Raw genomic sequence first — 56,596 nt, forward strand, 5'->3', positions numbered from 1 at the left:
ACTTCGACGCCGTTCCGTCGGGGAGTGAATGCCACGCCCATGTCGCCGACCTGCCCAGGTACGTACGCGGGCGGCTCGCTGCGAGTCGTCACGCTGTCGTCGGCGACCATGTGCGGCGGTGCGACGAGTGCGCACGGGTCGTGGAGGGGCTTGACCACATCAACAACCGCTTCGCAGCTCTCCTGATCCCCGTCCTCCTTCTCGGGGTGCCCTCGACGACCGGCAACCACCTGCCCGGCACCGCCGCACCCGGGACACACTCGGCCCTTGCGGCGGTCAGGGGCCGGGTCGCGGATCTGGTCGAGCGACTGCGCGTCGCTGCGCCGCTGGCCGGGCCTTCGTCGACCGTGATTGCGAACACCGTGGTGGTGATCGCGACCGTTGCGGTGGCTGGAGCTGTCGGGGTGGCTGACCTGCACGACGCCGCACACACCGCGCGGACTGTTGCCGTGGATGCTCGGCATACGGGTGGTCTGGATTCGCACAGTTCGTCGTTCGGACCCGATCGCCCCGGAGCCACGGTGACCGCGCGGCCATCGGACGCGTCCGTGTCGGGGCAACCGATGCCGACTCCGGCCGCGCTGCCGTCGCCGGCTTCCAGCCGGTCTGCGCCGCTGGCCTTGCCGACTCCGGTGCTGCCGCACGTGCCCGCCGTACCCGTCGTGCCTGTCTCTTCTCCAACCGCTTCGGCGAGTCCGAGCGGGACGAAGTCCCTTGAGTACACCAACATCGGCACGTGCAGGATGCAGGGCGCGGGGGTGAAGTGTGTGGATTCGACAGGGAATTCGGCTGCGGACATCGTGATGACCCCCAGCGGAGGCGGGACGTGTTCGGCGAGCGGCCCGACGGCTGACTGCGTGGGCCCCCTGCAGATCACCTCGCGGTATCCGGATCCCTCCACCGGACAACCCACGGTGCTGTACACCCAAACCGGCTCCGCTGACAGCTGCCATGTGCGGCAGCAGGTCCTCACCTGCTACCGAGCGTCCTGACGGAGCCTGCGAAACCGTCGCAAAAAAGATCCGTACCGCGCGTCATGGTGAGGCTCCCGGTCGCGTCATAGCCCCAGGAACGAGTGAGCTCCTAGGCGCGCCAGCAGTCGACCATCCCCCCTCTGTCTGCTGGCACTGCTCGGACCTGTCAGCTTCCCACCCCTATCGGGAGGCTGGGGAAACGGCCCCGCGTCCGAGCGCGGGGCCGTTTCATCGTTCGGTGACACTCGCGTACCCCGAGGCCCTGTTGCTGGTCATCGAAAAAATTGCCCGGCGCGTGTAATGGATCGGGCGGATCGCGCGTCTAAGCAGCAGGCCTCAACGGTGAGGTATCCATGCCGGTGCTCTCTGGGGGTCCTATCTTGCGCAGAATCGCTCGACTCATCACTTCGATCAGCCTGATGCTGGCTGCGATCGCTGCCGTCCTCATTGCTTCCGGATCCGGCGTTGCCCGGTCGTGGTCGCCGGTGGCGTATCAGGGCGCGCCAGGGACCAGCACGACGGTCAGCAACGCGCCGAGCTTCCCGTACGGGTCTTGCGTGCCGGTCCGGATCACGGTGACCTCCGACGCCGGTGTGCCTGAGGGGACTGTGGAGTTCGCGGTCGATGGCGTCGTCTACGACCGTCGGGTGGTGCCACGCAGCGGCCGCGTGACCGAGATGATCGGTTGCTGCGGATCGCGGTTCAGCAAGCCCCTGCCGGCCGGTACCCATCACTTCACCGCGACCTTCATCCCGAAGGGGAACTGGGCGCCGTCGCACGGCACCGGTCAGGTCGTCATCGTGCCTGTGAAGGGCGGCAAGGCACCGGTCTGTGGCGGAACCTCGACCCACGGCCTCCCGTCCGGGGTGGACGCGGGCCTGGACAGCACCGGTACGACGAGCGGGAGCAACGATCAGTTGCTCCGGGCCGGCGTGAGCGGCAGCGCAGTTGTGGCTGCCAGCCTGGTGGTCGCGCTCTACCGTCGGCGTGGCCAGATCAACCTGCGTCGCCGTCCGACGTCGCGTACGCACCCCGAAGCCGGTCAGTGACCCTCCGGTCGACCTTCTTCGAACACGTGCATGCAAGTACCTGACCCACGCCTGTCTCCCGAGTCGCTTCCTTCGATCCGCTCGATCCGCGGCATCGTGGCCCTGGAGTCCTCGCCGCTGGCCGGACTGTTCTCGATGCCGGGTCCCGGCGTCGGGTGGGCGGAGGCCTCGGACGCCGTCTTCACGGAGTTGCTGGAGGCGATCCGGACGTTGCGACTGCTGCCGGGATCGCTGCTGGTGGAAGCCGAGATCGCCGCGGCTGCCCGCGTCAGTCGCGCCTCCGTGGAAGAGGCCATCGCGCGTCTGACCGCGGCGGGTCTGGTGACCTCGGTTCCTCATGTCGGAACCAAGGTCGCACGCATCAGGTGGCGTGAGGTCGGGAGGGAACTCCGGTTGCGCGAGAGCCTGGAGACATACGCCTTCGACGCGGCCTGCGGTGCGCGTGCTCGGGACACCACGAGGATGCACGACCTGATCGAGGTGCAACAGGGCGCAGCGGAGTCCCGCGACATCCGTGCCTTCATGGCGGCTTGCGAGCAGTTCCACGACGAGCTCGTCGCACTCGCTGACGCTGCCAACGGACGAATGGCCGTGCGACTGCCGCATTTTCACCTCGACCGGGCGCATCGACTCACGCGACCTGACCAGGACATCTTCACGACCGTCATCGACGAGCACGTGGTGATTGCCGACGCGGTGGAATCCGGCAATGCCGCCAGCGGTCGGCGTACGCTGCTGCGCCACCTCCGTCGACTTCGCCAGTTCTCGGACGAGGCGTACGCGGCGTACCCGGCGTACTTCATCGACTGACGCAGTCCGGCGGCGGAATGGTTGTCACTGAAGTGACACACTGTTGCCCCGGGGCTGAGAAGTGAGCTTCGTACGGTCGACTCGTCCGTCCACCAGGGGCTGGATCCGAGTCTGAAGGAAATGTCATGCGTTCGCTCACACCACGTCTTCTGTCAGTGCCGATGGTTGCCGTCGTCATCCTCATCGCGGCAGTCGCCGCTGCGGGCGGCGTCGCCCTCGGCCAGTTCAGTTCGGCCTTTGCCGACACCCACGTCCAGGTGGCGAACGTCGCCAACGATGCCCACGCCGTGGGAGCCAAGACGTACCTGCTGACCTGCGGTCGCCAGCCGGTGAACCGGCCGAAGCTCTACTCGCTCACCTGCGGCGACGAGAATGTGGGCGTCGAGAACCTGTCGTGGACCGGGTGGGGCACGGCGCAGGCTCACGCAACGGGGCGACTCGTCTACAACACCTGTACGCCCTACTGTGCTGCTGGCAACTATGTCTCGGCTCCGGTGACGGTGACGGCACACGGGTTGGTACGCAAGGCCGGGACCGCGGTCTACGAGAAGGTCACCGTCTCCTTCACCAAGAAGGTTCGTGGTGACCTCGCGCCCATGGCGGGCACGTGGGACGTCAGCGCCTCCAGTCGCTGAGTTGGGGGATCAGGTCTGATGCAGCCACGACCACACGTGCTTCTCGTCGAGGACGACGACGACGTCCGGTTGACGACGTCCCTCGTGCTGGAAGCACATGGCTTCACCGTCTCGGCGGTGGAGGATGGGCAGAGCGCGTTGGGCCTGATCTCCCGCACGGTCCCGGACGTCGCCGTCGTCGACGTGGCGATGCCGGGCATGGACGGCATCCGGCTCACCCGGCTGATCCGGGCAGGGTTCGGCTTCCCGATCGTGCTGCTCACGGCCCGCGATCTCCCCAGTGACGTCATCGCTGGTCTGGATGCGGGTGCGGATGACTACGTCACCAAGCCGTTTGACGGCGAAGTCCTGGCTGCACGACTACGAGCGGTGGTGCGTGGGCGCTCCGGCGCGGACGTGCGGGAGCATCGCCTGGCGACCGAAGCCTTCGGGGACGTGGTGGTGGACCGTGCCGCACACGTGGTCACCGCGCTCGGCGATGTGGTCGCACTGAGCGCGACCGAGTTCCGGCTGCTGGAGTACCTCCTCGACAACGCCGGCCACGTCGTGTCGCGTACGCAGATCCTCCAGGCGGTCTGGGGTGAGGCCGACTGGATCGATGAGCGAGTGGTAGACACCAATGTCGCGCGGCTGCGAGCGAAGTTGGCGACGGATGCGATCAAGACCATTCGCGGCTTCGGCTACAAGTTGGTGGCGGGGTGAGCAGCAGCGGAGTGCGGTGGTGGCGGAGTCTCAGGCTTCCGATTGCTGCTGTCGTCGTGCTGAGTGCCGTCACCGTCGCCCTGGCGTTTGCGGTGGCTGCGGACCGCAGCACGATGACCGAGGGCATCGCTCGCCTCCGCAGCCAGGCGCTCGATCAGCTCAGCGCTGCGACAGCGACGTACGAGTTCGCGGACACTCTCCTGGACAACGCTGAGGTGGTGGGTGCCACGGATCATCCTGCGGCGATTCCGGACGGCGTGGTCACCGCAGCAGCCCACAACGCGGCGGCAACCTATTTCGACGGCACGCACATGTGGGCCGCCAACGCCATCAGCGACAGCGACGTGCTTGTCGTGGACATCCCGGCCGACAGCCTGGTGGCGCAACGCGCCGACCTGCATCATTCTCTCTTGCTGCTCGGGCTGGTGACATCCGCGATCGCCGTGTTGGGTGGATGGGCGGTGGCGACCTCGTTGACCGCCCGGTTGCGGCGCGCGGCCCGCTGGGTGGAGACCGGCGCCGACGGGGGTCCGCGGGAGGCCGACCTCGGCCGCGATGGCGACGAGGTCGGCGAGCTCGTCGCACAGATCGACAGGTTGTCGACGACGCTGCGCGATCGAGTGCGGTCGGAGCAGGCTTTCACCGCAGATGTCGCGCACGAGTTGCGTACCCCGCTGACTGCGCTCGTCTCGGCCGTCGAGCTCCTGCCCCGCGAGGGCCCCGAGGCGGGCCTGGTACGCCGCCAGGTGGCGCGGCTTCGCGTGCTGGTCGATCAGTTGTTGGAGTTGGCCCGTGCCGACCAGGACCAACGCTCCCCAGTGATCGAACCGGTCGATGTGGTGGCTCTGGTGGCAGAGATTGCGGCGCAGATCCCCGCGATCGCCCCGGATGAGCTCGTCGCTCCCGATGAGGCTCGCATGGTGCTGGCTGAACCTCAGCGTCTGGAACGCATCATCGTGAACCTGCTGGCCAACGCCCACCGGCACGGCGCGCAGCCGGTCTCCCTCGAGGTCTCGGGAGGCTGCGTGACGGTCCGGGACTCGGGTCGCGGATTTCCGGAGGAGATGCTCACGGCCGGCCCTCGACGACTGCACGCTCTGGGCCGATCCGCAGGGTCGGGACTCGGACTCGCCCTCGCCCAGACGTATGCACGCCAGATGGGTGCCACCTTGAGCCTGGGCAACGAGAGCGGGGGAGTCGCCGTACTCACTCTCCCGGCAGTGGACCTGTCACAGAACTGACAACTGGCCGAGCAAGCCCTGGGATATTCGCTCCCTACCGTCGACTGCGTCGAGGCAACCAGGTCCGACAGGGTGGTTGGCAGGAGTCACAGTGGGCGTCGGGGGTTCGGATCGTACGCGGGTCGCAGGGCTGGATTCGCTCCGGGCCGTCGCTGTCGTGGCGGTGGTGGCGTACCACCTCACCGCTCCCGGGTTCGGAGGCGGCTTCCTCGGCGTGACGCTCTTCTTCGTCATCTCGGGGTACCTGATCACCAGGCTTCTCCTCAACGAGATCGGTGCCGCCGGGCGCCTTGATCTCCGCAGCTTCTGGATCCGGCGGGTCAGGCGCCTCTTCCCGGCGCTCCTGGTGTTGGTCCTGCTGTGCCTCACGGTGGCGTTGTTGTTCGCGCCCGCATCGCTCCACAGGATCCGCGGCGACGCGCTCGCTTCGATGACGTACTCGAGCAATTGGTGGATGATCTTCCACCACATCTCATACTTCGATTCCTTCGCGCTGCCGTCTCCGCTGACCCATCTCTGGACCTTGGCGATCGAGGAGCAGTTCTATCTTCTCTGGCCGCTCGTCCTCGTGGTGCTGTTGGCCGTCCTGCGTCGTCCGGGCCGGATCCTCTTCTTTCTGGGCCTGGCGGTCGTCGCGTCGTTCGCCGTGATGGCGGTGCTCTACCGGGCGGCTGACCCGAATCGCAGCTACATGGGTACCGACGCGCGCATGGGTGAACTGCTGATCGGCGCGGCCCTGGCCGTATGGATGCATCTGGCCCCGAACGGGTCCGTGACGAGCCGATCGGCGGCCGCACGACGCGTTCGCGGATGGTGGGCGTGCGCCATCGGGCTCGGGTCGGCAGGTGTGTACGCGGCTCTGACGATCACGTTGTCAGACCGGGCCGCCTTCACCTACCGCGGCGGAATCCTGCTCGCGGCTGTGTCCTCGGTGGGCCTCATCCTCGCCCTGCAGGACGGCGCGCTGTCCCGACTTGTCGGCCGGTTCGATTGCGGCGTGCTGGGTGCCGTCGGCAGACGGTCGTACGGCATCTACCTCTGGCACTACCCGATCCTCATCGCCCTGTCCTCGCCGCTCACGTTCGGTACGTTTTACTGGGCCCGGAGCGCGGCGGTCGTCGGCCTGACCATGGTGACCGCCGAGGTGTCCTACCGGTTCGTCGAGATGCCGATCCGGCGCCGAGGGTTCAGGAACACGCTCCGGGGTATCGCGGCACGGCTCCGAGGAATGCGTACCGTGCCGCGACGAGTCGTCGTGGGGGCAACCCTCGCCATGGTCATCGTTCCTGGCGTCGCGTTGGCGGGCGTCGGCGTCCCGCAGGTCGACCACGGGCCGATCACGGTCCTGATGGGCAGCCATCCCGGCGAGGCACCCGCCGTCACGCAGTCCGCGACTCCTGACCATGGCGTCAGCGGGCGCTCGGGCGCCCACCCGTCCGCCGAATCCTCGGCGATGGCGCAGCCGAAGAGCATGACCGGGCCGGACACGGTCGCCGTCGGTGATTCCCTGCTGATCGACATCGCTGGCCGGTTGCAGCGAAAGGTCCCGGGGATCTCGATCAATGCCGAGATCGGAAGGCAGCCCTGGACCGGCCTGTCGATCGCTGATACGTACACGCAGTTCAACCGTCCCGGAGGCACCTATCTGCTGGGCATCGGGACCAACGGAGCCATCGACCCGGGCGCACTGACGGACTTCGTACGCCGCCATGCGCATGCCCTGATCCTGCTGGTGACCCCGCGAGTCAACCGTCCGTGGGAGTCGGCCAGCGTGCGTGCGATCTGGAAGGTGTCGAAGTTCCCGAACGTCCGGGTCGTCGACTTCCACAACGCGGCGGCAGGGCATCCCGAGTACTTCGGGCCCGACGGCGTCCATCTCACTGATTCGGGAATCCGGGCGATGGTGGCTCTGATCCTGGCTGCCGGGGGCCGGCGGTGACCGGCGAAGTCACGGGCTGTCCGACCTGGGAAGAAGTGGCTAGCGTCGGCGAGCCTGGCGGCGGTGGTGGCTGATGCGGCGACGTCGGAGACTGGCAACGTGATCGACGGATTGAGCCTGCCCGCCCCTCGCGGTGCGATGTGGCGACGTTGGTTGGAGCGCCTTCGTACAATTGAGTCCCATGGGTCCCGAACGGCACGGCGTATGAAACTCCCGACGCCTCATCTCGACAGGGTGCCCCGTTGGATCACCTGGTTCGCGCTGTGTGTTGCCGTCGGGTTCCTCGGGTGGATCGTCTACCTGGCGACCGACATCACGTCGATTGCGACGACGCACCACTACGACGTCGCCTGGCTCGGGTTCGACGTCCTCGAATGGTCCATGGTGGCGCTGGCCGCCGTTGCCGCGTGGAAGCATCATCGGTCGACGACCAACTTCACCGCCATCTGCGCGGTCATGTTCGCGGTCGACGGCTGGTTCGACGTGTGGACCAGTCCGGGCGGCAGCGTTCTGGGTGCGGTCCTGTTCGCGGTCTGCCTGGAGTTCCCGCTGGTCATGGCCTTCGCGTTCGCGACCATCCACGGAGAGCGCGTCAAGAACAGCGGGCGGGCTGTCCCTAGCTGAGGGTCCACATGAGCGGTTGGGTCACGACGACACCCTGAGTGTTGTTGGGCGCGGACGGGCTCAGGGTTGCGACGACCTCACAGGTCCACGGGGATCCGATGTTGAGGTCGCCTGCAATCGCCGTGTGGGATCCGGTGATGCCCGACGGGATCCCGTTGTAGGACAGGTCGTTCCACGCCGCCGCAGAGTTGAAGGTCGTTCCGGCTGAGCATCGGATGGACACCGTCAGGCTCCCGCCGCCACAGAGGTCACCTGCCGTCGGCGTCGTGGGGTTCTGCGTGCAGAAGGGGCTGGGCGAAGTCAGTGCGAAGGCCGACCCGTTGATGCTCCCCACGTTGCTGAACGTCACGTCGACCGGCACCGTGGATTGGCCAGGCGACAACAGCGTGGCAAGGCCCCCGTATTTATTGATGGTCGAACAGCTGGAGCTGTTGGTGGCGGCGTCGTAGGAGTGGCAGACCGCCGCGCCGCTGGACTCCTGGAGCAGCGCGGCGTGGACGGCGGCTGCGCTGTTGGTGGGGTTGGTGATGACGGACGATGCCCAAGCTGAGAGGGTGCCGTTCGCCCCCAGGACGAGAAGGCATCCCGCCGTGGCCGCAGCGACCACGACTCCCAGTTGGTGCGACCGCCAGACGCGGGCGTGGACGTGGCGGGGGCGTTTGCGGCGCCCGCGGTTCGACGAACGACTAGGCGACGGTGTCATTGCCTGGACCGTCGGTGTCATCGTTGCTCGACTCATCCGGATCCGCCGGGCGTGGCGGGAAGCCGACGACGAGGCCGTACAACGGGATGGCAAGGCATCCGAGCACGAGCAGTACCCAGAACCACCACGAGATCGCTGCGTCCAGGTGGACGTGGTACTCGCCGTCGGAGCCCTTCACGTCGGTCGAGACCGTGCCGACCTCGCCGCTGGCGAGCACGACCGAACTACCGCCCACAGCGGTGACACGAAGCGGCATCAGGCCCGTGCTCACGAAGCTCGCCTCGCCGCCCGTGCGCGCGGCATGTGAGGCGACCAGTTCGCCGTTGAGGAGCGGCTTGTGCCAGACCAGTGCGATGTCGATCGCCAGTGCGACCATCACGAGCGTGGCGGCCAACCGCCATTTCCGGCGCAGCAACCGCCGGGTCGCAGCAATCACGATCGCTGCGACGAAGAAGATCGGAGCACAGACGACGAGCCAGCCGACGCCTGGCCAGGTCATCTCGACTCTGCCGACGAGGTTGGTGTCCCTCAGCTTCCACGGGTCGACGGCAGGGATGACGCCCTTGGTCGAGACGGTGCCGTCGCCGTTGATGCTCCACACCCGGTGGCTGTACGTGACGTTCGGGGCGCCGGGCGGGTGGAAGGAGATGAAGTCGCCGACTTTGAGCGAGGCCACGTCGACAGGTCGGGTCCAGATGAGGGAGCCCACCGGTGCCACTGTGCCCATGGAGGGCGATCGGACGACCTCGAGGCGGCCCCCACTCACCCGCCAGACGCCGGCGAACAGGAGCATCCCGACGACTCCCGCGAGAACGATCCAGCCGACGATCCGCACCCAGGGGTCCACGGAGTGTGGATCCTTCCGGGCGACGGAATCGTCGCGGTCACGCGTGGGCACGGTGCAGGTCGTTCTTTCGGTCGAGATCGTGAGCAGATCGGCGGCGGTTGATCAGGTCAGCGTCCAGGTGAGCGGCTGCGTCACCTGCACACCCTGGGCATTCACGTTCGCACCGAGGATCAGAGTCGTCACGATGCGGCAGGTCCACGACGCGCCGACCGTGAGGTCCGCAGCGGTCGTGTGCGACAGCGCCGCCGTGGGAGGAGCCGCGGCGGAGTAGCTGAGGTCGGCCCAGGGGCTGGTTCCGGTGTATGTGGTGCCGTTGTTGCAACTCACCGAGATCGTCAGATCGCCGTCAGTGCACAGGTTGCCCGGGGTCGGCGTACCCGTCGTGGGCGAGGAGGCGCACGTCCCGGGAGTGAGCGAGAACGTGGAGCCGTTCTTGGCGCCGATGTTCGTGAAGGTGACGTAGACCGTCCGGCTGTCGCCGGGGGAGAGGGGCGTGGCGGTGCCGCCGTACTTGTTGATCGTGGTGCAACTTGCGTACGCATTGGACGGGTCGTCGCTGGATCTGCAGGTCGCTGCACCGCTCGTTTCCTGCAGGATCACGGCCGTGGCTGCGGCGACGGAGTTCGTGTTGTTCGTGATGACCGCGGAGGTCCAACTGGCCAGAGTGCCGTTGGCGCCGAGCGCCAGGAGCCCAACTGCGGCTGCGGTGGCGGTCACCAGGACCAGCGGCCGGTGTCGCTGTCGGTCCGCTCGCCGTGTGCGTCGATCCATGATTACCCCCTCGAGAAGATGGCCCGTGTGGTGGCCGGCTCAGGCCAGCCACCACACAGGTGCATGGGTTACGCGAGCGTCCAGACCAGCGGCTGCGTGGCGATCTGGCCGGCGATCTGCGGTGAGGCGGTGGCAGGGACCGCGACCGTGAAGGTGCACTGCGTCGAAGCGCCGGCAGCCAGGGTGCCCACCGTCTGCGAACCGAAGGAGGACAGCGCGACCGGCGTACCCGTCGTGTCGAGCGAGCTCGGGGCGGTGCACTTGATCGTGACGGTGGCGACATCGCAGATGCTCTGCGTTGCCGAGGCGCTGCCTGCGCTCTTGACACAGGTCCCGGGAGCGAGCGTGAGCGAGCCCGAGGCGGTGCCGGTGTTCGTCATGGTGACGGTCGTGGCCTGGTTGGTGCCAGGCGCCAGCGGGGTGGCGGTGCCGCCGTACTTGTTGATGGTCGAACAGGTGTAGCTGTTCGATCCGTCGTTGTTGTCGGTCGACACACAGGTGTTGGTGCCGTCGGTCTCGGTGAGGACCTTGGCGTCCGCGGCCTTGACCGTGTTGGTGTCGTTGGTCAGGATCGCCGTCGACCACGAGGCGAGCGTGCCGTTCACGCCGAGGACCAAGGCGAGAGCGGCGAGAACGCCACCAGCCCAGAGCACCGGGGTGGTCCGGCGCCGCTTCTGCGTAGAAGTCATGAAGAATTTCCCCATCTCATAGGTTGCGACGATGCGGAGCGACATCGTTGCCGGTTTGAAGATCGATCACGCGCGAGGCCGTCCGAGTACCTCTGCGCGGATATTCAACGGCATCGGCGCGGATTTGTTACGAAAATCAAGAAATGCCGTCCGAATCAATCTTGATCTGGCCGCTCGAGGCTTGAAGCGCTGTGCTTTCCGCGTATTCGAACGTCGTCCTCGTCCTCTGATTCAGCTGCGAATCCGACCACCAGTCCGTACAACGGGATCGTCATCGCCGCCAGAACCATGGCAACCCACAACCACCATGGGATCGCGCTCGCGAAGTTGACGTGGTAGCGGCTGTCGGAGCCTGTGGCACTGGTGCGTACGGTCCCGACCTCGCCCGGTTCGATCACCACCGAGGATCCGCCGACACCGGTGACGCGGAGCGGCAGGAGCCCGGTGCTGACGAAACTCGCACTCACGCCGCTGGAATCGGTTTTCGACCCGACGATCTGTGCGTTTAGCAACGGCTTGTAGACGACGAGTGCCGCATCGAGCGCCAGCGCGACCAGCACGAGGGTGGCCGGGAGCCGCCAACTGCGAGGCAGGATCCGGCGCAGCCCCAGGATCAGGAGCGCGGACAGCCCCAGTAATGGGGCGCAGACAAGCAGCCAGCCGGCGCCGGGCCAGACCATCCGTACCTTGCCGACGATGTCGTTGCCGCGCAGTTTCCAGGCGTCCGGAGCCGGGATGACGCCCTTGGTCTGGATGGTCCCGTCGGGTGAGATCTTCCAGACGCGGTGGCTGTACGTGACGCGTGGCTGGCCGGGTGGGTGGAACGAGATGAAGTCACCGACCCTGAGGGTGGACGCGTCCACCGGGAGAGTCCAGATCAGGGACCCGACGGGAGCGACAGTCCCCATCGAGGGTGTCCGGACGACCTCCCATCGACCACCGGCCACGCGCCACGACCCGGCGAACAGGATGACTCCGACAAAGAGCGCCACCAGTGCGAGCGACAGAAATCTGAGCATCCCATTCCGGCTCGTCGATTGGCGACCGGGATCCGTGCGCTGGCGACGCCGTGGTGCACGCATGAAAGACATGGGAACGCGTCTCGTGGTTCAGGAGGATGAATTCGATGGACGTACGTGGTGGGGTTTTGCGGCAATTCAGAAAATACCGCAACCGACATATCTATCCGCATAGTTAAACAAATGCATCCGTAGCGCTACGTAATTCCACTACGGAATTACGTTTGGGGGGTCGTGATGTCAGATCTCGGCCGCCGCCGGATGCGTCGGAGGAGCCGTCCCGGTCCCCGGGTCGGACAGGCCCACGAGCATGCAATGACCGTTTCCGCACCAGATGTCGCTCCACTGGTACGCGGTGTAGCCACCCGGGCTCGGGTGCGCTGACCACGCGGTTCCCTTCAGGCGTATGACGTACTGCCCCTGATGGGCCCCGGAGCCGTGGTTGAACTGTCCGATCAGTCCGCAGTCCGACGCCGAGCCGCACGATGCCGGTGAGGCGAAGGACCCGTTCGTCGGGCCTGTCTGCTGCCCGGACCAGGGCGTGTAGAAGCCGCCTCGGGCGACGTAGCCGTTGACGTACCCGCCGCGCCCGTGGCTGTCCGCTCCGCCGGTCACGACGCAGAACGTGACGGACCGACAGGCCAGACCTGCGACGCGCATCCCTTCTGCGCGGAACTTCGACGCGTCGCCGAACTCCAATGTGACCTTGCGTGCCTTCCACGACGTGCCGCCGTGCAACAGGTCGAGCGAGGTCGTCCCGTGCCCGGCGGCATCGGCCGTACCCAGGGCGGCGCATTGCGCGACGGCGAAGCACGAGACGGACGAAACGAACTTCGACGGCGATGCCATCCGGCGCCAGTGGGAACCGTCCCACGCGGCCAGGACGCCGTAGGTCGCCACCGGGTCGAACTGGTTCGCGTACTGCATGTGGGCACCGCTTGCCAGACAGTACGTGGGGCTCACGCACGAGATGGCGTCCATCGCCCAACTCGACGGGAGGCTGGCGACCGAACTGATGGACTGGCCGTTCCACCGGAAGACCCTGGACGTGCTGTCGGCTGCGGGCCCGCCGCCCCCCACGATCAGACAGAAGGTCGGGGTGGCGCATGAGACGTGTTCGAAGCTGGGTCCGTGGCCATTGGGACTGGCGATCGAGCTCGTGTCGATCTCGGTCCAGGAACTTCCGTTCCACATCTCGGCCAGAGGAGGCACTGCTTCTGCTCCTTGGCTGTACGTCTGCTGCTGCCCGACTGCGAGGCACCAAGCGATGCTTGTGCAGCTGAGGCTCTGCAGGTAGCCCTGGTTCTCGTGGGGAACCGCGAGGATCGGACTCGTCGATGCGGCGTCCGCGACGGCGGGGAGCACCAGGGAGCTCAACCCGGCCAGCACAGCGACGACGATGTAGATGACGGGTCGGACAACCTGCATGCGCCACCCGCTGTCGGGCGCGCTCGTGGTCCGACGAATCATTCGGGGTTCCTCTGGCTGGCGTGTGGGACGTAGGCCTCTGGTTGCCAGTCCTAACTGACCGACTCGTCCGGGGGTCGGGGACGGGCGTCGGTTCACCCTGTGGTTCACCTGCGTTTGCCCCTAGTGCACCAGCAGACCCTCAGTGCCGCCTCAGGAGGGGACGTCGGCGGCGGATGCCGCCGTAGATCCCTCGCCCGACGATCCAGGGTTGGAGTGCTGACCAGTTCGGAATGGTCATTGACCGGCCAGACGGGCCGAACACCTCGAGGCGATCGTGCTGGGTGCCGAGGACCGAGCCCCAGCGCCACCTCAACGGCGTGAACCGCCTCGGCCGACCGCGCCCCAGATCGGCGCGAATGTTGTGTGCCAGCAGACGATCCGCGCGTGCACGGGCCGAACTGCGGAGGGGGTCCGTGGCGGCGACGTCGCCGATCGCGTACGCCCCGGGGATGCCCGGGACGCGGAGGAACTCGTCGGTGACCACGAATCCGTGGTCGTCGAGTGCCTCCGCAGGGAGCCACCCGGTGTTCGGTGTGACCCGACCGATCGTCCAGAGCACGACATCCGCGGTTGCCGACTGCTGCCCAGTGGCCCATTCCACGGGTTCAGTGCTGACCTGACTGGCCGTGAAGTCCTCGCCGAGTGCGGCCCGATGTCCGGGATGGATCCCGACCCCGCGGGCGCGCAGGCGCCGCTCCAACGAGGCCCAGACCCGCCGGTGATGATGCCGGAGCGCAGCCTCTCCCGGGAAGTAGAGGTCGACCCGTTTGTCCAGCCACGTGTGCGCGATGTTCCAGGCGCAGCTCACCGCGGCGGCTCCGCCGCCGATCACCGCGACGGTTGGGGCCGACGCGATGCGGTCGTACGCCTCGTTCAGCTGCTGCTCCACAACGGAGGAGGTCTGCAGTTCGGGTGTGCGCCAGAACCCGTTGGTGACGCCGGTCGAGATCACCAGGACGTCGTACGGCTGCTCGCGTTCGACGCCGTCGGCGTCGACGATCTGCAGGCATCGGCGCGATGGGTCGATCCCGGCCACGGTGGCGTGGAGCGTACGTGCCGCGTCCAGACGGCGGTAACGATCGAACCCCACCCAGTAGTCGCGCCGCCAGACCTCCGGCCGGGTGAGGCGCAGGCCGAGTTCCTGGCCGCTGACCAGGCCGGGCTTGCTCGAGATGCCGACGACATCGGCGAACCGCGACAGGTGGATGCCAACCAGCACCCCGGTGTCGCCGAAACCCGCGATGACGACACGTGGGCGAGCTGTCACGGATTCCTCCGTGGCGGGCGGGGGACGAAGCGCGGGACCCGGTCGATGACGTCCTGGTAGGTCGGTCGCCGTTCGAGGCTGCGCTTCTCCATCATGGGAATGCTCGCGCCTTCGAACAGGGCGAGCATCACCGCCGGTCCGGCGAAGACCCACCACCACGCCGCCGGATCGGTCGCGAGTCCGAACAGTGCGAGGGCGAGCCAGAAGCTGAACTCGCCGAAGTAGTTCGGGTGCCGGGACCATGCCCACACGCCGCGGTCGAGCACCTGCCCGGGCTGCTTGGTTCGCGCGAAGCGGTGCATCTGGAGGTCAGCGACGAATTCGAGTCCGACGGCAGCAACGCCGACGAGGACCGCGATCGCGTCGATCCACCCGACCGAGTGGTTCCGGCGGACCAGCAGCAGGTAGATCGGCAACGTGCCGACGAAGACCTGGAGGGTCGGGGACCACATGGATGGCGAGCAGGTCGACCGGCATCTCGAACCGGCCGGCGCGTTCGCGCACCACTGGATAGCGCCAGTCCTCGTGATGCAGTCCGGGGAATCCGTACGCCCAATTGCCTGTGAGCCTGATCGACCACAGTGCGATGACGCCGAGTGCCAGCCAGGCGCGTACGTCGTCGGCGGGGGCGTCGACACGCAGCCACCAGCCGATCGCGAGCGCCGGGGGCAGCACACTCCAGTACGCGTCGTAGAAGCTCGAGTTGTGGTGCCAGCGGCTGGCGACGAAGACGATCACCGTCGCGAGCAGGTCGGCCAGCAAGCCATCGAGCCAGAGGTGACCCGTCCGGGGTCCCCAACCGAGCCAGGTAGCGAAGGCGAGGAAGGCGATCACGTACGCGATCGAGACCCGCACCATGGCGTCCGTCTTGCTCATGCTCGGAGCGTAGGGGATCAGGTAGAACCTGTTCTAGGGTGAGCCGCGCTCGGCCGGGGGGTCGTTCTACGCCTTGCTGAAGCCTGAGGCGGAGATGTTCGTGATGAGGAGCCGCGGTGGATTCGGGGGATGGCCGCTTTCTGACGTCGTTCGTCGGACGGAGCGCGGAGGTCGCAGAGCTGTGCAGGGTGATCGGCTCTCACCGACTGGTCACGGCACTGGGCCCGGGCGGGATCGGCAAGACGCGGGTCGCGTACGCCGCTGCGGACGCAGTTGCTGCCGACTTCGACGAGACGGTCCGGGTCGAACTTGCGGAGTTGGCCGACCCCGCCCTGATCGGCCACGTCGTGGCGGGGAAGTTCGGTCTGCCGACGACCACGGAAGTGTTTGATGCCGGTCCGCTCGCCGGGTTGATCGGCGACAGGGCACTGCTGCTCCTGCTCGACAACTGCGAGCATCTGATCAGCGCGGCGGCCGGTCTCGTCATGCAACTGACGGCGGCCTGCAGCAATCTGCACGTCCTGGCGACCAGTCGCGAGGTGCTGGGGGTCCCCGGCGAGTTCACCTATCTCGTGCCGCCACTGGTCGCCGACGAGGCACAGGCTTTGTTCGCAGATCGCGCAGCGTGTTCCGGTGGCAAGGACCGGGCTGGCGCTGCACCCGACCCGTCGATCCGCGAGCTGTGCCTCCTGCTCGATCACATTCCGCTGGCCATCGAGTTGTCAGCAAGTCACGCGAACGAGTTCTCGCCGACGATCCTGCTGGGACTGATTCGCTCGCGGATGCTGAAGCTCGAGGCTCGCGGGTCCATTGCCCGGAGTACGTCGCTCGATTCGTGCATCGACTGGAGTTACCAACTCTGCAGTCCGCTCGAGCAGCGCGTCTGGACCGGACTCGCCGTGTTCGCCGGGGCGTTCTCGCTCGAAGCAGCCCTGAACCTGTTGAAGGACGACTTCGCCGAACCGGAGGTCCTCCAGGGTCTCGCGGGGTTGATCAACAAGTCCGTTCTGTCCTGCGATCCGGGGGAGGGGCGTACGCCCTATCGGATGCTCGAGGTACTGCGTCAGTTCGGCACCGATCGTGCGCTGGAGTCCGACGAAGTGGATCTGTGGCGAGTGCGACACCGCGACCACTACCTCGCGCTGGCCCTTGAGTTCGAGGAATCGTGGATCGGCGGTCGACAACTTGAGTGGATGATGCGCTTCAAGGCCGAACACGCCAACATCCGGGCGGCGATCGAGTTCTCCGTCCAGCGCCCGGACGAGGCGCCGCAGGCGCTGAAGATGGCGCGAATTCTGCAGCTCTACTTTCTTGCGTACGGCAGCGGTGGGGAGGCGCTTCGCTGGATCCAGCTCGCCGTCAGTCACTCGACCGGGACGAACGCGGAACGAGCGTTTGCCCTCTGCGTCGGGTCCTTCATCGGGTCGGTGATGCAGCAACTCGACACGGCCAACGGTTTGTACGAGGAGCTGTCGCGGCTCGCCGACGAGGCGCAGGAGGACTGGGTTGAGTCCTACCGACTGTACGCGGGGTCGGCGGTCGCCACCTTCAGTGGCGACGCCGATCGAGGTGCCGAACTTGCCGCCCAGGGGATCGAACTGTTCACCAGGCTGGGCGACGTCAACTCGCTCGTGCACCTGCAGTTCCTGCTGGGCCTGAGTCTGAGCTTCGCTGGGCGACGGGACGAGGCATCGGCGGCGTACCGTGCCTGCTTCGCGCTGACCGATCCACGTGGAGAGGACTTCTTTCGCACGTACGCGCTGTGGAGCATGGGCCTCGACGAGCTCTTCGCCGGGCGTCCTGAGCAGGCGCTCGCGTTGGAGCGTGAGGCTCTCGGCATCAAGCAACCGTTCAATGACCAGTTGTGCATCGCGCTCACTCTGGAGGCCCTCGGGCTGATCGCTGCGCGGTCCGCGATAGTGGGGGACAACGCTGGCCGAGCCGCATTCCTGCTCGGGTCGTCCGATCGGATCTTCTCCGACATCGGGATTCACAGTGAGGCCGTTCCGTACACATCGCAATGGCGTCAGGAGGGTGTGCAGGCCGCGCGCGCCGCGCTCACGCCGGGTCAGTTCGACGCGTTCTTCAGGCTGGGCCGCGCTGCCGCGCAGAATGACACGATCGCGGTCGCGCTCGGCGAGGATCCACTTCCGCTGCTCGGTGGCATCGCCGCACTGTCTCCTCGCGAGGCCGAGATCGCCGCCCTGATGGCGGCTTCCGCGACCAACCGTGAGATTGCCGATCAGCTCTTCCTCTCAGTTCGGACAGTCGAGTCCCACGTGGAGCGGATCCTTCGCAAGTTGGAGGTCACGTCTCGATGGGCGGTGGCCGGGGCGCTCGACTCCTCGAGGTAGCCACTCCGCGCTCACAGGGATTGCATGGGAGCCACAAGGCGTCCACCAATTGAGCCCGGGCAACCTCGTCGTCATGACCGAGAACACGTCTTCGACCGCCGAATTCCCCACCGCCCCTGAGCCGGCTGCGACTGTCGTCGAGCCAGCGACAGGACCGTTCGCGCGGCGGCGTACCAGCCGCGCGACTGCGGCCTTGGTCGTCGGCGCGCTGGCGATCGGAGCGCTCGCCGGCGTGGGTGGTGCCGCGACGTACGCGGCCCTGGACGACTCCACCGCGAGTGCGGCGGCAGGACCACTCCAGGCAACCAACGGATCGAACACCGTGAGTCTTCCTGCGAACTGGGCCGAGAAGGTCGCCGCGAAGGTGTTGCCATCGGTCGTCAAGGTCAACGTCAGTGGCCAGGGCGGAAGCGGCTCGGGCTCAGGTGTCATCCTCCGCCCGGACGGCACCATCCTCACCAACAACCATGTGGTGGCCCTCGCAGCCAACGGCGGCACCCTGAGCGTGACTCTCAACGACGGCCGCACCGTGCCCGCCAGGATTGTCGGCACCGACCCCGTCACCGACCTCGCGATCATCAAGGCTCAAGGTGTCTCCGGGTTGACGCCCGCCACCCTCGGGAAGTCGTCACAACTACAGGTGGGCGAGCCGGTGGCCGCGTTCGGGGCGCCGTACGGCCTGAACTCCACGGTCACCACCGGGATCGTGTCTGCCCTCAACCGCCCGGTCTCGGTCGCCACGCCCAACAGCCAGACACCGCAACAGCAGTCACCGTTCGGGCAACTGCCCCAGTCACAGTCCCAGCAGCAGGCCGACCCCACCACGACGTACCCGGCGATCCAGACCGACGCCGCGATCAACCCCGGCAACTCCGGCGGTCCGCTCGTCGACTCGAACGGGAACGTGGTCGGGATCAACTCGTCCATCCATACCGCCACCAACGGAGGTGACGGGTCGGTCGGCCTCGGGTTCGCGATCCCGATGGACGAAGCCCTGCCGATCATCAACCAGATCCTCGACGGGCAGAAGCCCACCCACGCCCGGCTCGCCGTCGGCGTCTCCGACTCCGCGACGGGCGCGACGGGCGCGCTCGTGAAGTCCGTCGAGGGCGGGGGAGCGGCTGAGGCCGCCGGTCTCAAGGCCGGCGACCTGATCACGGCGATCAACGGTCAACCCGTCAGCGACGCGGAGACCCTCATCTCCGACATCCGCGGCCACCGGCCCGGGGACAAGGTCACCCTCACGTATCAGCGTGACGGCCAGACGCGCACGGCAACTGCGACCCTCGGGTCCGACGCGCACTCCAACGCTTCGTGACGTCGTCTCGCACAAACCCGTGGTCGGATTCACGCTCACGAAACGCACCACCGATACGATCCCCGTATGGGTAAGCAAGAGGACTTCGTCCTCCGGTCGCTCGAAGAGCGCGATGTCCGGTTCGTACGACTGTGGTTCACCGACGTGCTCGGTTTCCTCAAGTCGGTCGCGGTCGCTCCGGCGGAGCTGGAAGGTGCCTTCGACGAGGGCATCGGCTTCGACGGTTCGGCGATCGAGGGCTTCGCCCGGGTCAGCGAGAGCGACATGCTTGCGCTCCCGGATCCGTCCACGTTCCAGTTGCTGCCGTGGCGCGACAACGGCACCACCGCGACTGCGCGGATGTTCTGCGACATCGTGATGCCGGACGGTTCGCCGTCGTACGCGGACCCGCGCCATGTTCTCAAGCGCACCCTCTCGAAGGCTGCTGAGAAGGGCTTCACCTTCTACACGCACCCCGAGATCGAGTTCTATCTGATGAAGGACCAGCCGAAGGTCGGCGTCATGCCGGTGCCGGTGGACTCCAGCGGCTACTTCGACCACACCACCCAGGCCGAGGGCGCCGACTTCCGACGCGAGGCGATCACGTACCTCGAGCAGATGGGCATCTCGGTCGAGTACTCCCACCACGAGGGTGGCCCGGGCCAGCAGGAGATCGACCTTAGGTACGCCGACGCGCTCAGCACCGCCGACAACATCATGACCTTCCGCAACGTCATCCGGGAGGTGGCGTTGAGCCAGGGAGTCTGGGCGACCTTCATGCCCAAGCCGTTCACCGAGCACCCGGGCTCCGGCATGCACACCCACGTGTCGCTGTTCGAGGGTGACAACAACGCCTTCTACGAGGCGGGTGCGGAGTACCAGCTCTCGAAGACCGGCCGGCAGTTCATCGCCGGCATCCTGCGGCACGCGCCGGAGATCAGCGTCGTCACCAACCAGTGGGTCAACTCCTACAAGCGGATGCTCATCGGCGGCGAGGCGCCTTCGTACGTCTGCTGGGGCCACAACAACCGCTCCGCGATGGTGCGCGTGCCGATGTACAAGCCCAACAAGGGCCAGTCCACGCGCGTCGAGATCCGGTCGCTCGACGCCGCCTGCAACCCCTACCTCGCGTACGCGGTGATCCTCGCCGCGGGCATGAAGGGCATCGAGGAGGGGTACGAGCTCCCGCCGGAGGCCGAGGACGACGTCTGGGCGCTCAGTGACCAGGAGCGGCACAGCCTCGGGATCGATCCGCTGCCGCGGTCGTTGGCCGACGCCATCGACATCGCCGAGCGGTCCGAGCTGTTGGCGGAGACTCTGGGCGAGCACGTCTTCGACTTCTTCCTGCGCAACAAGCGCGCGGAATGGGCCGAGTACCGCCGCGAGGTCACTTCCTTCGAACGCGACCGCATGCTTCCTGTGCTCTGACCTGACGGCGCGTTGGCTTCGTTGCTCCTCGGTCGCGAGCCCTCAAAGGCTCGCTTCCCTCGGGCGCCTTGCCACCGCGCGCGTCAGTCAGAGCACAGCCGACCACCGCGCGCGTCAGCCAGAGCACAGCTGGCGACCGCGCGCGTCAGTCAAAGAACGGTTGATGTCGGGCCACGGCATGATGAGGCCGTGACTCTCCGGTCCTCGACTTTCGTACGGCTCGGCTTCGCCGATGCCGCCGCTGCTCTCGCGACTGTCGAGCGGCTCGGGGCCGAGGAACTGATTGCCTTCTTCGGTCGGGTCGGCGACCCGGACCTGGCGTTGCGTGCGCTGGCGGATCTGGCGGAGGCGTCCACCGACGATCTCGTCGAGGAGTTGCTCAACGACGAAGGCACCGCCATGCGATTGCTGTCGGTCCTGGGCGCGTCCCGCGCCCTGGGTGAGCACCTGGTGAAGCATCCGACCCACTGGCGTGCCCTGACCGACCAACGCCTGGGATCGACCCGGCCGACGGCGGCGGCGCTGCGCGCGGACCTGCTCACCGCGGTCGGCGCTGATCCGACGTCCGAGGTGCCGGTGGCGACAGTCGCCAAGGCGGAGGATGCGCTCCGGGTGGCGTACCGCAGGATGTTGGTGCCACTGGCAGCGCGCGATCTCGCGCACTCCCTGGCGCTGGAGGACACGGCGGCGGAGATCTCCGATCTGGCCTGCGCGACCGTCGAGGCCGCGGTGGCCATCGCGCGTACCAAGGTCGACGCCGGCTCCCTGCGGTTCGCTGTGATCGCCCTGGGCAAGACCGGTGGCCACGAGCTCAATTACGTCTCCGACGTCGACGTCGTGTTCGTGCACGAGGCCGGAGCGGACCAGGATCTCGACCAGGCCGCGGACCTCGCCGGGAAGCTCGCCGCGGAGGTCATCGAGGTGTGCTCGGCACACACCTCCGAGGGCACCATCTGGCCGCTCGACGCCGCCTTGCGTCCTGAGGGCAAGGCAGGTGCCCTGTCGCGGACACTCGACGGACACGTCGGCTACTACGAACGTTGGGCCAGTGCCTGGGAGTTCCAGGCTCTCCTCAAGGCACGCCCCGCCGCTGGAGATCGCGCGCTGGGCGAGGCGTACGTCGCGGCACTCGCGCCGATGGTCTGGAAAGTCGCCGAGCGCGCTGACTTTGTCGCCGAGACCCAGGCGATGCGACGCCGGGTGGTGTCGCTGCTGCCGACCAAGGACGCGGGTCGCAACCTCAAACTCGGGGTCGGGGGGCTGCGTGATGTCGAGTTCGCGGTCCAGCTGTTGCAGCTCGTCCACGGCCGCACTGATGACCGCATTCGTTCGTCCTCGACGCTCGTTGCGCTCGAGGCACTGACGCGTGCCGGATACGTCGGCCGCGAGGACGGCGAGGAACTGCACCAGGCGTACACCTTCCTGCGGCAGATGGAGCACCGGCTCCAGCTCTTCGACCTGCGGCGTACGCACCTGGTCCCACGCGACGAGGGCTCACTGCGACGGCTGGCCCGGACGCTCGGCATGGTCCGCGATCCGGTGGAGACGTTCAACCAGCAGTGGTCCCGGGTCAGGGTCGAGGTCCGTCGCCTCCACGAGAAGCTCTTCTACCGTCCGCTGCTCAACGCCGTCGCGAGCTTGCCGGCCGACGGCCTCTCACTCACGCCGGATGCGGCTCTCGACCGACTAGAGGCGCTCGGGTTCTCCGACCCCGGTGCGGCACTGCGACACCTGCAGGCGATGACGAACGGCGTCAGCCGGTCGGCCGCCATTCAGCGCGCGCTGCTGCCGGTGATGCTCGACTGGTTCGCATCGGGCGCCAACCCCGACGCCGGTCTCTTCGGCTTCCGACGTGTCAGCGAGTCGCTGGGCAGTACGCACTGGTATCTGCGGGCGCTGCGTGACGAAGGTCTGATCGCGGAGCGTCTGGCCCGGATCCTGTCGACCTCGCCGTACACGACCACGCTCCTGGAGGCCGAGCCGGAGGGCGTACGCATGCTCGGGGGCGAGCTGCCGCCGGTGGCTGCCGACGTCCTCACCGCCGAGATGGTCGCCAGCGCCCACCGACAGGGCACCACCGATGCCGCGGTGCGCACGATCAGGGCGATCAGGCGACGCGAACTGTTCCGCGGGTCGGTTGCCGAGGTGCTCGGGCTCTCCGACATCGACACGACCGGCGAGCGGCTGAGCCGGATCACGGACGCGACGCTCGAAGCATCGCTGCGTACCGTCGCGCACGCCGTGCAGGAGGAGATGGGGGCGACCCTGGCGCCGGCACAACTGGCGATCGTGGCGATGGGTCGCTACGGCGGGTTCGAGCTCGGGTACGCCTCGGATGCGGACGTCATGTTCGTGTATCGCGCCGTGGAGCAACCGCTGATGGCGCAGCAGTACGCCGAACGGGTCTTCGGCGAACTCAGCCGTCAACTGGCGCTCCCGGGGCGCGATCCGGGACTGGGGCTCGACGCGAGCCTGCGTCCCGAGGGTCGGCAAGGACCTCTGGTCCGGTCGATGGATGCCTACGCCCGCTACTACGAGCGCGACGCCGAGGTCTGGGAACGGCAGGCACTCCTGCGAGCCGATGCGGTGGTCGGCGAAGGCGAACTGCGCGATGACTTCACCGAGATGATCGACGCGTTCCGCTATGGCCCGCCGATCACGGCCGCCGATGCCCGGGAGATCCGTCGGATCAAGGGGCGGGTGGACGCGGAACGACTGCCGCGAGGTGCCGACCGCAACCTGCACGTGAAACTCGGTCGCGGGGGGCTGGCCGACATCGAATGGACCGTGCAGTTGCTCCAACTCCAGCATGCGGATCACATCGAGGGGCTGCGTACGCCTCGCACGATGCCGGCGCTGGAGGCGGCTCGCGATGCCGGTGTGATCGATCACGCCGATGCCGAGACGTTGGCGACCGGCTGGCGCCACGTCTCCCGCGTACGCAATGCCACCACCCTGGCCCGGGGACGTGCCGCGAACAGCCTGCCGACCAACCCGATCGAGCGCCGCACGACGGCGGCGATCCTGGGCTACGGGCCGGGGGAGAGCGAGCGGATGCTGGACGACTACCTCCGGATCACCCGGCAGACCCGCGCCGTGGTGGACCGGATCTTCTGGGACTGACCAGTCCCCGCCCAAACCCGGCATCTGTCACGCCGAGACGACCGGAGTGAGGCCGAACGCCGCGCTTGCGCGTGCGTTTGCGCCGAACGAGGGAGTGCTGCGCGAAGCGCAGCAAACCCGACATCCGTCAGATCTCGTTCAGGTCGAGTCCGATCGGAGTCTTCATCGGCAGGTCGCCGGACGCCGCGATCGCCTGAGCCAACGGGCGCAGACCCTCATACAACGTGCGGAGCTCGTCGTCGTTGAGCGAGGCGTACGCCTTCTCGGCGAGCGCGTCGGTGAGTGATTCGACGTCTGCCTTGACCGCCGCTCCGCGCGGAGTCAGCCGGCCGCTCTCGATGAGTCCGCGCGACTCCAGGGCGGCGACGCACGATGCCCACTCTTCCGGTGTGAAGTCCCGGCTCCCGCGGTAGAGCTCCGGCGGCATTCCCGCCTCCAGGGCATGCAGGACGTGCGACTCACGTCCGGCGATCCCGGCGCCGACCAGCGCCGCGACGTGACCGTCGCCGCGGTGCTCGCGCAGCAACGTGCAGGCGTGCCAGAGCCGGGCGAGCGGCTGGTCCGGGATCGGGAGCGAGCGGTTGGCGGCGTACAGCGGCAGGCCCGACAACGGCGCGCTGACGGCAGCAGCGAGGGCCAGGTCGGCAACCTCGGCGGCCGTCGCGAGGGTTCCAGGAGCGGCGATTCGCTCCAGAGCGCGTACGGAGCCCTCGACCCGGGCTGCCAGGGCAGCTGCCGGCGGCGCGTACTCCCACGCGCTCGGCAACGCGCGATGCACCCGCTCACTGGTGAAGTTGAAGAACGTCGCGTCGACCAGTTCCGGTGTTGCGAGGCCGAACGGCGCGGACCGTTGCGCGAAGTACCCCATCCAGAAGCCGCGGTAACCGGCGTCCACCAGAGCTGCCAGCGGCTCGGCAGAGAAGTAGACGACGGCGTGGATCGGCTCCAGCACCTGCCAGAGCTGGCGGGCGGTCGGGCGGGTCATGCTCTGATCCTAGGAGCGGACCCGCGTGCGAGTGATCGGGGTCACGGGCGCAGACTGGCGATGTGCACCTCGTTGCGACCGTCCTGACCGCCGTGCCCGCGCCTCCCGGACTGTTCCCCGCCCGGGAACAGATGGCGCTCTCCCTGGGCTGGCACATCATCCTGTCGTGCTTCGGCGTCGCCTTCCCGGCGATGATCTTCGTGATGCACCGACGCGGGCTGCGGCGCAACGATCCGGTAGCGATCGAGCTCGCGAAGCGGTGGTCGAAGGTCTCGGCTGTCCTGTTCGCGATCGGTGCCGTGTCCGGCACCGTGCTCAGTTTCGAGATGGGTGTGTTGTGGCCGGGTCTGATGGGCCGGTTCGGCGGCGTACTCGGCCTGCCGTTCGCCTTCGAGGGGCTGTCGTTCTTCGTCGAGGCGATCTTCCTCGGCATCTACCTGTACGGCTGGGGCCGGATGAAGCCGTCGGTGCACGTGCTGATGCTGCTGCCGATGGCGGTGGCCGGGGTGATCGGCACCTTCTGCGTGCTCGCCGTCAACGCCTGGATGAACTGGCCGACCGGATTCCGGATCGTCAACGGGCAGGTCACTGATGTGAACCCGTGGCGCGCAATGTTCAACGACCGGGTGTGGTTGCAGTTCGCGCACATGTGGGTCGGTGCGTTCATGGTCGTCGGCTTCAGCGTCGCCGGGGTGTACGCCGTCGGGCTGCTGCGCGGACGGCGCGATGCCCATCATCGACTCGGCTTTGTCGTCCCGTTCGTCTTCGCGACCGTCGCTGCGCTGGTGCAGCCGGTGATCGGGCATGTCCTCGGGTTCGGGATGGACACCCACCAGCCCGCCAAACTCGCCTCCTTCGAACTCGCCGAGACGACCACCCACGGACCGTCCCCGATCCGCATCGGCGGCGTCGTCATCGACGGCAAGGTGTACGGCTCGATCGACATCCCGCGGATCGGATCGCTGGTCGCCGAGAACTCGTTCAGCAACCCAGTGCCCGGCATGGACACGGTGCCGCTGGCTGACCGGCCCAACGACGGCGAGATCAACACCAGCCACTGGGCGTTCCAGATCATGGTGGGCCTGGGCAGCGCGCTGGCGCTGGGAGTCGCCACCTTCTGGCTGGCCCGATGGCGACGGCGGGACCTGTTGCGGCACCGGTGGTTCCTGCGGGCATGCGCGTTCGCCGGGCCGGCTGCGGTCATCGCGCTCGAGGCCGGCTGGACCGCGACCGAGGTGGGTCGGCAGCCGTGGACGGTCTACGGCGTACTCAAGACGGTCGACGCGGCCAGCACCCACAGTGGTCTGTGGTGGCTCTTCGGCGTGACGGTGGTGGTCTACACGGCGATGACCGTCGGCGCCGTCACGGTGATCCGGTCGATGACCCGCCGCTGGCGCGATGGTGAGACCGACCTGCCCAGCCCGTACGGGCCGGCACTCGGCGGAGGTGACCAGCGATGACCTTGGACTTCCTCGTCTGCGCTGCCTTGTTCGTCGGCGTGGTCGCGTACGCGGTCTTCGGCGGAGCCGACTTCGGCTCGGGCTTCTTCGACCTCACTGCCGGTGGTGCGCGACGCGGCGCCGAACTGCGTACGTTGGTCGACCACAGCATCGGGCCGGTGTGGGAGGCGAACCACGTCTGGTTGATCTACGTCCTGGTGATCTGGTGGACAGGGTTCCCGGCGACCTTTGCGGCAGCCATGACGACGCTGATCGTGCCGATGTTGCTGGCGTTGCTCGGGATCGTGCTCCGGGGCGCGAGCTTCGCCTTCCGCAAATACGCCGGCACCCTGCGCCAGGCGCGGCTCTTCGGGATCATCTTTGCGCTGTCGTCCTTCCTGACTCCGTTCTTCCTCGGTGCCGTCGCAGGGGCCGTGGCGTCGGGCCGCGTGCCGGTCGATGGATACGGCGACGTGTGGACCTCGTGGTTGAACCCGACGTCGATCTTCGGCGGACTGATCGCCGTCGGCACCTGTGCCTTCCTTGCCGGCACCTTCCTCACCGCCGATGCCGAGCGCAGCGGACACCCCGGACTGGCCGACGTACTGCGTCAACGAACGCTCCTGGTCGGACTGGGCACAGGGGCAATCGTCTTTATCGCCCTCGTACCGCTGCTCGACGATGCGCCGACGCTGACCCACGGCCTGCTCGACCACGGCGCAGTGTTGATCGTCATCTCCGCTGTGGCCGGGGCGGCGACCATCTGGCTGCTGTGGCGACGCAGGTATGTCACGGCGCGAGTCACAGCCGTGACGGCCGTGCTGGCCGTCCTCGTCGGCTGGGGGATCGGTCAGTACCCGTGGCTGCTGGTCGACCAGGTCCGGATCGCCGATGCCGGCGGACCGCCCGCCACCATGGTGGGCCTCTTGATCGTGGTTGCCCTGGCGGGAGTCATCGTGCTGCCTGCGCTGATCTATCTGCTCCGCCTGACTCAGTCCGAGGCCTGGTCGCACGCCGACAAATCCGGCACTGTGGACCGCACCAGCTGAACGGGGCGAACGATGACCGACCTGATCCTTCCCGAGGGTGCCGACGACGCCGGGTTCGTGCCGCACCGCGGCGACCCGTCGGACTACACGTCGTCCGGCAAGCTCAGGAGCGAGGTGTACGACCGGGAGATCGATCATCTGCAGGAACAGTTGGTGCAGTTGCAGTACTGGATCCAGCAGCAGGGGCTGAAGGTCCTGGTGATCTTCGAGGGCCGTGGATCGGCGGGCAAGGGCGGCGTGATCAAGACGATCACCGAGCGCACCAGCCCGCGTACGGTCAAGATCCGGGCGCTGCCGAAGCCGACCGAGCGCGAGCGGACGCAGTGGTACTTCCAACGCTATGTCGCCCACTTGCCCGCCGCCGGTGAGATGGTCCTGTTCGACCGCTCCTGGTACAACCGCTCGAACGTCGAGTGGGTCATGGACTTCTGCACGCCGGAGGAGCATCAGGAGTTCCTGCGCACAACGCCCGAGTTCGAGCGGATGCTCGTACGCAGCGGGATCGTGCTGATCAAGTACTGGTTCTCGGTGTCGTACGAGGAGCAACGCAAGCGGTTCGAGGCGCGCAACGCAGAACCCTGGAAGCGGTGGAAGCTCTCCGACATGGACCTCGCCGAGCATGAGCTCTACATCCGCTACTCGATGGCGAAGGACACCACGTTCCAATACACCGACACCAAGCAGGCGCCGTGGTTCGTCGTGCCCTCGGACGACAAGAGGGCGGCCCGACTCAACTGCATCAGCCACCTGCTCAGCCAGTTCGACTACGAGGACGTCACGCCCGCCGAGGTCGTCCTGCCCACCATGCGCAAGGAGAAGTACGTACGCCCGCCGATGAGCGAGCAGACCTTCGTCCCTCAACTCTTCTGACCCCGCCGAGACCCGGCATCCGTCATGCCCAAACCCGGCATCCGTCAGACGTTGCGCCGGTACTGGCCCCCAACCTCGAAGAAGGCTTCGGTGATCTGTCCGAGTGAACAGACCCGCGCCGCCTCCATCAGGACCGCGAAGACGTTCTCGCCGCTGACCGCCGCCTCCCGCAGGCGGGCCAGTGCCGGTTCGGCCTCCGCGACGTGGGACGTACGGAAGGCCTCGACCCGTTCGAGCTGCGACCGCTTCTCATCCTCCGTCGCTCGGGCCAACTCGACCGGCCCGTGGGCATCGTCTCCACTCGGGTTGCGGAAGGTGTTGACACCGATGATCGGCAACGAACCATCGTGCTTGCGGTGCTCGTACAGCATTGACTCGTCCTGGATCCGGCCGCGCTGGTAGCCGGTCTCCATCGCGCCGAGGACGCCGCCGCGTTCGGAGATCTTGTCGAACTCCTTGAGCACCGCTTCCTCCACGAGGTCGGTGAGTTCGTCGATGATGAACGATCCCTGCAGTGGGTTCTCGTTCATCGACAGGCCCCACTCGCGGTTGATGATCAACTGGATCGCCATCGCACGGCGGACCGATTCCTCGGTTGGGGTCGTGATCGCCTCGTCGTACGCGTTGGTATGCAGCGAATTCGCGTTGTCGTACAGCGCGGTCAGAGCCTGCAGGGTCGTCCGGATGTCGTTGAACGCCATCTCCTGGGCGTGCAGCGAACGACCACTGGTCTGGACGTGGAACTTCAGTTTCTGGGACCGCTCCGAGGCGCCATACCTGTCGCGCATCGCGACCGCCCAGATCCGACGGGCCACCCGGCCCAGGACCGCGTACTCGGGATCCATGCCGGAGGAGAAGAAGAACGACAGGTTCGGTGCGAAGTCGTCGATCTTCATCCCGCGCGCGAGGTAGGCCTCGACGTACGTGAACCCGTTGGACAGTGTGAAGGCGAGCTGACTGATCGGGTTCGCCCCGGCCTCGGCGATGTGATAGCCGGAGATCGAGACGGAGTAGAAGTTCCGCACCTCGTTCGCGATGAACCACTCCTGGATGTCGGCCATCAGCCGCAGCGAGAACTCAGTCGAGAAGAGGCAGGTGTTCTGCCCCTGGTCCTCCTTGAGGATGTCGGCCTGCACTGTGCCGCGTACGCGCCGCAACGCCTCGGCCGGCTCGACACCCTGCTCCTTGGCCTGGTCGATGACGGTGTTGAGGAAGTACGCCAGGACGGTCGGCGCCGGCCCGTTGATGGTCATGCTCACCGAGGTGGTCGGTGCGATCAGATCGAAGCCGTCGTAGAGCTGCTTCATGTCGTCGAGCGTTGCGACCGACACCCCGGAGGTGCCGACCTTGCCGTAGATGTCGGGTCGTTCGGCGGGATCGCGGCCGTACAGGGTGACCGAGTCGAAGGCAGTCGACAATCGGGTCGCCTCGAGCCCGGCGGACAGCATCTTGAAGCGTCGGTTCGTACGCGCCGGGTCTCCTTCGCCGGCGAACATCCGGGCCGGGTCCTCGTTGGTGCGCTTGTAGTCGAAGACGCCAGCGGTGAAGGGGAATCGGCCGGGAAGGTTCTCGCGGCGGAAGTAGCGCACCAATTCGGCGTGCTCGGTGAACCGTGGGAGCGCGACCTTGGGGACCAGTGATCCGCTCAGCGACGTACGCGTCTGCGCAGCCTCTCTGGCGACCGTCGCCGGCCATTCGTCCAGCTGGGTCTGGACGCTCTCGGCCAGTGGTTCCGCAGCACGGATGGCCCGACGGGCACGTGAGCCCATCGCGCGTACGCGCTCGATCGCCTGGTTGTTGGCGGCTGCTTCGGCGAGTTCCTCGGTGGCGGCGTGATAGCCGCGCACGGTGGAGGAGATCTCGCTGAGGTAACGCTCACGATCGGTGGGGATCACGTGTTGGGTGTGGGTCGAACGGTGGCCCTCGATGTGGGGGAGCAGCCCCTCGGTGACGGGGAGCCCGAGACCCGCGAGGTGGTCGCGCAGGAACTGGTACAGCGCGGTCACGCCGTCGTCGTTGAAGGTGGCTGCCGAGGTGCCGAACACCGGCAACTCGTCGGGGCTCTTGCCGAACTCGCCCCGGTTGCGCGCCATCTGGCGGCCTACGTCACGCAGCGCGTCCTCCGCGCCGCGGCGCTCGAACTTGTTGATGGCAACCGCATCGGCGAAGTCGAGCATGTCGATCTTCTCCAACTGGGACGCGGCCCCGAACTCCGGTGTCATCACATAGAGCGACGCGTCGACGAAGGGGACGATCGCCGCGTCGCCCTGACCGATGCCGGGAGTCTCGATGATCACGAGATCGAATCCGGCCGCCTTGACGACCTCGATGACGTTCGTCAGGTACGCCGGTACCTCGTGGGCCCCGCGGGTCGCCAGCGAACGGAAGTACACCTGCTCGCCCAACGCGTTGGCGCGGATCCGGTCGCCCAGCAATGCGCCGCCGCCCTTGCGGCGCGACGGGTCGATGGCAATGACCGCGATCCGGAGTTTGTCGCCCTGATCGATCCGGAACCGGCGGACGAGTTCATCGGTCAGCGATGACTTGCCCGCGCCGCCGGTTCCGGTGATCCCGAGGACAGGGATGGCCGCGTGCGCCCGCAGCCGCGCACGGTCATCGTCTGTCAGACGTGCATCTTCCTCGCCCGTGACGGCGCGCGCCAGTGCTGTTCTGTCGCCGGCGAGGACCGCGTCGATATTCGCGGGCGCGACGTCCCAGAGGTCGACGTCCGCCTGTTCGACGATGCTCTGGATCATGCCGACGAGTCCGAGCCGCTGACCGTCCTCGGGGGAGAAGATGCGTACGCCTGCCTTGGCGAGCCGCTCGATCTCACTCGGAATGATGACGCCACCGCCGCCGCCGACGATCTGGATGTGGCTTGCGCCGCGCTGCTTGAGCGACTCGGCGAGGTATTCGAAGTATTCGATGTGGCCGCCCTGGTAGGACGAAACCGCGACAATGTGGACGTCCTCCTCGACCGCTGCGGTGGCGACCTCGTCGACCGAGCGGTTGTGGCCGAGGTGAATGACCTCGCAGCCCATGCTCTGGAAGATCCGACGCATGATGTTGATCGAGGCGTCGTGGCCGTCGAACAGGCTCGATGCGGTCACCACGCGAACGTGGTGCCGAGGTGCGTACGAAGTCATTTGGCCACCAATAGTTAGAAGTCCAAGTAAAACAATCGTACGCTACAACCCGACCGGGACTCGAACGTCGCCGGCTCGGAATGCGGAATGCGCTGCTACTGCGGAAGGTCGCCCGTGGCGAGCCGGTAGGTGCTGAGCAGCGCGCTCAGTTCGGCCACCTGGTCCTCGGAGAGTTGCGGCTGCTCGAAGACGGTCTCGTTCAACTGGACCGTCGCGCTGTCGACGACGCTGCGGCCCTTCTCCGTGATCGATGCACGCACGATCCGACGGTCGTCCTTGTCACGTACGCGCTCCGCGAAGCCCTGCGCCTCCAGCCGGGTGACCGCCGATGTCACGGAGGCGGCGTGCACCTGGAGCAGCGACCCGAGCCGCGTCATCGGCATCGAACCCGAGCGCGAGAAGGCCAGCAGGCGCAGGATCTCGTAGCGGGCGAAGCTCAGGTTGAACGGTCGCAGGACGGCATCGATCCGCCCCTGCAGCAACTGCTGGACCCGGACCAACTGGGTGACCATGGTCATGCCCGGTGCGGCCTCGCGCCAGCCGTGGGCCTCCCACTGGCGCTGCGCTTCCGCGATCGGGTCCACATCGGTCATGGGCGACACCTTAGACGCGGTGGTCCTCACGGAAGCCGGACGAGCATGTCTGGCGTGATATCGGCGATGGTGCGGTACCCGTTGAGTCCCATGGTGAGGTCGGCCTCGGCCAGGATGCAGCGCAGTACGTGCTCGGCTCCGGCGGCACCACCCGCCGCGACGCCCCAGCCGTACGGGCGTCCGACGGCGACCGCAGTGGCTCCGAGGGCGAGCGCCTTCACCACATCGACACCGGTGCGTACGCCCGAATCGAAGACCACCGGCATCCCCTCGGCAGCCGCGACCACGCCGGGCAGGAAGCCGAGGGCCGGTGCCGATGCGACCTGGCGCCCGCCGTGGGTCGAGCAGTAGATCCCGTCGACACCGCCGTCGCGGGCACGACGTACGTCGTCGGGGTGGCAGATGCCCTTGAGGATCAGCGGCAGGTCGGTCAGGTCCCGCAGCCACTGGAGGTCGTCCCAGGACAGGCCCGGGTTGCCGAACATCAGCGCCCACGTGAAGGTCGCGGCGTCCCGGTCCTCTTCGGGGGTCTTCGCGAGTCGGGACCGGAAGACCGGGTCGGAGAAGTAGTTCTCCAGGCAGTAGCCCCGCAGTTGCGGGAACGTCGCGTGCTGCAGGTCGCGGGGCCTCCAACCGAGGGTCCAGGTGTCGAGGGTGACCACGATCCCGGCGTACCCGGCGGCCTCGGCACGCCGGACCAGGGACTCGGCCACCTCGCGGTCATTCGGTGTGTAGAGCTGGTAGAAGCCGGGTGTCGATCCGAGTTCGGCCGCCACCGTCTCCATCGGGTCCTGCATCAGCGTCGACCCGATCATCGGGATGCCGGTCGCTGCGGCCGCACGAGCCGCCTCGAGGTCTCCGTGTCCGGATTCGTGCATCACTCCCAGGACACCGATCGGCGCCATCATCAGCGGAGTGGCGTACGTCCTGCCGAACAGCTCGATCGACAGGTCGCGCTCCGCCGCGCCGGAAAGCATCCGCGGTACGACGCCCCACCCGGCGAAGGCATCGACGTTCCCGCGCTGGGTCGCCTCGTCGCCCGAACCGCCGGCGACGTAGTCGTACAGCTCCGGGTCGAGTTTCGACTTCGCCAGTTCCTCCATGCCTGCGTACGTCAGGGGGAACGGCGGCTTCTGCCCGCTGAGGCCGGTCAGGTAGATGCCCATGTTGAAGTCACTGAAGTTCGCCACAACCGGATCTTCGCAGCACAGCTCGTGGCTCGCACCCGGTTGGGTCGGCGACTCTTCGACTCCTCGTCGATTCTGGCACCCTGTGCGTCATGTTCAACGAGCCGCCGAAAGCGATCTTCTCCGATGAGAAGGTGTGGCGACCGAGTGTCGGCAGCCGAGCCGCCCTGACGCTGACTGGCATTGTCCTTCTGGGCGCCACGATCACGCTGGCGATCACCGGCCCGATGACGACGAAGAGCTGGCTCATCTTCACGCTCGGCGACTGCGCATGGATCGTCGGGATTCCGGTAGTCCTGTTCCGCTGGCGGCTGGTCCTCAGTGCGACTGAGTTGTCGATGGTGTTCCTTCGGACTCGTCGGATTCCAGTGCGCGACATTGTTGAGGTGAAGTGTGTGGCGCGTCAGGGGTTGGTCTTCGTCACCAGAAACGGCCACGAGGAGAGTTTCGGCGCCTTCGGGAACTCGATCTGGTCGCAGAAGCGGTCCACCCCGTCGAAGGCTGATCTGGTGGCACGTGAGGTCCTGCGCGCGGCCGCCGTCGCCCGGGGCGAGGAGCCTGATCTCGACTACCGTCTACCGCCCATCACCGGCCTGAAGCGGGCTGCGATCGAAGGCGGGATCTGGGCGGCGATCGTGGGCATCTTCCTCGGTAGCTAGGTTGGCGCCGTGGTTGATCAGTTGAGGCCGAACCCGGCCTACATCGAGGCGGTCCTCGCCGACGCGGCGCTGTCGCCGTACCGGACCTGGATGGGGCTCGGCATCACCGAGCTCGAGTGCGACCGGGCGCTGGTCGTGCTGGACATCGAGGACCATCACCTGCAGCTGCGTGGCACCGTCGCCGGGGGAGTGATGGCCTCGTTGATCGACACCGCGACCTTCTGGTCGGCGTTCGTACGCGCTCCTGCTGATGCCGGGGTGGCCAATGTCGACCTGCGGGTGAACTACCTCGAAGCCGTGCCGAAGGGTGCGCGGCGGCTGATCGCCGAGGGGCGTTGCCTGCGTCCGGGCCGGCGGCTGAGCTACGCCGAGGCGTACGTTCGTGATGAGCGCGGGCACGTCGTCGCGCACGGCATGTCGAGCGTGCTGACGCTGGCCGGCAAGGGTCTGGCGATCGACCTGCCGAAGTACCTGGAGGAGAACGAATGAGCACCCCGAACCCGGCGTATCTGGACGCGGTCAGAGACCTGGTCAGACACGGCAGCTACCCGCACCTGCTGGGTATGGAGCTCACCGAACTCGAGCCCGACCGCTGCGTCGTGGGTCTGGAGGTGGCCGAACGCCACCTGCAGCCGTACGGCATCGTCCATGGGGGAGTCCTCGCATCGCTGCTCGACACCGCCACCTTCTGGGCCGCGTTCGTACGCCTGCCGCACGACACCGGACTGGTCAACGTCGACCTCAAGCTCAACTACCTGGAAGCCGTCCCGCCGAACGCCGGTCGCCTGCTCACCGAGGGTCGCTGCATCCGTCCGGGCCGGACGCTGAGCTACACCGAGGCGTACGTCCGTGACGCGGCGGGACGACTCATCGCGCACGCGACCTCCACGGTGATGGCGCTGCCCGGCAAAGGGTTGCCGATCGACCTGCCGAAGTTCCTGGACTGAACCACGAACGACGAGGGGCTGCCCGGCGAACCGGACAGCCCCTCGTCAGGGTGGTCAGAGCGTCACTTCATCGCGGCGCAGGCCGCCGCCTTGGTCTGGATGTCCTTCATGGTGGCCACGGCATCCGCCGAGCTGCTGCCCTCCATCTGGGCGACCAGGATGGTGCGGAAGGTGTCCTCCGTGAACAACGCGGTCAGGCAGGCCTTCGCAGCGGGCGGGGCTGAGGCCTCGCGTCCGGCCATCGTTGTCTGGAACTGAGCCATCAGTTCGGGCCCCGCGCAACTGAAGAGGCTGTCGACGAGCGAGGTGGCGTCGGCCTTGCTGGCCTTGGCGCTGTCCAACTTGGCCTTGGTTGCGTTGCCCTGGGCGTCGATGAGGCCGTAGCCGATCAGAGCCTTGGTGCCGATCTTGTCCACGACGTTGTTGGCAACACAACTGGCCTTGGTCGCGTCCTTGAACGGGTCGCTCGCGGTCGTTGCGTTCGCGGTGAGTTCCTTCGCGATGGATGTCTTGGCCTGGGTTGCGACCGGGTCGGCGGAGGAGCCGCCGCATGCCGTGAGCGAGATGGTGGCGACGGATGCCAACGCGGCGCCGGCGAGAAGCTTCTTCATCGGGAATCCTCGTCCCTCGGACCGGCCCGGATGGCGGCGGTCTTGTGCGTGCAGTCTCGCAGAAGGTGCGCTGCTTCTGTGACGCCTCTGCATGTTCACCGCCGGTTCAGGAGAGCACCGGCGCGATGACACCCCGTGCCCCGAGGTTGGCCGGGTACGCCGAGAACCCGGCGTGCGCTGACCCGCAACGGAAGGCTCAATTCTCATGCTCGTACGTCCATCGCGCCGGATGCAAGGCATCCTCGCGGGCGTCGGCGTGGCTGCCATCGCAGGCACCGCGTTCTCCTCGACCGCCAGCCCGGCAGCCGCCGCCACCCCGGCGACCACCACCCCGATCAAGCACGTCGTCGTGATCTTCCAGGAGAACGTCTCCTTCGATCACTACTTCGCCACCTACCCGACGGCCGCCAACACCGACGGGACGAAGTACCGACACATGGGTCCGGTCCCGAACGTGAACACGCTCAAGAGCGCGGGCCTCCTGACGAACAACCCGAACAGCGTGCAGCCGATGCGCCTGGGTGGCACGGCGCAGCAGATCACCTGCGACCAGGACCACGACTACCGCCCCGAGCAGATGGCGTACAACAGCGGTCTGATGGACAAGTTCGTCCAGAACACCTCGACGGACACCTGCGCGGCACCGACGTACGGGACGACTGGTCTCGGGATGGCGTACTACGACGGCAACTCGGTCACCGCTGAGTGGAACTACGCGAACCGCTTTGCGATGTCCGACAACTCGTTCTCCGACGTCTTCGGCCCCTCCGCGCCCGGTGCGATCAGCCTGATCTCCGGCAACACCCACGGCTTCCAGTCGTACACGACGGCGAACGGGGTGCCGCAGGCTGCTCCTACCACCGGCAACGACGTGGTCAGCCCGGACGTGAACGGCGTCGGCACGATCGTCAACGACCCGCAGCCTGCGTTCGATGACTGCTCGACCCGCAACGTGGCCGGCACCGCGGACCCGACGCAGAAGAACGTCGGCGACCTGCTCAACGCCAAGGGCCTCACCTGGGGCTGGTTCCAGGGTGGATTCGCGCCGAACACCGCGTACGCGGGCCCGGGCACGAAGGCGACGTGCACCTCCAACCACAACGTCGGCGATGCGCTCGGCGGCACGGGCGAGCCGGTCAGTGGCCAGCCCGCGACGTCGACCCAGTGGGGTACGAAGGGTGACTACATCGCCCACCACGAGCCGTTCCAGTACTACGCCTCGACGGCCAACCCGCACCACCTGCCGCCGACCTCGGTCGCGATGATCGGCCACACCGACCAGGCCAACCACCAGTACGACCTGACGGCGTTCGACCAGGCTCTGGCTGCTGGCAGCCTCCCGGCCGTGTCGTACCTGAAGGCTGCGGGCTACCAGGACGGCCACGCCGCGTACTCCGACCCGATCGACGAGCAGCACTTCCTCGTCCACGAGATCAACGCGATCGAGTCCTCGCCCTACTGGAAGAACACCGCGATCGTGCTCGCGTACGACGACTCCGACGGTTGGTACGACCACGTCAATGCGGGCGTCCTCAACTCCAGCAACGACACCACGCTGAGCTATCAGCCGAACCAGGGTGACGGCCCGCTCTGCATCGCCGCCCACACCGCCGGTGTGCCAATGCTCGGTGGTTTCAGCGATCGTTGTGGCCCGGGCATGCGCCAGCCGCTGATCGTCATCTCGCCGTACGCGAAGGTCAACCACGTCGACCACACGTTGACGACCCAGTCCTCGATCCTGCAGTTCATCGAGAACAACTGGTCGCTGGGCCGCATCGGCGGCGGCAGCTTCGATGCCACCGCAGGTTCGTTGAACGGGATGTTCAACTTCGCCCGTCCGGTGATGCAGCGCCTGCTGATGGCACCGAACGGCAGCATCCAGACGCAGGTCACGGTGTCACAGGCCGGTCTGCCGACCTTCCACATCGGCCACTCCGGGTCGGTGACCAGGACGGTCCCCGGCGCGCTGCAGATGCAGGTGTCCGGGGGTTCGCTCCCGGCGGGTCTGAAGTTCACGCAGGTCAGCCCGAGCACCTTCACGATCTCCGGCAAGGCGACCGGTGCGTTCCACCGCTGGTTCCGGGTCATCTTCCGGGGTCCGGGCTGGGCGCAGTTGGCGTACTACACGATCTCGTCAGCCCGCTGACCTGATTCGTTCACGAAGGGGCTCGGTCTTCGGACCGGGCCCCTTCCGCATCGCCGAGACGACCGGAGTGAGGCCGGGCGTCTGGCAGCTACCGCCCGAGGGTCAGCACCGTCTTCGCGACGGTACGCCGCTCCTCCAGATCGATCAGCGCCTGACTGATCGATTCCAACGGGAGTACGTCTCCGATCGGCGGGTCGATCACGCCGGCCTCCATCATCGGCAGGAGCTCGTCCCACTGAGCCCTCATGTAGCCGGGGCGGACGAACGTGTAGCCGCCCCAGTTCACCCCGCGCGCGTCGATGTTGCTGAGCAACAGTCGGTTGATCTTGAGCTCGGGGATCTCGCCACCGACGAAGCCGACGACCAGCAGTCGACCGAATGGCGCCAACGCCCGCAGCGAGTCGGTGAAGAGATCACCACCGACCACGTCCATCACGACGTCCACGCCGAGACTCCGCGCCCGGTCGCGGAATTCCTCGACCCGGATGACCTCGTCGGTACCGGCACGCGCGGCGACCTCGGCTTTCTCGTCGGTGGAGACGACGGCGATCGAGCGGGCTCCGTACCCCTTGGCGACCTGGATGGTCGCAGTGCCCACTCCGCCTGCCGCGCCGTGGATCAGGACAGTCTCGCCCGGCTGGATCCCAGCGCGGGTCTTCAGAGCGAACTGGGCGGTGAGGTAGTTCATCGGCATGGCCGCCGCCTTCTCGAAGGACAGCGAGTCCGGCAACGGGAAGAGCATGGCCGCTGACGACCCGGCCACCTCGGCGGCGCCACCGAGGCCGACGCCGGCGACGCGGTCGCCGGGCTTGAAACCGGAGTCTGCAGGTGCCGACCGGATCACGCCGGCGTAGTCGGTGCCGAGGGTGAACGGCGGCTCCGGCTTCATCTGGTACTCGCCCTTGGAGAGCAACAGGTCCGGGAAGGCGACGCCGACGGCATGAACGTCGACAACGCATTGCTCACCGAACACTGTCGCGGCCGACGGCTCCTCGACCTCCCGGATCTCGATCGCAGCCGGCCCGTCGAGGGTGATCACCTGTGCAGCGCGCATGTCGCGAGACTAGTGCGTACGCACTGCAGCTAGGCGAGGCGCTCAGGCGACCTGGATGGACCGCTTCGACAGCCCGATCGCGAACCCGTCGATCGCGGTTGCCGGAGCCGCGGTGGGATCCTCCGCCGCCCCGAGCGTGATGAACAACGGCGTGAAGTGCTCGACCGTGGGGTGGGCGTACGGCAGGCCCGGCGCGAGCCGTCGGTAGTCCGACAACTCGTCCACGGCCCCGCGAGCCATGGTCTCGGCAGCCCAGAGATCGAAGTCGCGCGACCAGCCCGGGATCGCGGTCGGATCGTGCCAGTCGATGTACGGCAGGCCGTGGGTCATGTAGCCGGAGCCGATCACCAGGACGCCCTCGTCACGCAGCGTCCGCAGCCGCCGACCGAGGTTGAGCAACCGCTCCGGGTCATGCGTCGGCATCGAGAGTTGCAGGACCGGGATGTCCGCCTCGGGGTACATGATTTTCAGTGGCACCCAAGCACCGTGGTCCAGTCCACGGGTGCGGTGTTGGTGCAGTGGTTCGGTGTCCGGCATCAGCGCGCTCACGGTGGCGGCCAACTCCGAGGCGACCGGGGTGTCGTACCGCATCGTGTAGTACACCGGCGCGAAACCGCCGAAATCGTAGACCAGTTCGGACGGCGCCGACGCTGAGATCGCGGCCGGGGCATGCTCCCAGTGGGCCGAGACGATGAGGATGGCCTTCGGCTTGGGCAGCGACCGCGCCCAGGTGTGCAACTGCATCATCCAGTCGCTCATCTCGAAGAGCATCGGAGCGCCGTGTCCGAGGTAGAGCGCCGGCAGCGGGCCGTACGCGGGCGTCCACTCCGGCTGCGGCGCCAATGAGGAGACCGTACGCAGATGCGCCGCGAACGGATGTGTCGTCGGGATCGTCGCGTCAGCTGCCGCAGTGGAAGTGCTCATGAAGTTGAAACGGCAACCACCCAGATGTTGTTCCCGTCGCGGTCGCTGGCGGAGAACATCAACGGCACCGCGCCCTCCCCGCCCATGATCTCGCCGACGGTGACGCCAGCTGCGGCAAGGGCCTCCCGCTCGGCGCGTACGTCGGTCGACTCGACGCCGATGGCACCGCCGCCTGGCACGCCGCCCTGGAACTCGTTGAGGGCGAGGACGGCGTGCGAACCGCGCGGGGCGACCTCGACCCAGCGGCCCTGCTCGTCGCCCTCGCCGAAGGTGACGTCGGTACGCACCTCCCAGCCGAGGGTGTCGCGGTAGAACGTGATGGCCTCGTCCTGCGAGGACACCGTGAACATGGCAGTGGCAATGGACTGGACTGTGGTCATGGACCGAGCCAATCAGGCACCACCGACAGGTTCAAGGGCACTGGCATGAAACCCTCGCCTCAGGCAGGGTTGTCCCGGACCCTGATGTGAGGAGAGCAGCCATGACCGTACGTACCGCCATCGTCACCGGAGCCGCGCGCGGTATCGGTGCTGCAATCTCCGAGCGCCTCGCCGCCGACGGCATGCAGGTCGCGGTGCTCGATCTCAACGAGCGCGACTGTGACGCGGTCGTCGAGCGGATCACCGCTGCGGGCGGCAAGGCTCTGGCTGTCGGCGCGGACGTGTCCGACCCGATCGCGGTCGAGCTCGCCGTAGAGCGCGTGACGAAGGAGCTCGGCGAGCCGACCGTCCTGGTCAACAACGCCGGCATCATCCGCGACAACCTGATCTTCAAGATGACCGTCGAGGACTGGGACGCTGTCATGAGCGTCCACCTTCGTGGCGCGTTCAACACGACCAAGGCCGTCCAGGGCTACATGACCAAGGCCAACTTCGGCCGCATCATCAACATGTCTTCGATCTCCGCACTCGGCAACCGTGGCCAGGCCAACTACTCCGCCGCCAAGGCCGGTTTGCAGGGCATGACCAAGGCTCTCGCGATCGAGCTCGGCAAGTTCGGCGTGACCGCCAATGTGGTCGGCCCGGGCTTCATCGAGACCGAGATGACCAAGGCCACCGCCGACCGGATGGGCGTGGACTACGAGGACTTCAAGAACGCGGTCGCCTCGCAGACGCCGGTCCCGCGGGTCGGGCAGCCCGCCGACATCGCGCACGCGGTCTCGTTCTTCGCCAGCGAAGGGGCCGGCTACATCAGCGGCCAGGTCATGTACGTCGCTGGCGGCCCGAAGGCCTGATGGCGGTGCGCGTCTTCTCCGGTGTCGAGGAACTGCAGGCGTCGGTCGGGGAGCACCTCGGCTTCTCGGAGTGGCTCACGATCACCCAGGACCGGATCGACGCGTTCGCCGATGCGACGGGTGATCACCAATGGATCCATGTCGACCCGGAGAGAGCCGCGGACGGTCCGTTCGGGACGACGATTGCGCACGGGTTCCTGACACTGTCGTTGATGCCGGTCTTCGGCCAGCAGGTCTACCGGATCGACGGCGTGAAGGCGGCGCTGAACTACGGCTCCGACAAGGTGCGTTTCATCGCACCGGTGCCGGTCGGCTCGCGCCTGCGTGGGGGAGTGCTGCTCAAGGCCGTCACCCCGACGGCGCTGGGCTTCCAGATGGCCACGACCATCACGATCGAGCTCGAAGGGTCCGACAAGCCGGCCTGTGTGATCGAGATGCTGGTCGTACTCGTCCCGTAACGCACCTTTCGAGGCTGCCAACGGCGCGGCATGCTGGAGACGTGACACGGGCACTCGTTCTCTCCGGCGGAGGCAATCTCGGGGCCGCTCAGGCGGGCATGCTGGTCGCGCTCGAAGACGCCGGGATCCGGCCGGATCTAATCGTTGGCACCTCGGTGGGCGCGTTCAACGGTGCCTGGATCGCCGGTGGTCGCTCGGCTGGTGAGTTGGCGCAACTGTGGCGGACGTTGAGGCGCAGGGACGTCTACCCGATCGATCTCATCGGTGGGTTCCTGGGTTTTGTCGGGCTACGTGACCATCTCGTCAGCGACGGTCCGTTGCGTCGGCTCCTGACGCAGTACGTGACGTTCGAGCGGATGGAGGACGCCCCGATCCCGTTCCACGTCGTCGCAACAGACGTCCTCACCGGACATGACCTGCTGCTCAACCGCGGGTCCGCCGTTGATGCGGTCCTCGCGAGCGCGGCGATCCCGGGAATCTTCCCGCCGGTGACCGTCGACGGCGTCGAACTCATGGACGGTGGCATTGCCAACAACACCCCGATCTCCCAGGCAGTCGCGCTGGGCGCCGACGAGTTGTGGGTGCTGTCGACCGGCCACGCATGTGGCCTGACCGCGCCGCCGAAGACCGCGCTGGCGATGATGTTGCACGCCTTCAGCGTCGCGATCGAGGAGCGTCTGAACCTGGACATCGCCGAGTACGCCGAGACCGTTGACCTCAAGGTTGCGCCGCCGCTTTGTCCGGTCAACGTCCTGCCGACCGACTTCAGCCAGTCCGGCCACTTGATCGACGATGCCCGACGGCAGACCGAGGCCTGGTTGCAACAGCAGCACCTCGCGCTCGCCTCCGACCGAGGGCATCGGCACCAGTGACTCAGTGTGCTGGCGCCGGGGGCGTCGGATGCGGGATCCTTGACGGCATCGGGGGCTCGGATCCAGGAGCGTACGCATGACAACGATGATTCGCCGGACAACTGTCGGAGTCGCAGCTGTGGGAGCCGCCCTCGCGCTCGGCGCCTGCGGTTCGAGCACCCCATCGAGTTCGAGTACGCCGGCGGTGCCGAGCACGTCCGCCGGATCGCCCACCACGAGCGCCAGTCCGTCGATGATCCCGACACCGACACCGACTACTCCGTCCGTCCCGCTCTGCACGAGCAACATCCGGGTCATCAACGGTGAGTCCCAAGGAGCGGCGGGACACCTCGCCTTCGTCCTCATCTTCAACAACGTCGGTCACACTGCCTGCCGGATCGTCGGTTATCCGAGAGTCGACCTCGTGACAGCCGCAGGCGCCACCGTCGCTCACGCCCAGCACACCCTGTCCGGCATGGCCGGCGGGGCCACCGGCATCGCCACGATCACTCTGGCAGCGGGTGCCTCGGCTTCCGCGCTGGTCGAGGCCAGCGACGTACCGCAGGGATCGATCACCAACTGCGGGTCGTACAGCCTCATGGTGACGCCGCCGAACCAGACGGTCGCGGTGGGCGCGGGCACGGCGATGATGCCGAGGTGCGAGATCCAGGTCCATCCGGTGGTCGCCGGCACCGGCGGCGGGATGCACTGATCGCGTCGTGGCGATCCTGATCCTCGCGCTCGTCTTCCTGGACGAGGTGCTCGCGGCCGTGGCGGCCGGTGTCTGGGGTGGGCATGTCGGCGTATTCCTTGCCGTTGTCATGCCGATCGTCGTCGTCCTGGTCTGGTGGGCGTTCGCGTCCCCGAAGGCGCGGTGGGGCGGGCCCGTCGTCCGGCCGTTGACCAAGGTGATCGTCTTCGGTCTCGCCAGCGCGGGCCTCTGGGCGGCCGGTCACCACGCCCTCGCCATCGCGATGCTGGCGTTCTCCGTGGTGATCAATGCGCTGGCGCAGATGCGGAGCGTCAGAGCCGCCATGGACGCCCTCGGACCGACCGGTGAGACGACCTGATCGCTGCGAGTCGGGGGTTCGGTTGGCGTTTCGGAGGCAAAATCTGGGCGACGCGCAGACAAATCCGTGCCGGGGACTCGCCCCCGCCGCTCCCCATGCCGTAACGTATCGCTCGGTTAGCAGTAGTCCTTCTCGTTTTGAGCGCGCTGGATCAAATGCAGTGCTTGACGTAGGTCTCCGGTGATTCGTTTCCGGTTGTGTCGTCCGTCCATGTACGTGACCCCGGCGATCGCACGGTGCGTGAACCGGACCTGTCCCGAAAGGAATTGCCATCATGGCTAAGGGAACTGTGAAGTGGTTCAACGGTGAGAAGGGCTTCGGCTTCATCGCCCCCGAGGACGGAAGCGCCGACCTGTTCGTGCACTTCTCGGCCATCCAGGGCAGCGGCTACAAGTCGCTGAACGAGAACGACCGTGTCGAGTACGACGCGGTTCAGGGCCCGAAGGGTCCGCAGGCCGAGAACGTGCGTCTCTCCTGATCTAGCTTCAAACAAGCCGAAGGCGGCAACCGAGGCAGACGTCATGTCTGCTCTGGTTGTCGCCTTCGTGCGTTGTGGGTCCAGCCTACGAGTGGCACCCGTACGTGAAGCGCGCGCACCCAAGCCGTCGACCGACGGACGGTGCTCGCCGTGCTCTGGGTCGCGTCACCCTGACCGATGAGGTCCTCGAAGGTGCCGGCAGGGCAGTACGTCCGTGCGGCGGCGATGAGACGCAGGCGCTCGGCCTGTCGTACGGTCCCGACCTCGACCGACTCGGTGGGGTCGGCGAAGCGGAACAGGACCCCGAACCGGGTGCTCTCCGCGCCGACGACGTCCCTCCAGGCGAACGTACGCCGCGGTCGCCGTGACGGGCCGGGCGCGGTGAGCGAACAGCCCACGGCGCCGAAGGTGAAGTGGCCGAACGGCGGCCGGATCGCGGTCCTCGAGGCACCGTCCGGACGGTAGAAGACACCGACATCCACGGCGGTCTGGTCATACCCGGTCACCACAACACTCACACCGACATCGTCGTCCGGTGCCGGGGCCGGGCGGCTCATCCGAAAAGACATTCTGAGGTGTACGTCCGGTCGGTCGCAGCGTCCGATCGGAGTAGTCCGAAGTCATGAGCCTGCGATCGGTGAGGCGCTGTACCTGCGGATACACCGAAGTCTGAAGCTCGGACGTCTGCTGAGCGCACATGCCCGGGCGCCAGCGGACTTAGGTGTATTCGCAGGTACGCCGCGGCCCGGTCACCCTAGGGCGAGGAGTGCATCGAGCGCTCGTACACAATGCGCCACCTCGGCCTCGAGCGGCGCCTCGCGCGGGTCCAGCGCCCACTGCAGGGCGCGGTCCTCGACGTAGGCCAGCCAACTGTGGACGACGGTGGCCGAGGCTGATGGCATGTCAGCCGCATCAACCAGTGCCTGGGTGATGACCATGCGATGGGACTCGACGTCGGCGCCTCCGAGGGAGAGCGAGCCGTTGCCGAAGACCAGGGCGACGTAGAACTCGCGGCGGCGTTCGATCTGGGCGTAGAAGCGCTCGACGAACTGCGCGATCGCATCGTCGGGGGAGCAGTCCGCGTCCGGCGCGACGTTGCGGCGTACGCGCCGAAGGGCGGCACCGATCACGGCGTCGTAGTAGTCCGTCTTGGTGGGGAAGTAGTGGAACAGCAGGCCGCGCGAGATGCCGGCCTCGGAGGCGACGGCGTCGATCGAGAGATCCTGGATCGGGCGCTCGACGAGCATGCGCAGACCGATGCCGAGGAGTTGGCGGCGCCGCTCGTCGGGACTCAATCGGGTTCGTCCGACAACCTCTGACATGCTATTGAGCATTGCTCAACAATGTGGCAGAGTCAAGGACATGGACTTCTCACCCTCCCCGCGAGCTGCGGAGCTGACCGCGCTCGTCAAGGACTTCATCCAGACCGAGATCGAGCCGGTCGAGGCCGAGTACCACCGCGAGATCAAGTGCCGCCGCGAGTCCGGCGACGGTAGCAACTGGCACGAGCTCCCGATCATGGCCGAGCTCCAGGCCAAAGCCCGCGCCGCAGGTCTGTGGAACCTCTTCCTGCCGGCCGGCCATGAGGGTCCGTACGCCCAGAAGTACGGCACCCTCGGCGGCACCGGCCTGTCGAACGTCGACTACGCACCGATCGCCGAGCTCACCGGCCGATCGTTCATCGCGCCGTACGTCTTCAACTGCAACGCGCCCGACACCGGCAACATGGAAGTGCTGCTCAAGTACGGCAACCAGGCACAGAAGGACGAGTGGCTCGAACCGCTGCTCGACGGCCGGATCCGCAGCGCTTTCCTGATGACCGAGCCGGCGGTCGCGTCGAGTGATGCCACCAACATGGAGGTCACCGCGATCATCGACGGCGACGAGATCGTCCTCAACGGCACCAAGTGGTTCTCCACGGGTGTGGGCCACGAGGACTGCGAGATCTTCATCGTGATGGCGCTCACCGACCCCGAAGCTGACCGGCACCGCCGGCACTCGATGGTCCTGGTCCCGCGGCGTACTCCCGGCGTGAAGGTCGAGCGGCTGCTCACCACGATGGGCTACTTCGACGAGCCCCACGGCCACGGCGAGGTGTCGTTGACGGACGTACGCGTCCCGCTCGACAACTTCATCGCCGGGCCGGGCGAGGCGTTCGCGATCGCGCAGGGTCGGCTGGGTCCGGGCCGGATCCACCACTGCATGCGGCTGATCGGGCTGGCCGAGAGGTCGTTGGAGTTGGCGATCGAGCGCGGCACGTCGCGTACGGCCTTCGGCAAACCGATCATCAATCTGGGCGGCAACCGCGAACGGGTGGCCCAGGCCCGGATCGCGATCGAGTCGACCCGGTTGCTCGTCCTCAATGCTGCCTGGAAGCTTGACGTCGGCGGCTCGATGAATGCCATCAGCGAGGTCTCCCAGATCAAGGTCGCAGCGCCGCGGATGGCGCTCGACGTCATCGACTTCGCGATGCAGATCCACGGCGGTGCCGGGCTGACCGACGACTTCCCGTTGGCGGCTGCCTGGACCGGCGCGCGGTCGCTGCGGTTCGCCGACGGCCCCGACGAGGTCCACCTGGGGCTGATCGCCCGCCTCGAACTGATGAGGTATGGCAAGTGAGCCGGGTCCTCATCACTGGCGGGGCCTCGGGTCTAGGTGCGGCGCTTGCCGCCCAGTACCTCAAGCGTGGAGACCAGGTCCTGGTCACCGACGTCGCCCCGAACTTCGACGCCCCGAAGGGTGCCGACTACCTGCAACTCAACGTCACCTCCGACGCCCACTGGGACCGTGCCCGGATCTGGGTTCAGGACATGTGGGGCGGTCTCGACCTGCTGATCAACAATGCCGGGATCGCGACCGGCGGTCGGATCGACGTCGAGCCGATGTACGAGTGGGAGCGAGTGATCGACATCAACCTGCTCGGGGTCGTACGCGGCTGTCAGACCTTCGTCCCGATGATGAAGGAAGCGGGCGCCGGTCACATCGCCAACACCGCGAGCGCCGCGGGCCTCGTACACCCACCGGGATCCTCGTCCTATGTCGCGGTGAAGGCCGCCGTCGTCGGGGTGAGCGAGTCGCTGGCGTACGAGTTGGCGCCGTGGGGGATCGCGGTCTCGGCGATCTGCCCAGCGTTCTTCCGGACCAACCTGGCCTCCTCGCTCAACGGCTCCGACGAGCTGATGGCACGAGTCGCGGCGAAGATGGTCAACAACGCGACGTTGACGGCCGATGACGTGGCGGCCAAGGTCGTTCAGGGACTCGACAAGCGCCTGCTGTTGGTGATCCCCGACAAGCCTGCTCGCAAGGGGTACCTCACCAAGAAGTACGCCCGAAAACTCTATGACAAGACCCAGTACGGCTTCGGGGCGCGGCTCCGCGCCATGGCCGAACGTACCGACGAAGGACGATGACATGACCAAGGGCACGATTCTGATCACCGGCGCCAGTTCCGGCCTGGGCGCCGAGATGGCGCGCCAGTTCGCCGACCTCGGGTACGGCCTGGCGATCACCGCGCGGCGTACCGAGCGGCTGGACGAACTGGCAGCCGAGATCACCGCGAAGCACACGGACCGCAAGGTCATCACGAAGGCGCTCGACGTCAACGACGACGAAGCCGTCTTTGCGGTGTTCCGCGAGGTCGCCGCCGAATTCGGCCAGCTCGACCGCGTCATCATCAACGCCGGCCTCGGCAAGGGTGCCCCGCTCGGCACCGGCCGCTACGACGCCAATCGGCAGACTGCAATGACCAACTTCGTGGCCGCGCTCGCCCAGACCGAGGCCGCCATGGAGATCTTCCGTGCCCAGAGCAGCGGCCACCTCGTGATGATCTCCTCGGTGTCAGCGATGCGAGGCATGCGCAAGACGATCACCACGTACGCCGCCACCAAGGCCGGCGTCGCAGCGCTCGCCGAGGGGCTGCTCAACGAGAACGTCAAGAAGAAGGGCATCGACGTCTCGATCATCTACCCGGGCTACATCCGTTCGGAGATGAACGAGAAGGTCGCGCAGCAGACGAAGTTCATGGTCGACACGCAGACCGGCGTACGTGCCATGGTCGACGCGATCGAGAAGCGCAAGGAGAAGGCGCTGGTGCCGTCCTGGCCGTGGGTCCCGCTCGGTTTCGCCCTGAAGAACGCTCCGATGGGAATCGTGCGGAGGATCTTCTAGTCGTGTCCGATACAGAAAGGCTGGGAGCAAGACAGGTCCGCGACGAGGATGCGTTCGATGTGGCGACGGTCGATGCCTGGCTCCGCGGTGCCGCCGACGCGTCTGCGTGGGGTGACGGGCTGCCGGACGTACGCCAGTTCCCCGGCGGCGCCTCGAACCTGACCTACCTGCTCCGCTACCCGAACCAGGACCTGATCCTCCGACGCCCGCCTGCCGGGACGAAGGCCGCCGGTGCCCACGACATGGGTCGGGAGTACCGGATCCAGGCTGCGCTGGCACCGGTCTTCCCGTACGTCGCTCCGATGGTCGCGCTCTGCACGGACGAGACGGTGCTGGGGTCCGACTTCTACGTAATGGAGCGCCTTGTCGGATCGATCCCGCGCAAGGACTTCGATGTCGAGCTCACCGCCGCGCAGACCCGGGAGTTGTGCATCAACACCCTGGACCTGCTGGTCGACCTGCATGCGGTGGACCCTGCCGCTGCCGGACTCGATGCACTCGGCAAGGGCGAGGGATATGTAGCGCGTCAGATCGGTGGGTGGACCACGCGCTATCGCAACGTGGTCACCGACAACGTCTCCGACATGGAGGATCTGATGGCGTGGCTGGCGGCCAACCAGCCGGCCGATCGCGGTAGCTGCCTGATCCACAACGACTTCCGGTTCGACAACGTCGTGTTCAGCGATGCGGATCCGACTCGGCCGATCGGCCTGCTCGACTGGGAGTTGGCGACCCTCGGCGACCCGCTCATGGATCTGGGCTGCGTCCTGTCGTACTGGATCGAAGCCAGCGACGACGACATGTGGCAGTTCGTCCGGATGCAGCCGTCGAACGCGCCGGGCATGCTGAGTCGCGCCGAGGTGGTCGCGTACTACAGCGAGAAGTCGGGGCTCAGCGTCACCGACGAGGAGTGGAAGTTCTACGAGGCGTACGGCCTGTTCCGGCTTGCCGGGATCGCGCAGCAGATCTACTACCGCTACCACCACGGCCAGACCACGAACCCCCGCTTCGAGCACTTCTGGGTCTTCGTGAACATGCTCGGCGACCGTGCGCGTCAGGTTGCCGGCCTGCCCGCTCCGGGCGCGAGCGTATGAGTGTGTTGCTCCTGGTCAGGCACGGCCAGGCGTCCTTCGGGGCCGCCGATTACGACGCGCTCTCCGACCTCGGTCACGAGCAGGCACGGATTCTCGGTGCGGCGCTCAAGGCACGGGGCGTACGCCCGGACCGGATCGTGCGTGGCCGGATGCGTCGCCACGACGAGACCGCGGCAGGCATCCTGGACGGACTCGGCGGGGGACCGGAACCGACCATCGATGAGGGCTGGAATGAGTTCGACTTCCTCAAGGTCCTCGCGGTCCACCCGATCGCACCCGAACCCGATCTCGACCATGCGGGCTTCCAGCGCTTCTTCGAGGACGCCACCGGGCGATGGATCAGCGGTGGGTACGACCATGAGTACGACGAATCGTTCGGTCAGTTCACCGGCCGCGTCGACGAAGCGCTCGACCGAGCCGCTGTCGCGTCAGGTGTGACGGTGGTCGTCACCTCGGGCGGCCCGATCGGGGTGGTCGCATCACGTCTGACGGCTGGTGACGCGAGCCTATGGCAACGGTTCAACCGGGTTGCAGTCAACAGTGCGGTCACGAAGGTGATCACCGGCCGCTCCGGCGCCACGCTGTCGACCTTCAACGAGCACAGTCACCTGGAACACGACCGCGCGCTGCTCAGCTACCGCTGACCGCCGAAACCCGGCATCGGTCACGCCGAGACCCGGCATCGGTCACGCCGAAACCCGGCATCCGTCACGCCGAAACCCGGCATCGGTCATGCCGAAACCCGGCATCCGTACTGCGATGACCGGATCCATTTTCGCGGCCCAGGCAGAGTCGGGTCTCGGGGTGACAAACGTCGGGTCTCGGCTGACAAGTTCCGGGTTTCGGCGTGACCGATGCCGGGTTTCGGCGTGGACCGAGGCACCAATTCCGACAGTTGTGTAGGAATATGGGCGCATGGCATCGAACATCGTCTCTGCCCGGAACCTCGACTTCCTGCTCAACGAGTGGCTGAAGGTCGAGGCGCTCACCGACCGTGAGCGTTTCCAGGACTTCTCCAAGGCTGACTTCGACGGACTCCTCGAACTGTGCGAGCAGGTCGCGACCGATCACTTCGCGACCCATTTCCGCAAGAGCGACGAGCAGGAGCCCACGTTCGACGGCACCAGGGTCACCCTGATCCCGGAGATCGGTGAGGCGCTCAAGGTCTTCGCCGAGATGGACGGTTTCGCGCTGCAGGCTGACCACGAGTTCGGCGGCATGCAGCTGCCCTCGACCGTGGGCACTGCAGCGGCCACCTGGTTCACTGCCGCCAACATCGGTACGGCCTGCTACTCGTTCCTCACCCAGGCCAACGCCAGCCTCCTCGCCGCACACGGCGACGACCACATCAAGGACACCTTCGTACGCCCGATGCTGCAGGGCCGTTGGTTCGGCACGATGGCGATGTCGGAGCCGCATGCGGGGACCTCGCTCGGCGACGTGATCACGCGCGCCGTCCCGGATGACTACGGCACGTACCGGATCTTCGGATCGAAGATGTGGATCTCGGGTGGTGACCACGAGATCGCGGAAAATATCGTGCATCTCGTCCTCGCCAAGCTGCCGGACGCCCCGGCAGGCACCAGGGGCATCTCGCTGTTCGTCGTGCCGAAGTTCCTGGTCAACGAGGACGGCGGCCTCGGCGAGCGCAATGACGTGGTGCTCTCGAGCATCAACCACAAGCTCGGTTCGCGTGGCACGGTCAACACTGCGCCGGTCTTCGGTGACGGCGCGTACACGCCGGGCGGCATGGCGGGCGCCGTCGGCTACCTCGTCGGAGAGCCGCACAAGGGCCTGAAGTACATGTTCCACATGATGAATGCCGCCCGTCTGGCGGTCGGCACCGCGGCGACCGGCACTGCGTCCGCGGCCTACCTCAAATCGCTGGAGTACGCCCGCACCCGGCCGCAGGGTCGCTCGGTAACCGACGGTGATCAGAGCACACCGCAGGTCAACATCATCGAGCACACCGACGTACGCCGAATGCTGCTCGCGCAGAAGGCGTACGTCGAGGGCGCCCTCGGTCTCACGCTCTACTGCGCACGCCTGCTCGACGACGAGGCGACTCTGGAGGGCGACGCCGCCCGTGAGGCTTCGCAGGTCCTCGGGGTCCTCACTCCGATCGTGAAGTCGTGGCCGTCGCAGTGGGGCCAGGAGTCGACCTCGCTGGCCATCCAGGTGCTCGGCGGAGCCGGCTACACCCGTGATTACGACATCGAGCAGCACTGGCGCGACCAGCGGCTCAACCCGATCCACGAGGGTACGCACGGCGTCCAGGCTCTCGACCTCCTCGGTCGCAAGATCCTGATGGACGGCGGAGCAGGTCTGATGGCGCTCGCTGGCCGGATCGAGCAGACCATCAACCGGGCCACCCTGGCCGGTGGCGATCTCGCGGAGTACGCCGCCCAGCTCAAGGTGCAGCTCGACCGCCTCGGCGAGGTCACGTTCGGCCTGGTGAGCCTCGGTGATCCCGAGAAGATGATGGCCAACGCGACCGTCTACCTCGAGGCGGCCGGACATCTCGTCGTCGCCTGGATCTGGCTGGAGCAGCTCATCGTTGCCGGGATCAACGAGGGCAACTTCTACAACGGCAAGCGTCAGGCCGGTCGGTACTTCTTCGCCACCGAACTGCCGAAGATCGGTCCGATGATGGACTTGATCGCGGCCGGCGACCTGACCTCGTACGAGATGCAGGACGCCTGGTTCTGATCAGGCTCGAGCGGGGGAGTACGCGACCTGCGCAGTCCAGTCCGCGTCCGGTCGGCTGACGGCCGCCCACATCGCGTCCGCGATCGGCGGGGGCGAGAACGGTCCTTCCTTGCCGAGCTCGCCGTTGATCTGGACGCAGACGGCGCGGATCCCGTCGGCTTTCAGTGTCTTGTCGATGCTCGTGGTGAGGTTCCGGACCGCGGCCTTCTGCACGCCGAGCGAGGCGGCGCCGGCGTACGGGGTGTCCGCGGCGGCGCTGCCGGTGACCAGCACACGCGCGCCGGACGACATGTACGGACGCGCCGCCTGGAGGGCCGGGAGCAGCGCCGCAGCGCCGAACATGACGTCCTCGAGCAGCTCGGCGGGAGTCAGCTCGAGCGGCGACTTCTCGCGCCACGCACTCGGGTTGAAGTGGAGTACGTCGATGCGCCCGCGCGCCTCACCGATCTCCGTGATCGTGGCGGTGATCGAGTCCGCGTCGGTGAGTGACAGGCCGGCGGCGTACGCCTCGAACCCCTCGTCGCGGAGAGTCTGTGTGAGCGGCTCCATGGCTTCGGCGGTCGCGCCGATCAGGACCGGGGCGTACCCCTTGCGGGCAAAGCGACGCGACACCCCCAGACCCAGACCGGGACCGGCACCGATGACGACGTAGACAGGGCTGCTCATGGGCCCATCATGACGTGTTTCATCGCACAACGGCGAGGCTTCGCAACCGTGCGCGCGATCCCGTTACCGTCGGAGCATGCCTCTGGTTCTTCCCCGCCTCGGGCCCTGCACGGCTGTCGCGGTCGCGATTGCGGTGAGTGCTGTCACGAGTTCGATCGTCGCCGGATTCGAGCCGGGCACCAGGGCCCCGCACGCAGCGATTTCGCTCGCTGGCGGGCGGACGGGCGCCATCAATTCGGCGGCGCGCCCACCGGTGGAACCCCTGCCGGTGGCCACGGGCGGGCGCATGCCGCGCGTCGACTGCCGGCGCGCCAAATGCGTCGCCCTGACCTTCGACGACGGTCCCGACGTCTACACCGAGCGACTTCTGCGTACGCTCCGCGCTGCCCACACACGCGCGACGTTCTTCATGCTCGGGATCCAGGTCCAGAAGTTCCCGACCGTTGCCCGCCATGTCGCGGCCGCCACCGAGGAGGTCGGTGACCACACCTGGGACCACAAGGACCTGACCCGGCTCAGCCCCCACGACGTGCTGGTCGAACTCGCCCGGGCACGGACCGAGATCGCAGCCGCGACCCGGATGTGGCCGGCCGTTTTCCGGCCGCCGTACGGATCCACGAATCCGACGGTCGCGCGCATGGTCGGTGGGCTCGGGATGCCGGTGATCCTCTGGAACGTGGACACCATGGACTGGCGCGACCGGAAGACGAGCGTCGTCGCCCAGCGTGCGGTCAACGAGGCGCGGCCGGGCGCGATCATCCTGATGCACGACATCTACTCGAGTACGGTCGACGCGGTACCGGCGATCATCAAGGGTCTGCGCCAGCGGGGATTCACCCTGGTCACGGTGAGCCAACTGCTCGGGTCGACCCGACCCGGTCAGACCTACTTCAGCCGCTAGCCTGAACCCATGACCGCTGACTGGCGCGCGGCTCTCGTGGCCGACATCCGTACCCTCATCAACTCAGCCGAGCCGGCTGTCGAGGAAGAGGCCAAGTGGCGCAAGGCGTCCAACCCCGATGGCGTCCCGACGTTCTCGTGCAAGGGTCTCGTGTGCACCGTGGAGACGTACAAGGACAAGGTGAAGGTGACCTTCGCCAAAGGTGCATCGCTGCCCGATCCGACGGGCATGTTCATCCCCGTCGAGGGCGGCACCCGTCGCGCAGTGGACTTCTTCGGCACCGATGACCTGGACGACGACGCCTTCACCGCGATCGTGAAGGCGGCCGTCGCCGTCAACCGGGGCTAGACCCCTGCGACCTTCTCCAACTCGACCAGCGCGTCCTCGAGGTGGACCAGCAGTCGCTGCAGACTGGGTACGGTCTTGCGGCAGCCGGTGAGCCCGATACCGAGCTGTCCCGCGTACGACACCGCGGTGATGTTGAGGCCCTGACCGTGCATCGGGACTGAGGCCGGATACATCCCGACGAGCTTGGCGCCGTTGAAGTACATCGTCTCCTTCGGCCCGGGCACGTTGGAGATCGTCACGTTGAACGGCAGGTTGAAGTAGTTGCTCAGGCCGAGCATCGGCAACGCCATCGACGGGGCCATGCCGAGCAGGCCCATGGCCGTGATCTGAGCCTTGGTCATCGTCGACATCATCTGCTTGCCCGCAGCCATCGCCGCGTGGATGTCCTGCAGCCGGGTGCCCGCATCCGGCTCGTCAGTGCCCAACTTGACCATCAGGAATCCCAGCGCGTTGCCGCCGTCGCCGGACGCCTCGCCCGCGCTCTTGGCGTTGAGTCCGACCGGGACGGCCGAGATCAGGGAGGTGTCGGGCAGCGAGTCGTGTTCGATGAGGTATGCCCGCAGCGCGCCGCCGCACATCGCCAGCAGTACGTCGTTGAGCGTGGTCCCGGTGGCAGCGCCGACCGCCTTGAGGCGGGCGATGTCCCAGTCGTCGGCCGCAAAGCGACGGGCGCCACTGATCTTCTGGTTGAGGATCGTCCGCGGCGCGCGCAGCGAGATCGGGCCGGCGTTGGTCAGCGTGAGCGCGTTGCGGAACGACTTGTAGGTGGCCCCGGGCAACCCGGCTGCCTCCGAGATCGCGCCGGCTGCCGTACGCAGGGCGCTCGACGGCGCCTTGGTGACGGCCTTGGTCCTGGACGGCTTGTCCTTCGGTGCCCGCTCCTTGTACGCGAACGGCGGCACCATCCCGCGCTCGTCGGGGTCGGAGGAGAAGGCGCTGGCGAGCAGCCGCATCGCCGAGACACCGTCGACCAGCGCGTGGTGAATCTTGGTGTACATCGCGATCCGGCCGTCGTCGAGGCCCTCGATGACCCAGGTCTCCCACAGCGGTCGGTCGTGCGCCATCCGCTGCCCGTGAAGGCGCGACGTCAGGTCCAGCAGCTCGCGGATGCGACCGGGCCGGGGGAGGGCGCTGTGGCGTACGTGGTGCTCGATGTCGAAGTTGTCGTCCTCGACCCACACCAGCTGACCACCGGTCGCGATCGACCGGTACGGACGCTTCGCGAACAGCGGACGGAGACGCTCGACCTTGAGCTGCTCCTCGTACAACCCGCGGACGTAGTCGTCGCCGGCGCCCTCAGGCTTCTCGAACAGGAGCAGGCCGCCGACGTGGATCGGCATGTCCTTGCTCTCGGCCATGAAGAACGCCAGGGACTGCGGGTCAAAGGGAGAAGCCATGGCGGCCTCCTTCACGATGCGTACGCCAAGGCAGTCTTTCTATCAGACGCCCCGCGACCCACCCCCCGTGCTCAGATTCCCTTCGTCGCCGCCAGCTGTGCCTGCACCGCCGCATGGTGCTCCGCGGCGGCCTTGCGGGCGCGACGCGGGTCCCAGAATCCAGCCATGAAGAACACCATCGGCAGGAAGATGATCTGGCCGATCAGTGCCCACCAGAAGTAGGTCTGCCACTGTCCGGGGCTGTCCTTCGCCGCCTGCTGGACCTTGGGTCCGGTCGCCTGCAGGTACTGCAGCTTCTGCTGCACGACCGGGTTCGCCAGCGCCGCGTACTTGCCCAGGAACTGCTGGTCGGCGACCGGCACCTTCGCCAGGCTCTGGAGCGTCGCGGCCGCCGCGACCACCGGCGCGCCGCTGATCTTCATGAAGAGCAGATCTGCAGTCGGCACCGTCGCGAGCGCTGCGAGCCGCTGAGTGGCGACAGCCGGGGTCACGTGGAGCGCTGCCACGATGTCTCCGACGGCCTTCTGCAGGGCAGCGGGATCGTTCGGGTTGGCAAGCAGCGCGCCCTGCGTGGCCGCGTCGATCGCCTGAGCGGTCTGCAGCTGGGCGCCGTACTGGGCGTTGATCTGCATGGTCTTGGCGACGTCTGCAGGGCTGGCGCCGGAGATCTCCACCAGGGCCTTGCCAGCGGCGGCCTGGTCGGCCGGGTTGGCGGCGAGCGCGGCCTGGGTGGCTGGGTCGAGCTTCTGTGCAGCGGCCAGTTCCGTGGCGTACGTGGCCTCGAGGGCCTGCGCCTTGGCGGCGATCGTCGGATCGGCGGCGACGGCCTGCACGACCGCGTTCTGCGCCGGGGTGAGGGCCGGGTCGGCGCCGGCGACCAGCGCCTGCACCTGGGCACCGTCCTGCACCAGCGTGGTCACGCTCTTGACGACGTACGGGTTCGCGACGAGGACCGCGGTGACGGCCAGGCGGACGGTGAAGCCCCAGATGGCCAGGCCGGATCCGGTGAGCGCCGGGTTGCGTCGCTCGACGGTCTCCGTGAAGCCGGCCATCCAGGGAGCGAACGTCAGACCGAGGAAGAACGCCAGGGCGATCAGCAGCACCTTCCAGTGGTCGAAGGACGTCGACGCGACACCGGTCTGGTGGATGATCAGGTACGTCGCGACGATCGACCCGACAGCACCGACGATCATGAACGGCTTGCGCACGGCCAGACGGTCCGACAGCCAGCCGACGGCGATGAGGGCGAAGACCTGGAAGCCCCACATCCAGTAGCCGAGTTCGTTGGCCTGGGAGGTGGAGTAGCCGAACACGGTCTGGAAGAAGACCGGGAAGACACCGATCGCGATGAAGTAGATCGCCAGGTAGACGCTGATCGCGACGGCCGAACCAACCACGTCGAAGTGCATGAGCTGTCGCACGGGGTGCTTGAGGGAGGCCTCGACGTCGATCCCGCGTGCGCGGGCCTCGGCCAGCGCAATGTCCTCCTCGCTGACGATGACCTGGTCGCGTACGCCGGGGGCGAGCTCGCGCAGGAAGAGCAGCGCCAGGACGAACACGCCGAGTCCTGCCCAGCCGGCGATCGCGTACTCGTCCTGCCAGCTGCCGACGTGGCCGATGGTCTTGCTGATCACGAAGCTGCTGATGAGCGCGCCCGCGACCGGACCGATGGTCCAGAAGCCCATCGCGGTGGCGCGGCCGACCTGCGGGCTGAAGTCGCGGACGAGAGCCGGCGTCGCCACCAGGACGACGCCTTCGAGCGCTCCGAGCAGGACGTACCAGAACATCACGGCGC

The 56,596-nt window shown here is 67.1% G+C and carries 55 protein-coding genes (2 of these 55 only partly in view); 33 read left to right on the forward strand and 22 right to left on the reverse strand.

The annotated features are described in order from the left end of the window. The 8 genes from KCTC_RS14295 to KCTC_RS14330 all read left to right on the forward strand — a co-directional run. Positions 1-992, forward strand: the 3' portion of a protein-coding gene (locus KCTC_RS14295; protein WP_164512609.1) for a sigma-70 family RNA polymerase sigma factor. 541 nt of this gene lie to the left of the window's left edge; 992 of the gene's 1,533 nt are visible here — the last part of the coding sequence; its start codon lies off the left edge, out of view; the stop codon is at positions 990-992. A gap of 362 nt (positions 993-1,354) precedes the next feature. After that, entirely contained in the window at positions 1,355-2,023 is a 669-nt protein-coding gene (locus KCTC_RS14300) for an Ig-like domain-containing protein (RefSeq protein WP_164512610.1), read from the forward strand. A gap of 30 nt (positions 2,024-2,053) precedes the next feature. Then, the gene (locus tag KCTC_RS14305; RefSeq protein ID WP_125569878.1) at positions 2,054-2,833 is read left to right on the forward strand and encodes a GntR family transcriptional regulator; all 780 of its coding nucleotides are present in this window, start codon (positions 2,054-2,056) and stop codon (positions 2,831-2,833) included. A gap of 125 nt (positions 2,834-2,958) precedes the next feature. Beyond that, on the forward strand, positions 2,959-3,468 hold the full coding sequence (locus KCTC_RS14310; protein WP_125569879.1) for a hypothetical protein: 510 nt from the start codon (positions 2,959-2,961) through the stop codon (positions 3,466-3,468). Between the two features lie 18 nt (positions 3,469-3,486). Beyond that, a complete protein-coding gene (locus KCTC_RS14315; RefSeq protein ID WP_125569880.1) occupies positions 3,487-4,170 on the forward strand; it encodes a response regulator transcription factor in 684 nt (227 codons plus the stop codon). Further along, positions 4,167-5,411, forward strand: coding sequence for a sensor histidine kinase (locus KCTC_RS14320; RefSeq protein WP_125569881.1), 1,245 nt, complete (start codon positions 4,167-4,169; stop codon positions 5,409-5,411). The genes KCTC_RS14315 and KCTC_RS14320 overlap by 4 nt, the downstream gene beginning before the upstream one ends. 91 nt (positions 5,412-5,502) lie before the next feature. Beyond that, positions 5,503-7,350 carry an acyltransferase family protein gene (locus KCTC_RS14325; RefSeq protein ID WP_164512611.1) on the forward strand — a complete coding sequence of 616 codons (1,848 nt, stop codon included), beginning with the start codon at positions 5,503-5,505 and terminating at the stop codon, positions 7,348-7,350. Positions 7,351-7,584: 234 nt separating this feature from the next. Continuing rightward, on the forward strand, positions 7,585-7,974 hold the full coding sequence (locus tag KCTC_RS14330) for a hypothetical protein (RefSeq protein WP_125569883.1): 390 nt from the start codon (positions 7,585-7,587) through the stop codon (positions 7,972-7,974). Here KCTC_RS14330 and KCTC_RS14335 read toward each other — a convergent pair. From KCTC_RS14335 to KCTC_RS15205, 9 genes are all read right to left on the reverse strand, one after another. After that, positions 7,967-8,677 (reverse strand): hypothetical protein, encoded by a 711-nt coding sequence (locus KCTC_RS14335; RefSeq protein WP_125569884.1) that lies wholly within the window; start codon positions 8,675-8,677, stop codon positions 7,967-7,969. The genes KCTC_RS14330 and KCTC_RS14335 overlap by 8 nt on opposite strands. Then, positions 8,661-9,524 carry a S24/S26 family peptidase gene (locus KCTC_RS14340; protein ID WP_125569885.1) on the reverse strand — a complete coding sequence of 288 codons (864 nt, stop codon included), beginning with the start codon at positions 9,522-9,524 and terminating at the stop codon, positions 8,661-8,663. Before KCTC_RS14340 ends, KCTC_RS14335 begins: the two co-directional genes overlap by 17 nt. A gap of 102 nt (positions 9,525-9,626) precedes the next feature. Then, a complete protein-coding gene (locus KCTC_RS14345; RefSeq protein ID WP_125569886.1) occupies positions 9,627-10,295 on the reverse strand; it encodes a hypothetical protein in 669 nt (222 codons plus the stop codon). 68 nt (positions 10,296-10,363) lie between these two features. Continuing rightward, complete coding sequence (locus KCTC_RS14350; RefSeq protein WP_125569887.1) at positions 10,364-10,984, reverse strand: hypothetical protein; 621 nt, start codon at positions 10,982-10,984, stop codon at positions 10,364-10,366. 155 nt (positions 10,985-11,139) lie between these two features. Beyond that, positions 11,140-12,003 carry a S24/S26 family peptidase gene (locus KCTC_RS14355; protein WP_125569888.1) on the reverse strand — a complete coding sequence of 288 codons (864 nt, stop codon included), beginning with the start codon at positions 12,001-12,003 and terminating at the stop codon, positions 11,140-11,142. A gap of 240 nt (positions 12,004-12,243) precedes the next feature. Next, positions 12,244-13,473 (reverse strand): hypothetical protein, encoded by a 1,230-nt coding sequence (locus KCTC_RS14360; protein WP_125569889.1) that lies wholly within the window; start codon positions 13,471-13,473, stop codon positions 12,244-12,246. 139 nt (positions 13,474-13,612) lie between these two features. Continuing rightward, positions 13,613-14,740, reverse strand: coding sequence for an FAD-dependent oxidoreductase (locus KCTC_RS14365; protein WP_125569890.1), 1,128 nt, complete (start codon positions 14,738-14,740; stop codon positions 13,613-13,615). Next, positions 14,737-15,156 (reverse strand): DUF1295 domain-containing protein, encoded by a 420-nt coding sequence (locus tag KCTC_RS15200; protein ID WP_269461433.1) that lies wholly within the window; start codon positions 15,154-15,156, stop codon positions 14,737-14,739. Before KCTC_RS15200 ends, KCTC_RS14365 begins: the two co-directional genes overlap by 4 nt. After that, positions 15,050-15,616, reverse strand: a complete 567-nt coding sequence (locus KCTC_RS15205) for a DUF1295 domain-containing protein (RefSeq protein WP_269461434.1) — start codon at positions 15,614-15,616, stop codon at positions 15,050-15,052. The genes KCTC_RS15200 and KCTC_RS15205 overlap by 107 nt, the downstream gene beginning before the upstream one ends. Before the next feature lie 188 nt (positions 15,617-15,804). On the opposite strand from KCTC_RS15205, the gene KCTC_RS14375 reads away from it, so the two are divergent. The 4 genes from KCTC_RS14375 (at position 15,805) to KCTC_RS14390 (ending at position 23,818) form a co-directional block, all read left to right on the forward strand. Further along, entirely contained in the window at positions 15,805-17,970 is a 2,166-nt protein-coding gene (locus KCTC_RS14375) for an ATP-binding protein (RefSeq protein ID WP_125569891.1), read from the forward strand. A gap of 73 nt (positions 17,971-18,043) precedes the next feature. Continuing rightward, positions 18,044-19,288, forward strand: coding sequence for a S1C family serine protease (locus tag KCTC_RS14380; RefSeq protein ID WP_125569892.1), 1,245 nt, complete (start codon positions 18,044-18,046; stop codon positions 19,286-19,288). A 66-nt stretch (positions 19,289-19,354) separates the two neighbouring features. Then, entirely contained in the window at positions 19,355-20,695 is a 1,341-nt protein-coding gene (locus KCTC_RS14385) for a glutamine synthetase family protein (protein WP_125569893.1), read from the forward strand. 189 nt (positions 20,696-20,884) lie between these two features. Then, complete coding sequence (locus KCTC_RS14390; protein ID WP_125569894.1) at positions 20,885-23,818, forward strand: bifunctional [glutamine synthetase] adenylyltransferase/[glutamine synthetase]-adenylyl-L-tyrosine phosphorylase; 2,934 nt, start codon at positions 20,885-20,887, stop codon at positions 23,816-23,818. Between the two features lie 127 nt (positions 23,819-23,945). Here KCTC_RS14390 and KCTC_RS14395 read toward each other — a convergent pair whose 3' ends face one another. Next, positions 23,946-24,803, reverse strand: a complete 858-nt coding sequence (locus KCTC_RS14395) for an SCO6745 family protein (protein WP_125569895.1) — start codon at positions 24,801-24,803, stop codon at positions 23,946-23,948. Between the two features lie 62 nt (positions 24,804-24,865). Here KCTC_RS14395 and KCTC_RS14400 point away from each other — a divergent pair, with 62 nt between their 5' ends. From KCTC_RS14400 to ppk2, 3 genes are read left to right on the forward strand one after another with little or no spacing between them, the layout of a single operon-like run. Further along, a complete protein-coding gene (locus tag KCTC_RS14400; protein ID WP_231998764.1) occupies positions 24,866-26,263 on the forward strand; it encodes a cytochrome ubiquinol oxidase subunit I in 1,398 nt (465 codons plus the stop codon). Continuing rightward, the gene (locus KCTC_RS14405; RefSeq protein ID WP_125569896.1) at positions 26,260-27,291 is read left to right on the forward strand and encodes a cytochrome d ubiquinol oxidase subunit II; all 1,032 of its coding nucleotides are present in this window, start codon (positions 26,260-26,262) and stop codon (positions 27,289-27,291) included. The genes KCTC_RS14400 and KCTC_RS14405 overlap by 4 nt, the downstream gene beginning before the upstream one ends. A 12-nt stretch (positions 27,292-27,303) precedes the next feature. Then, positions 27,304-28,161 carry a polyphosphate kinase 2 gene (gene ppk2 / locus KCTC_RS14410; protein ID WP_125569897.1) on the forward strand — a complete coding sequence of 286 codons (858 nt, stop codon included), beginning with the start codon at positions 27,304-27,306 and terminating at the stop codon, positions 28,159-28,161. Positions 28,162-28,205: 44 nt separating this feature from the next. Here the strand turns inward: ppk2 and icmF are convergent, their stop codons facing one another. The 3 genes from icmF to KCTC_RS14425 form a co-directional block, all read right to left on the reverse strand. Continuing rightward, positions 28,206-31,307: a fused isobutyryl-CoA mutase/GTPase IcmF gene (icmF, locus tag KCTC_RS14415; RefSeq protein ID WP_125569898.1), complete on the reverse strand. Its 3,102-nt coding sequence runs from the start codon at positions 31,305-31,307 to the stop codon at positions 28,206-28,208. A 95-nt stretch (positions 31,308-31,402) separates the two neighbouring features. Next, the gene (locus KCTC_RS14420; protein ID WP_125569899.1) at positions 31,403-31,900 is read right to left on the reverse strand and encodes a MarR family winged helix-turn-helix transcriptional regulator; all 498 of its coding nucleotides are present in this window, start codon (positions 31,898-31,900) and stop codon (positions 31,403-31,405) included. A gap of 26 nt (positions 31,901-31,926) precedes the next feature. Beyond that, positions 31,927-33,090 (reverse strand): alpha-hydroxy-acid oxidizing protein, encoded by a 1,164-nt coding sequence (locus tag KCTC_RS14425; protein ID WP_231998765.1) that lies wholly within the window; start codon positions 33,088-33,090, stop codon positions 31,927-31,929. An 89-nt stretch (positions 33,091-33,179) separates the two neighbouring features. Between KCTC_RS14425 and KCTC_RS14430 the strand changes: the two genes are divergently transcribed. The 3 genes from KCTC_RS14430 to KCTC_RS14440 are packed head-to-tail and all read left to right on the forward strand — an operon-like array spanning position 33,180 to position 34,693. Then, the gene (locus KCTC_RS14430) at positions 33,180-33,746 is read left to right on the forward strand and encodes a hypothetical protein (protein WP_125569900.1); all 567 of its coding nucleotides are present in this window, start codon (positions 33,180-33,182) and stop codon (positions 33,744-33,746) included. A 9-nt stretch (positions 33,747-33,755) separates the two neighbouring features. Then, a complete protein-coding gene (locus KCTC_RS14435; RefSeq protein ID WP_197715212.1) occupies positions 33,756-34,235 on the forward strand; it encodes a PaaI family thioesterase in 480 nt (159 codons plus the stop codon). After that, positions 34,232-34,693 carry a PaaI family thioesterase gene (locus tag KCTC_RS14440; RefSeq protein ID WP_125569901.1) on the forward strand — a complete coding sequence of 154 codons (462 nt, stop codon included), beginning with the start codon at positions 34,232-34,234 and terminating at the stop codon, positions 34,691-34,693. Before KCTC_RS14435 ends, KCTC_RS14440 begins: the two co-directional genes overlap by 4 nt. A 62-nt stretch (positions 34,694-34,755) precedes the next feature. On the opposite strand, the gene KCTC_RS14445 is transcribed toward KCTC_RS14440, so the two are convergent. After that, positions 34,756-35,304, reverse strand: coding sequence for a hypothetical protein (locus KCTC_RS14445; RefSeq protein WP_125569902.1), 549 nt, complete (start codon positions 35,302-35,304; stop codon positions 34,756-34,758). A gap of 205 nt (positions 35,305-35,509) precedes the next feature. Here KCTC_RS14445 and KCTC_RS14450 point away from each other — a divergent pair, with 205 nt between their 5' ends. Continuing rightward, positions 35,510-37,450 carry a phospholipase C gene (locus KCTC_RS14450; protein WP_231998766.1) on the forward strand — a complete coding sequence of 647 codons (1,941 nt, stop codon included), beginning with the start codon at positions 35,510-35,512 and terminating at the stop codon, positions 37,448-37,450. A gap of 88 nt (positions 37,451-37,538) precedes the next feature. Here KCTC_RS14450 and KCTC_RS14455 read toward each other — a convergent pair whose 3' ends face one another. Genes KCTC_RS14455 through KCTC_RS14465 form a run of 3 tightly spaced genes read right to left on the reverse strand, consistent with a single transcriptional unit; the run spans position 37,539 to position 39,808 of the window. Then, the gene (locus KCTC_RS14455) at positions 37,539-38,504 is read right to left on the reverse strand and encodes an NADPH:quinone oxidoreductase family protein (protein WP_125569903.1); all 966 of its coding nucleotides are present in this window, start codon (positions 38,502-38,504) and stop codon (positions 37,539-37,541) included. Positions 38,505-38,546: 42 nt separating this feature from the next. Then, complete coding sequence (locus KCTC_RS14460) at positions 38,547-39,428, reverse strand: dioxygenase family protein (RefSeq protein ID WP_125569904.1); 882 nt, start codon at positions 39,426-39,428, stop codon at positions 38,547-38,549. Beyond that, on the reverse strand, positions 39,425-39,808 hold the full coding sequence (locus tag KCTC_RS14465) for a VOC family protein (protein ID WP_125569905.1): 384 nt from the start codon (positions 39,806-39,808) through the stop codon (positions 39,425-39,427). Before KCTC_RS14465 ends, KCTC_RS14460 begins: the two co-directional genes overlap by 4 nt. A 101-nt stretch (positions 39,809-39,909) precedes the next feature. On the opposite strand from KCTC_RS14465, the gene fabG reads away from it, so the two are divergent. The 6 genes from fabG to KCTC_RS14495 all read left to right on the forward strand — a co-directional run bounded on the left by fabG (position 39,910) and on the right by KCTC_RS14495 (position 43,519). Next, a complete protein-coding gene (fabG, locus tag KCTC_RS14470) occupies positions 39,910-40,662 on the forward strand; it encodes a 3-oxoacyl-ACP reductase FabG (protein WP_125569906.1) in 753 nt (250 codons plus the stop codon). Further along, on the forward strand, positions 40,662-41,120 hold the full coding sequence (locus KCTC_RS14475; RefSeq protein WP_269461435.1) for a MaoC family dehydratase: 459 nt from the start codon (positions 40,662-40,664) through the stop codon (positions 41,118-41,120). The genes fabG and KCTC_RS14475 overlap by 1 nt, the downstream gene beginning before the upstream one ends. Positions 41,121-41,161: 41 nt before the next feature. Next, positions 41,162-41,992 (forward strand): patatin-like phospholipase family protein, encoded by an 831-nt coding sequence (locus KCTC_RS14480; protein WP_125569907.1) that lies wholly within the window; start codon positions 41,162-41,164, stop codon positions 41,990-41,992. 76 nt (positions 41,993-42,068) lie between these two features. Then, entirely contained in the window at positions 42,069-42,683 is a 615-nt protein-coding gene (locus KCTC_RS14485) for a DUF4232 domain-containing protein (RefSeq protein ID WP_125569908.1), read from the forward strand. A gap of 7 nt (positions 42,684-42,690) precedes the next feature. Continuing rightward, positions 42,691-43,041, forward strand: a complete 351-nt coding sequence (locus KCTC_RS14490; protein ID WP_164512612.1) for a DUF2568 domain-containing protein — start codon at positions 42,691-42,693, stop codon at positions 43,039-43,041. Positions 43,042-43,315: 274 nt separating this feature from the next. After that, positions 43,316-43,519, forward strand: a complete 204-nt coding sequence (locus KCTC_RS14495; RefSeq protein ID WP_125569910.1) for a cold-shock protein — start codon at positions 43,316-43,318, stop codon at positions 43,517-43,519. A 41-nt stretch (positions 43,520-43,560) separates the two neighbouring features. Here KCTC_RS14495 and KCTC_RS14500 read toward each other — a convergent pair whose 3' ends face one another. Continuing rightward, complete coding sequence (locus KCTC_RS14500) at positions 43,561-44,076, reverse strand: hypothetical protein (protein ID WP_125569911.1); 516 nt, start codon at positions 44,074-44,076, stop codon at positions 43,561-43,563. Between the two features lie 192 nt (positions 44,077-44,268). Beyond that, positions 44,269-44,841, reverse strand: coding sequence for a TetR/AcrR family transcriptional regulator (locus KCTC_RS14505; RefSeq protein ID WP_125569912.1), 573 nt, complete (start codon positions 44,839-44,841; stop codon positions 44,269-44,271). A 40-nt stretch (positions 44,842-44,881) separates the two neighbouring features. On the opposite strand from KCTC_RS14505, the gene KCTC_RS14510 reads away from it, so the two are divergent. The 6 genes from KCTC_RS14510 to KCTC_RS14535 all read left to right on the forward strand — a co-directional run bounded on the left by KCTC_RS14510 (position 44,882) and on the right by KCTC_RS14535 (position 51,489). Then, positions 44,882-46,138: an acyl-CoA dehydrogenase family protein gene (locus KCTC_RS14510; protein WP_125569913.1), complete on the forward strand. Its 1,257-nt coding sequence runs from the start codon at positions 44,882-44,884 to the stop codon at positions 46,136-46,138. Further along, positions 46,135-46,929, forward strand: coding sequence for an SDR family NAD(P)-dependent oxidoreductase (locus KCTC_RS14515; protein WP_164512613.1), 795 nt, complete (start codon positions 46,135-46,137; stop codon positions 46,927-46,929). Before KCTC_RS14510 ends, KCTC_RS14515 begins: the two co-directional genes overlap by 4 nt. A gap of 1 nt (position 46,930) precedes the next feature. Then, the gene (locus KCTC_RS14520; protein ID WP_125569915.1) at positions 46,931-47,686 is read left to right on the forward strand and encodes an SDR family oxidoreductase; all 756 of its coding nucleotides are present in this window, start codon (positions 46,931-46,933) and stop codon (positions 47,684-47,686) included. Between the two features lie 2 nt (positions 47,687-47,688). Next, a complete protein-coding gene (locus KCTC_RS14525) occupies positions 47,689-48,780 on the forward strand; it encodes a phosphotransferase family protein (protein ID WP_125569916.1) in 1,092 nt (363 codons plus the stop codon). Next, a complete protein-coding gene (locus tag KCTC_RS14530) occupies positions 48,777-49,424 on the forward strand; it encodes a histidine phosphatase family protein (protein WP_125569917.1) in 648 nt (215 codons plus the stop codon). The genes KCTC_RS14525 and KCTC_RS14530 overlap by 4 nt, the downstream gene beginning before the upstream one ends. Positions 49,425-49,695: 271 nt before the next feature. Then, positions 49,696-51,489 (forward strand): acyl-CoA dehydrogenase, encoded by a 1,794-nt coding sequence (locus tag KCTC_RS14535; RefSeq protein ID WP_125569918.1) that lies wholly within the window; start codon positions 49,696-49,698, stop codon positions 51,487-51,489. Here KCTC_RS14535 and KCTC_RS14540 read toward each other — a convergent pair whose 3' ends face one another. Next, positions 51,490-52,155, reverse strand: a complete 666-nt coding sequence (locus KCTC_RS14540; RefSeq protein ID WP_125569919.1) for an SDR family NAD(P)-dependent oxidoreductase — start codon at positions 52,153-52,155, stop codon at positions 51,490-51,492. Positions 52,156-52,231: 76 nt separating this feature from the next. Here KCTC_RS14540 and KCTC_RS14545 point away from each other — a divergent pair, with 76 nt between their 5' ends. Together KCTC_RS14545 and KCTC_RS14550 are read left to right on the forward strand one after the other, a co-directional pair. Continuing rightward, the gene (locus KCTC_RS14545; RefSeq protein ID WP_197715213.1) at positions 52,232-53,056 is read left to right on the forward strand and encodes a polysaccharide deacetylase family protein; all 825 of its coding nucleotides are present in this window, start codon (positions 52,232-52,234) and stop codon (positions 53,054-53,056) included. Positions 53,057-53,065: 9 nt separating this feature from the next. Continuing rightward, complete coding sequence (locus KCTC_RS14550; protein WP_125569920.1) at positions 53,066-53,404, forward strand: DUF1801 domain-containing protein; 339 nt, start codon at positions 53,066-53,068, stop codon at positions 53,402-53,404. Here the strand turns inward: KCTC_RS14550 and KCTC_RS14555 are convergent. Both KCTC_RS14555 and KCTC_RS14560 read right to left on the reverse strand, forming a co-directional pair. Then, positions 53,401-54,801, reverse strand: a complete 1,401-nt coding sequence (locus tag KCTC_RS14555; RefSeq protein WP_125569921.1) for a WS/DGAT/MGAT family O-acyltransferase — start codon at positions 54,799-54,801, stop codon at positions 53,401-53,403. The two genes, KCTC_RS14550 and KCTC_RS14555, sit on opposite strands and share 4 nt — an antisense overlap. Before the next feature lie 71 nt (positions 54,802-54,872). Next, positions 54,873-56,596 carry the 3' portion of an MFS transporter gene (locus tag KCTC_RS14560; RefSeq protein WP_197715214.1) on the reverse strand. Its footprint extends 349 nt past the window's final position, so the window shows 1,724 of its 2,073 coding nt (coding positions 350-2,073); its start codon lies beyond the right edge, outside the window — the gene reads right to left on this strand; its stop codon occupies positions 54,873-54,875.

It is taken from the genome of Nocardioides baekrokdamisoli, assembly GCF_003945325.1.
In the GTDB taxonomy this organism is placed as follows: Bacteria; Actinomycetota; Actinomycetes; order Propionibacteriales; family Nocardioidaceae; genus Nocardioides; species Nocardioides baekrokdamisoli.

Bases quoted from the DNA above. Each gene is read 5' to 3' on its own strand.
- KCTC_RS14465 (WP_125569905.1), bottom strand. From the start codon at position 39,808: ATGACCACAGTCCAGTCCATTGCCACTGCCATGTTCACGGTGTCCTCG.
- KCTC_RS14550 (WP_125569920.1), top strand. From the start codon at position 53,066: ATGACCGCTGACTGGCGCGCGGCTCTCGTGGCCGACATCCGTACCCTC.
- KCTC_RS14510 (WP_125569913.1), top strand. From the start codon at position 44,882: ATGGACTTCTCACCCTCCCCGCGAGCTGCGGAGCTGACCGCGCTCGTC.
- KCTC_RS14305 (WP_125569878.1), top strand. From the start codon at position 2,054: ATGCAAGTACCTGACCCACGCCTGTCTCCCGAGTCGCTTCCTTCGATC.
- KCTC_RS14430 (WP_125569900.1), top strand. From the start codon at position 33,180: ATGTTCAACGAGCCGCCGAAAGCGATCTTCTCCGATGAGAAGGTGTGG.
- KCTC_RS14460 (WP_125569904.1), bottom strand. From the start codon at position 39,428: ATGAGCACTTCCACTGCGGCAGCTGACGCGACGATCCCGACGACACAT.
- KCTC_RS14495 (WP_125569910.1), top strand. From the start codon at position 43,316: ATGGCTAAGGGAACTGTGAAGTGGTTCAACGGTGAGAAGGGCTTCGGC.
- KCTC_RS15205 (WP_269461434.1), bottom strand. From the start codon at position 15,616: ATGAGCAAGACGGACGCCATGGTGCGGGTCTCGATCGCGTACGTGATC.
- KCTC_RS14535 (WP_125569918.1), top strand. From the start codon at position 49,696: ATGGCATCGAACATCGTCTCTGCCCGGAACCTCGACTTCCTGCTCAAC.
- KCTC_RS14395 (WP_125569895.1), bottom strand. From the start codon at position 24,803: ATGACCCGCCCGACCGCCCGCCAGCTCTGGCAGGTGCTGGAGCCGATC.
- KCTC_RS14420 (WP_125569899.1), bottom strand. From the start codon at position 31,900: ATGACCGATGTGGACCCGATCGCGGAAGCGCAGCGCCAGTGGGAGGCC.
- KCTC_RS14445 (WP_125569902.1), bottom strand. From the start codon at position 35,304: ATGAAGAAGCTTCTCGCCGGCGCCGCGTTGGCATCCGTCGCCACCATC.
- KCTC_RS14540 (WP_125569919.1), bottom strand. From the start codon at position 52,155: ATGAGCAGCCCTGTCTACGTCGTCATCGGTGCCGGTCCCGGTCTGGGT.
- KCTC_RS14475 (WP_269461435.1), top strand. From the start codon at position 40,662: ATGGCGGTGCGCGTCTTCTCCGGTGTCGAGGAACTGCAGGCGTCGGTC.
- KCTC_RS14315 (WP_125569880.1), top strand. From the start codon at position 3,487: ATGCAGCCACGACCACACGTGCTTCTCGTCGAGGACGACGACGACGTC.
- KCTC_RS14310 (WP_125569879.1), top strand. From the start codon at position 2,959: ATGCGTTCGCTCACACCACGTCTTCTGTCAGTGCCGATGGTTGCCGTC.
- KCTC_RS14485 (WP_125569908.1), top strand. From the start codon at position 42,069: ATGACAACGATGATTCGCCGGACAACTGTCGGAGTCGCAGCTGTGGGA.
- fabG (WP_125569906.1), top strand. From the start codon at position 39,910: ATGACCGTACGTACCGCCATCGTCACCGGAGCCGCGCGCGGTATCGGT.
- KCTC_RS14360 (WP_125569889.1), bottom strand. From the start codon at position 13,473: ATGATTCGTCGGACCACGAGCGCGCCCGACAGCGGGTGGCGCATGCAG.
- KCTC_RS14520 (WP_125569915.1), top strand. From the start codon at position 46,931: ATGACCAAGGGCACGATTCTGATCACCGGCGCCAGTTCCGGCCTGGGC.
- KCTC_RS14505 (WP_125569912.1), bottom strand. From the start codon at position 44,841: ATGTCAGAGGTTGTCGGACGAACCCGATTGAGTCCCGACGAGCGGCGC.
- KCTC_RS14555 (WP_125569921.1), bottom strand. From the start codon at position 54,801: ATGGCTTCTCCCTTTGACCCGCAGTCCCTGGCGTTCTTCATGGCCGAG.
- KCTC_RS14380 (WP_125569892.1), top strand. From the start codon at position 18,044: ATGACCGAGAACACGTCTTCGACCGCCGAATTCCCCACCGCCCCTGAG.
- KCTC_RS14385 (WP_125569893.1), top strand. From the start codon at position 19,355: ATGGGTAAGCAAGAGGACTTCGTCCTCCGGTCGCTCGAAGAGCGCGAT.
- KCTC_RS14440 (WP_125569901.1), top strand. From the start codon at position 34,232: ATGAGCACCCCGAACCCGGCGTATCTGGACGCGGTCAGAGACCTGGTC.
- KCTC_RS14545 (WP_197715213.1), top strand. From the start codon at position 52,232: ATGCCTCTGGTTCTTCCCCGCCTCGGGCCCTGCACGGCTGTCGCGGTC.
- KCTC_RS14350 (WP_125569887.1), bottom strand. From the start codon at position 10,984: ATGACTTCTACGCAGAAGCGGCGCCGGACCACCCCGGTGCTCTGGGCT.
- KCTC_RS14335 (WP_125569884.1), bottom strand. From the start codon at position 8,677: ATGACACCGTCGCCTAGTCGTTCGTCGAACCGCGGGCGCCGCAAACGC.
- KCTC_RS14355 (WP_125569888.1), bottom strand. From the start codon at position 12,003: ATGCTCAGATTTCTGTCGCTCGCACTGGTGGCGCTCTTTGTCGGAGTC.
- ppk2 (WP_125569897.1), top strand. From the start codon at position 27,304: ATGACCGACCTGATCCTTCCCGAGGGTGCCGACGACGCCGGGTTCGTG.
- KCTC_RS14530 (WP_125569917.1), top strand. From the start codon at position 48,777: ATGAGTGTGTTGCTCCTGGTCAGGCACGGCCAGGCGTCCTTCGGGGCC.
- KCTC_RS14455 (WP_125569903.1), bottom strand. From the start codon at position 38,504: ATGCGCGCTGCACAGGTGATCACCCTCGACGGGCCGGCTGCGATCGAG.
- KCTC_RS14450 (WP_231998766.1), top strand. From the start codon at position 35,510: ATGCTCGTACGTCCATCGCGCCGGATGCAAGGCATCCTCGCGGGCGTC.
- KCTC_RS14500 (WP_125569911.1), bottom strand. From the start codon at position 44,076: ATGAGCCGCCCGGCCCCGGCACCGGACGACGATGTCGGTGTGAGTGTT.
- KCTC_RS14345 (WP_125569886.1), bottom strand. From the start codon at position 10,295: ATGGATCGACGCACACGGCGAGCGGACCGACAGCGACACCGGCCGCTG.
- KCTC_RS14405 (WP_125569896.1), top strand. From the start codon at position 26,260: ATGACCTTGGACTTCCTCGTCTGCGCTGCCTTGTTCGTCGGCGTGGTC.
- icmF (WP_125569898.1), bottom strand. From the start codon at position 31,307: ATGACTTCGTACGCACCTCGGCACCACGTTCGCGTGGTGACCGCATCG.